Consider the following 56,898-nt stretch of genomic DNA (forward strand, 5'->3'; position numbering starts at 1 on the left):
CATTCGGACGGCTCGTTCCGCGCGGAGCCGACGCCGATCAGTTTCTGGTACTCGGTGGCGCAATCAAGCGAGGGCGGCGACACCTTGTTCACCGATTTGCAGCAAGCCTATGCCGAGCTGCAGCCGGAAATCCGCGAGGAATTCGACGCCCTGCGGACCGCGCACCGCAACGGCGTGGTGCACCCGCTGGTGTTGAAGCACCCGAAAACCGGCATTCCGGCGCTGTACCTGAACCTGGGCCTGACCGGCGGCGTGCTGGGCTACGGGCCGGAACGCTCGCAGGCGTTGATGCAGGCGGTGGACCGCCATTACTCGCGCCCCGGCGCCACCTACCGCCACCATTGGCTGCCCGGCGACGTGGTGGTGGCCGACAACCTGCACGTCGCGCACAAGGCGACGCCGGTCGGCCCCGGCCGCCGCATCCTGAACCGCACCACGGTGCGCGCCGACGGCGTGATCTGGCCCGAGGCGGCCTGATTTTTATGTTATTTCCCTAGCGCACGATTGGTTTTTGCCGGTATAGCAGTTTTGTGTTTGAGCTAAACTTCCAGCTTTCCTCGCTACCTGGCAGAACCATGCCCAATCTGTCGTCCATGGATGAAAGCGGCTTCCGCCGCATCCTCGCGCGCAACGTCACGCTGCCGCTGGCCGCCGGCGTGGTCAGCGCCGGGGTGTTTGTCGTCTTGCTGGCTTACCTGGTCAATACGATGAACTGGGTCGAGCACAGCGAACGCGTGATCGGCAGCGCCAACGAAATCAGCAAGCAGATGGTGGACATGGAAACCGGCCTGCGCGGCTACATGCTGACCGGCGATGAAAGCTTTCTCGAACCGTACACGCTGGCCAAGCCCAAGGTCGCCACCGGTCTGAAGTCGCTGGGGCAGCTGGTCGACGACAGTCCGGTCCAGCTGGACCGGCTGAGCGTCATCGGCGCCCAGCAATTGCAGTGGGACCAGTATGCGCAGGAAATGATACGGCTGCGCGCCGCCAACGGCGACGTGACCGGTCCCGCCAAGACCGGCCGCGGCAAGACCCAGTTCGATGAAATCCGCCGCCAGATCGATGCCTTCATCGCCATGGAGCAGCGGATGCGCCAGGACCGCAACGACAGCGCGCGCAGCGTGACCACCTGGGTGGCCGCCACCTATCTGCTGCTGACGCTGGGCGTCGGCGGCATCCTGGCCTGGTTCGGCCGGCGCGATTTGATGGGCCTGTCCAAGGTCTACGACCTGGCGCTGCGCGAGCACACCACGCATGCCGAAACGCTGGCGCGGCAGGCCTGGCTGCGCACCGGCCAGAGCGAGCTGGCGCAGCAGGGCATAGGCCAGCTGGCGCTGCCGCAGCTGTCGGCGGCGCTGCTGCAATTCATGGCGCGCTACATGGATGTGGTGGTCGGCGCGCTGTACCTGCGCGCCGACGACGGCAGTTTCCAGCGCGTGGCCTCGTACGGCTTCAGCGACGAGTGGGCGCAGCGCGAGCAGCGCATCAAGCCGGCTGAAAGCCTGGTCGCGCAGGCGGCGCTGCAACGCCGCGTGCTCCGGCTGGACAATGTGCCGGCCGACTACATCCAGGTCAGTTCCGGCCTCGGCGGCGGCGCGCCGGCCAGCGTGCTGCTGGCGCCGCTCGACAACGATGGCGAGATCAACGGCGTGGTCGAGCTGGGCCTGCTGCGCCCGATCTCCGAGCGCGACGTCGATTTCCTGACCATGGTGAAGGGCAATGTCGGCAACGCCATCGAAGCCAGCTCGTCGCGCCAGCGCCTGCAGGAAGTGCTGGTCGAAACCCAGCAGCTCAACGAGGAACTGCAGGTGCAGCAGGAAGAGCTGCGCACCGCCAACGAGGAGCTGGAGGAACAGTCGCGCGTGCTGGAAGAGTCGCAGGCCAGCCTGGAAAACCAGAAGGCCGAGCTGGAGCAGACCAACGAGCAGCTGGCCGAGCAGGGCGTGGCGCTGGACCAGAAGAACGCCGCGCTGAGCAAGGCGCAGCTGGACCTGGAGGAGCGCGCCACCGAGCTGGAACGCGCCAGCCAGTACAAATCGCAATTCCTGGCCAATATGTCGCACGAGCTGCGTACGCCGCTCAACAGCTCGCTGATCCTGGCCAAGCTGCTGTCGGAAAACACGGCCGGCAACCTGAACGAGGAGCAGGTGCGCTTCGCCAACACGATCTATTCGGCCGGCAACGACCTGCTGAACCTGATCAACGATATCCTCGACATTTCCAAGGTCGAGGCGGGCAAGCTGGACCTGGTGCCGGAGCAGCTGTCGGTACGCCACGTGGTCGAAGGCATGGCGATGGTGTTCGACCCGCTGGCGCAGCAAAAGAAACTGGCCTTCCACGTGCGGATCGCCGACGAGCTGGTCCACGACATGGTCACCGACCGCCAGCGGCTGGAACAGATCCTCAAGAACCTGCTGTCGAACGCGCTCAAGTTCACCAGCACCGGCCAGATCACGCTGGCGGTACGGGCGGCGGGCGCCGAACGTGTCGCCTTCTCGGTGCAGGACAGCGGCATCGGCATCCGCGCCGAAGACCAGCAGGGCATCTTCAACGCCTTCCAGCAGGCCGACGGCACCACCAGCCGCAAGTACGGCGGCACCGGACTCGGCCTGTCGATCTCGCGCGACCTGGCGCAGTTGCTGGGCGGCGACATCGGCCTGATCAGCGAACCGGGCAAGGGCAGCTGCTTCACGCTGACCTTGCCGCTGGTGTGGACTGCGCCGGCGGCAAGGTCCGGCAGCACGGCCGTCGCCAGTCCTGCGCCGCCGCCGGCCTGGGCGGTCGAGTACGACGCCGCGGCGCCGTCGCCATCGCCGTTGCCGCCGCCGCCGCGCGAACGCGCCTTCGACGACGACCGCGCGCTGCTGGAGGAGGGCGCCGCGGCCGGCCGCCGCCTGGTGCTGGTGATCGAGGACGACGCCACCTTCGCCCGCATCCTGTACGACCTGGCGCACGAAAAACAATACAGCTGCCTGGTCGGCTTCGACGCCGACGAGGGGCTGGCGCTGGCGCGCGAATACCGGCCGGACGCGGTGCTGCTCGACATCCGCCTGCCGGACCGTTCCGGCCTGTCGGTGCTGCAGCTGCTGAAGGACGATGCGCAGACGCGCCACATTCCGGTGCACGTGGTGTCCGGTTCCGACAACGGCGAGGCGGCGCTGCACCTGGGCGCGATCGGCTTCGCGCTGAAGCCGACCACCCGCGAGCAGCTGATGGAAGTGTTCCGCCGCATCGAAGGCAAGCTGACGCAGAAGATCAAGCGCGTGCTGCTGGTCGAGGACGACAGCCGCCAGCGCGACAGCGTGGTGCAGCTGATCTCCGACGACGATGTCGAGATCGTCGCCGTCGGCAGCGGCGAGGAAGCGCTGGCGCTGCTGCGCACCACCGTCTACGATTGCATGATCATCGACCTCAAGCTGCCCGACATGCAGGGCAACGAGCTGCTGCAGCGCATGGCGGGCGAATCGCTGGCGGCCTTCCCGCCGGTGATCGTCTACACCGGCCGCAACCTGTCGCGCGCCGAGGAGGCCGACCTGCACAAGTATTCACGCTCCATCATCATCAAGGGCGCCCGTTCGCCGGAGCGCCTGCTCGACGAGGTGACGCTGTTCCTGCACAAGGTCGAGGCCGATTTGTCCAGCGAGCGGCAGAACATGCTGCGCACGGTGCGCTCGCGCGACCGCGTGTTCGAGGGCCGCCGCATCCTGCTGGTGGACGACGACGTGCGCAACATCTTCGCGCTGACCAGCGCGCTGGAGCAGAAAGGCGTGCTGGTCGAGGTGGGCCGCAACGGCTTCGAGGCGATCGCCAAGCTCAACGAGGTGCCGGACATCGACCTGGTGCTGATGGACGTGATGATGCCGGGCATGGACGGCCTGGAGGCGACGCGCCGCATCCGCGCCGAAGCCCGCTTTGCCCGCCTGCCGATCATCGCCATCACGGCCAAGGCCATGAAGGACGACCAGGAGCAGTGCCTGGCGGCCGGCGCCAGCGACTACCTGGCCAAGCCGATCGACCTGTCGCGCATGTACTCGCTGCTGCGGGTGTGGATGCCGAACGGTGAACGGACCTGACGATGCAAGGGTCTTACCATGCAACATAGTGACACCGACATCGAGCTCAAAGTGTTGATGGAAGCCATCTACATGAAATACAGCTACGACTTCCGCGACTACACCGGCGCCTCGCAAAAGCGCCGCGTGCTGCACGCGCTGCGCGAGATGGATTGCGCCAGCATCTCGGCGCTGCAGGCGCGCATCATGCACGAGCCGGCCGCGTTCAGCCAGCTGCTGCAATTCCTGACGATACCGGTGACGTCGATGTTCCGCGACCCGAGCTACTACGCGGCGCTGCGCGAACACGTGGTGCCGGTGCTGCGCACCTACCCGTCGCTGAAGATCTGGATCGCCGGCTGCAGCACCGGCGAGGAAGTGTTTTCAATGGCCATCCTGCTGAAGGAAGAGGGCTTGCTGGAACGCAGCATGATCTACGCCACCGACATCAATCCGCAGTCGCTGGACAAGGCGCGCAAGGGCGTGTTCCCGCTGGACGCGGTGCGCGAGTACGCCGGGAACTACCAGGCGGCCGGCGGCACCCGCAGTTTTTCCGACTACTACACGGCGGCCTACGACGCCGCGCTGTTCGACGGCGCGCTGTGCGAAAACGTCACCTTCGCCGACCACAGCCTGGCCACCGACTCGGTGTTCGCGGAAACCCACCTGATCAGCTGCCGCAACGTCATGATTTACTTTAAGAAAAAGTTGCAGGAGCGCGCTTTCGGCCTGTTTTACGAATCGCTGTGCCATCGGGGCTTCCTCGGCCTGGGCAGCAAGGAAAGCATCGATTTCTCCGCCTATGCGCCGAACTTCGAGCCGGTGGTGAAGCGCGAACGGCTGTTCCGGAAGCGCTGACATGGCGCCGACCGCCGCCGAGTCCATCAAGGCCGCGCTGGCCGGGCGCGCCATCGAGGCGGTGGTGATCGGCGCCTCGGCCGGCGGCGTGGGCGCGCTGCTGCGCCTGTTGCCGGGCTTGCCGGCGGGCTATGGCCGCGCCGTGGTGGCCTTGCTGCACATGCCGGACGGCCGCCAAAGCCTGCTGGCCGAGGTGTTCCAGCAGCGCATGGCGTTGCCGGTGCGGGAGGCCGCCGACAAGGAGCCGGTGTTGTCCGGAACGCTGTATTTTGGCGGTTCCGGCTACCATTTGTCTGTTGAGACGGATCGCAGTTTTTCGCTCAGCTGCGAGGCTCCGCTGCACTTTGCGCGGCCGGCGATTGATTACCTGATGGAATCGGCGGCCGACGCCTACGGCCCGGCGCTGGCCGGCATCCTGCTGACGGGGGCCAACCAGGACGGCGCCGCCGGCTTGGCCGCCATCGGCCGCGCCGGCGGCCTGACGGTGGTGCAGGATCCGGCCGAGGCGGAAGTGCCGACCATGCCGCGGGAAGCCATCCGTTTGCGGGCGCCGGACCTGATCCTGCCGTTGGACGATATACACACATTGCTGTTGATGCTGGAGAACTATTAATGCAAGCCGAGCACCCGACCAAATTGCTGATCGTCGACGATCTGCCGGAAAACCTGCAGGCGCTGAACGCGATCATCCGCGGCGAGGGCCGCGAGATCCACCAGGCCGGCTCGGGCGAGGAGGCGCTGGCGCTGCTGTTGCAGCACGACTTCGCCATGGCCATCCTCGACGTGCAGATGCCGGGCATGGACGGCTTCGAGCTGGCCGAGCTGATGCGCGGCACCGACAAGACGCGGCACATCCCCATCGTGTTCGTCACGGCGGCCGGCAAGGAGCTGAATTACTCGTTCAAGAGCTACGAGGCGGGCGCGGTCGATGTGCTGTACAAGCCGCTCGATGCCCGCGCCGTCAACGGCAAGGTGCAGGTGTTCGTGGCGCTGTACGAGCAGCGCGAGGCGATGCGGCGCCAGGTCGAGGCGCTGGAGCTGGCACGGCAGCAGCAGGAAGCCACGCTGGCCGAGCTGAACGCCGCGCAAGCCCAGCTGCAGCGCGCGCTGGCGATGCGCGACGAATTCATGTCCATGGTGTCGCACGAGATGCGCACGCCGCTCAACACGCTGTACCTGGAAACCCAGCTGCGCAAGATGCAGCTGGAGCGTGGCAATATGGCGGCCTTCGGCGCCGAGCAGCTGCAGCGCATGGTGGCGCGCGACGACCGCCAGATCCAGAGCATCATCCGCTTGATCGACGACATGCTGGACGTGTCGCGCATCCGCAGCGGCAAGCTGTCGCTGCGGCCGGGCTGGGTCGAGCTGTCCGGCCTGCTGCGCCGGCTGGTGCAGGACCTGACGCCGCAGGCCGGCATCGCCGGCAGCAGCATCACGCTGGACGCGCCCACGCCGGTCAGCGGCTGGTGGGACGAGTTCCGCATCGAACAGATCGTCGTCAACCTGCTGACCAACGCGCTGCGCTACGGCGCCGCGCAGCCGGTGACGGTGACTTTGCACGTCGAGCAGGACCAGGTGCGGGTGGACGTGCGCGACCAGGGCGCCGGCGTGGCGCCGGAACACCAGCAAACGATTTTTGAGCCGTACGAGCGCGGCGCCGGCACGTCGGCGCCGGCAGGACTGGGATTGGGCTTGTACATTTCGCGCCAGCTGGCCGAGGTGCACGAGGGCAGCCTGACCCTGCGCAGCAGTCCCGGCGAGGGCTCGGTCTTCACGCTGACGCTGCCGCGCCGCGACGCCCCGCCGGCCACCTGAGGCGGGAGTTCAGCGCGAGCGCGATTCCTCGCGGCGCTGGATGATGAAGGCTTTCAAGTCTTCAAAGTTGACGCTGCCGCGCTGGGCGCTGTCGATATGGTCGAAGTTCTTTTCGACAAAGCCGAGGCCGGCCTTGTGCGCCTCGTCGCGGCTCAGGTAGCCGTCGCCGTTGAGGTCTGCCTCTTCAAAGCGTTTCTTCAGCTTTTGCATCGCATGGAACTGCAGCACCGGGCCGGCCGCGCCGTCACGGGGCGGCTTGCGCATGCTGGGCGGGATATACGGGTCGGGATGTACGGGCGCCGACAGCACGGTGGGTGCCGCGGTTTCGGGCTGCGGTGCTTGCGCCAGCGCGCCCGCGCCGGTGTACGCGGCGGCGGCGGCCAATATCGCCAACTGGAACAGCTGTTTCATGGTTGTCTCCCCAGCATCGCCTTTTAGCCCGATGCGCGGCTTTATTGTGCAACTGTGACGCTATTAACGAAATTAATCAAATCACTTTGCTGCAAGCGGCGCGCAGTGTCGTCCAGATACGTCATATGGCCGCTTGCATAATATTTCAGCACAATTAACGGATTGGTGCCCAAGCGCGCCAAATCGAGCTCGGTCTGGTGGAAGGGCGTGGCCAGGTCGTGATAGCCGTTGACGGCCATGACCCGCAGTTTCGGGTTCAGCGTCATGGCGGCGGCCAGGTCGGGCAGGGTGTCCGGCAGCTGCCTGCCGTCGTGGCTGAAGTTCCAGCGGTTGACGATGTCGTTGAAGCTGACGTAGCCCGAGCGCGCGCTGTAATGCAGCTCGCCGGTCAGGTAGGTGGCGATGCTGCTGGAGAAGGCGGCGTTGATCACCGTCAGCGACGGATCGCCGTCCACCGTCAGCGCGCTGCCGGCGGGCGCCGAGACGCGGGCGTCGTAGCGGCCTAGCAGCTGGCCGGGGACGGCGTTGGCTTGGTAATAGCCCGGTCCCATGTCGAAGTTCTGCTGCCAGGTCAGCGTGGGTATGCCGGTGTCGTTGACCAGTTGCGCGATCACGCTGGCCGGCGGCGCAACCTTGTTCGTCAGATAAGCCGCGATGGCGCTGCGATAGTCGCCGGCGGCGAAGCTGCGCGCCTGCTGGACGAAGGCGTTGAAGTCGGCCGGCGCCGGCGTGGCCCGGCCGTGGTAGGCGCTGGTGGCGGCGTAGGTGGGGATGTAGCCCTCGCAGCTGATGGCGCCTGGATCGAGCACGCCGCAGTTGCTGTTGTAGTCCATGATGGCCGAGTGCAGCACCACGCCCGCCAGCTGGACGCCGGCGATTTCCAGCAGGTTGGCCAGCACCGCCGTGCGGGGCGCGCCGTACGATTCGCCGAGCAGGAATTTGGGCGAGGCTTCGCGCTTGTTGACGGCGATATAACGCTGCACAAAATCGCGGAAGGCGGCGGCGTCGCTGTCGACGCCCCAGAAATCCTGGTTGGCGCTGGGCGCGACCGCTTGCGAGAAGCCGGTGCCGATGGCGTCCACGAACACCAGGTCGGCCTGCGCCAGCAGGGTTTCCTGGTTATCGACCAGTTGCACCGGGGCGATGCTGGCGCTGGGGATGGTGCTGACCAGCCGGCGCGGTCCGAACGAACCCAGATGCAGGAAGGCGGACGCCGAGCCGGGGCCGCCGTTGCCGCCTCCGCCTCCGCCGCAAGCCGCCAGCATCAGCGCATACAGCGCAGCCACGCCCCGCAATTTTGTCCGATTTGCCACGTCGATCTCCGTCACGCCGGATCACAATTATGATCCTCGGCGGTACGGAATGCATCAGCTATTTGTGCCGCTATTTGTGCCTCTATTTATGCCAGAATCCGGCGTGCGCGACGCGCGCCTCATCTTCCCGCATCGGGCCGATGACTTCAGTCGGGCGCTGGCCGCGCGCGAACACGTCGCGGCAGGGCAGCGACAAGGTCGGGTTTTCCGGATCGCTGCCGGTCAGTTCCAGCAGACTCGCTTCCGACATCGCATATACCACGCGACCGACGCCGCTCCAGTAGGTGCCGCCGGCGCACATGGCGCACGGCTCGGCGTTGGCGTACAGCGTGGCGGTGGCCAGCTGTTCGGGGCTGTGGCGCTGGGAAGCCTGTCGCAGCGCGTTCATCTCGGCGTGCGCTGTGCGGTCGCTGCTGGAGGCGTTCATCGCCTCCGAGATGACGGTGCCGTCGGCGGCGACCACCATGGCGGCGAACGGATGGTGGCCTTCGTCGCGCGAGCGCTGCGCCAGCGCCAGCACGCGGGTGAGGAATTCGTGGTCTTGCGGTGTCGGTGCGCTCATCGTAGTACTCCGTAGTGCAGATTCTGCTGCTTCAGGTAGGCGCGGTAGGCCAGCGACATGCGGTCGCATACCACCGACACTTCGGCGCCGGGGATCAGCGGCAGCTTGGCCGGGCTCTGGCTTTCCAGTATCGGCTGGTCCTGCAGGAAGATGGTGTCCTGGAAGGCGCGCAGGTCGTCGTCGCTGGAGGTGAAGTCGTTCAGCGCAAGGATGATCCAGACGCGCGTGGTGGTTTCGGTCAGCGGCTGCAGCATCAGCGCGATCGCCTCGCGCACGCTGTCCGGCGGATGCTTGGTCAGCACTGCGGTCAGCGGCCGCACCACGCGGTAGCTGTACTCGATGTCGCTGCCGCCGGTGGCGGCCTTGCTGGCCTGCGGCTGCCATGCGCGGCATTGTTTGGCCCAGACGCCGCTGCCGTAGTCCGCATCGTCGAAGCTTTCGACGGTGTAGTCGGCGATGGCGGCCTGCTCCTGCGCGCCGAGGATGCCTTCGTGGACAAAGGCGAAGTGCGCCATGTCGAGGAAGTTCTCGACGATGCGCGGCCCGCTGCTTTGCACGTCGTACGGTCCGCACCAGACCTTGCGCAGCGCGGCGTCGGAAAATTCGGGGAAGCGCGGCGGCTCCGGCTGGGCGGGCATGCCGAGGCAGACCCATACCAGTCCATGGCGTTCGCGCACGTTGAAGGTGGCGACCTGCGCCTTCAGGTTGGGCTCGCCCAGCGCGGGCAGGGCGGGAATGTGCTTGCAGCGGCCTTCGCTGCCGAAGGTCCAGCCGTGGTAGGCGCAGCGCAGCGTATCGTTGTGCAAAGAGCCCATCGACAGGCGAGTGCCGCGATGGGGGCAGCGGTCTTCCCACGCGTGCAGCACACCGCCGCTGTCGCGCCAAAGAGCCAGGCGCGTGTCCAGCAGATCGGTGGCCGTGACCGCGCCGGTCGCGATCTGCTGCGAGATCGCGACCGGGTGCCAGTCGTTCAACAGGACCGGATCCGGGTTCACTTTGGAATCGAGCCTTCCACGCCTTGCACGTAGAAGTTCATCGACAGCAGGTCCTTCAGCGGCACCGGCACGCCGGCGGCGTACTTGACCGCGCCCGACTGGTCCTTGATCGGACCGGTGAACGGATTGAAGGTGCCGGCGGTGAGCGCGGCCTTCTTCTCTTCGAAGATCTTGGCGGCGGCGGCCGGCACGACGGCGTTCAGCGCCGACATCTTGACCATGCCTTCCTTCATGCCGCCACGGTATTCGCCGGTTTTCCAGGTACCGGCCAGTACGGCCTTGGCGGTCTCGGTGTAGTAGGTGGCCCAGTTGTTGGTGGCCGCCGTCAGGTGCGCCTTCGGTGCGAACTTGGACATGTCCGAATCCCAGCCGAATGCGTACACGCCTTTTTCCTGCGCCACTTGCAGCGTGGCCGGCGAGTCGGTGTTCTGCGCCATCACGTCGGCGCCTTGCGCCACCAGGGTTTCAGCCGCCTGGCGCTCTTTCGCCGGGTCGTACCACGAGCTCACCCAGATCACCTTGGTCTTGATGGCCGGGTTGACGCTTTGCGCGCCCAGCGTGTAGGCGTTGATGTTGCGGATCACCTCAGGCACCGGGAAGGAGGCGATGAAGCCCAGCGTGTTCGACTTGGTCATCTTGCCGGCGATGACGCCGTTCAGATAGGCGCCTTCGTACAAGCGCGATTCGTAGGTGCCCAGGTTCTTGCCGGTCTTGAAGCCGGTGGCGTGCAGGAACACCACGCCCGGCGTGGTCTTGGCGACTTTCTCGGTCGGGTTCATGTAGCCGAACGAGGTGGTGAAAATCAGTTTGTTGCCTTCTGCGACCAGCTTGCGGATCACGCGTTCGGCGTCCGCGCCTTCCGGCACGTTTTCCACGTAGGTGGTCTTGACCTTGGCGCCGAGTTCCTTCTCCATCGCCAGGCGGGCCTGGTCGTGGGCGTAGGTCCAGCCGGCGTCGCCGACCGGGCCGACGTAGACGAAGCCGATCTTCAGCGGATCCGCGGCGAAAGCGGAAGCGGACATGCCGATGGTTGCGGCGGCCAGCGCGGCCAGGGCCAATACTTTGCGACGATTCATCATACGGTTTCCTTGGAAGTGAGATTTGGAAGCGGTTTAAAAGTGGTACTCCGCGCGCACCATCGGGGTTTTCGCGGTGGCGCCGGGGTTGTTCTTGTCGGGGTTGCCGAACTTGTTTTTCCAGTACTGGTATTCGACGCCGACCTTGAAGGTGTTCTTTGCCGCGCCGACCGCGCCGCTCATGTCGTACATGATCTGCATGTCGATGTTGGTTTCCGGCGAGGTGCCGCCGCCGAATTCGTTCTTGCCCTTGGCGGTGATGAAGTTGGCGTAGCCTTCAAACGACAGCGGAATGCCGATGTTGAACGGGATGCCCCAGGCGCCGGTCAGCATCGCGTGGGTCTTGTACGAATAGCGCGGCGTGGCCTGGTTGGTGAAGGTGTTGTATGGCGCGTTCGATTCCCACAGGGCCAGCAGGCTGACGTCCAGGAAGCCCGGTACGTCCAGCATCAGCGTGGGGCCCAGCACCAGCATGCGTTTCTTCGAGTTGTAGCCGGCGTCGGTCTTGCTGTTGTAATCGAAGCCGCCGGTGATGCCGACGCCGCGCGCCGGGCCGAACGCCCAGTTGCCGCCGGTGACTTTGCCCAGGTCCAGCGTGTGGCGGTAGAGCGCATACGCCTCGTGCGCGCCGCTGTTCGAGCCGGCCGCCGATGGATCGAGCTCGGACGACATCAGCAGGTCGACGCTGAAGAAGTTCTTGCCGTACTTGTAGCCCGATACGCTGCTGAAGTTGACGATGTTCTTGGTGATGTCGTTGTTGTTGAACGGCTCGGCGAACTTGGTGCCGTAGCGGTAGCTGAGCGAGGTGTCGCTCCAGTCGGCGGCTTGTGCGAGGCATGCGCAACCGGCGAGCAGCGTGAGCGAGATACCGCGGGCGATGAGATGAGGCATGTGAACTCCAGTCAGGTTGGTTATGTAAGGACTTCTTTTGTATCCAATCTTGTTTGATGATTGAATTCAATCTCATTCAACTTCTCTAGCAAATTGCGGGCCACCTTAAAACCCCGACAGCGCTTCCGCCAGGCTGACTTTCTTGTCCACTACGCCCAGACGCAGGCGCGCTTCGATTTCCAGCAGGTGGTGCTCGATCAGGTGCGTGGCCTCGGCCACCTTGCCTTTTTCGATCAGCGTGGCCAGGTCCTGGTGCTCGTCGTTCTCGCACATGGGGGCGCCGGGCGTTTCGTACAGCGCGATGATCAGCGAGCAGCGCGACACCAGTTCCGCCATGAAGCGCTGCAGCACGCGGTTGCCCGCCAGTTCCGCCAGCAGGATGTGGAACTCGCCGCCCAGCCGTATCCAGCCGGCGCGGTCGCCGGTGCGGCGCGCGTCGTCCTCGGCCTGCAGCGCGGCGCGGATCTGCCGCAGCGATTCCGGCGTTGCGTTGCGTATCACCAGCGGCACGATCTCCCTTTCGATGGCGCGCCGCGCGGCGAAGATTTCACGCGCTTCTTCCGGCGTCGGCGAGGCGATGACGGCGCCGCGATTGGGCCGCAGCTCGATGATGTGATCGTGCGCCAGCCGTTGCAGCGCCTTGCGCACGGTGGTGCGGCTGACTTGATACAGCTCGCAGAAATCGGCCTCGCCCAGGTGGGTGCCGGGCGGCAGGCGATGGCTCATGACGGCGTTGACGACGGCGCGGTAGATGCGCATGTCGACGGCGGTGGTGCCGCGTTTGATGGCGGCGCCTGGCGTAGCGGTTGATGCAACGGCGCGCGCAACGGCGGACCTGGCCGCGGGTTCGGCCTTGCTGGTGGTTTTGCGTTTGCCTTGTGGGCGCGCAGGACCTGGTGGTGGCATTGTTCGATTCTCCGTGAGAGTAGTGCTGATACTCGTAAAGCAGGAACCGTGCTAACTATTCTTGTCTATGATTGTGTACGAAACTACTTTGTTTTGTCCTCATTTTTGAACGGTTTGCACGTTTTTGGTGAACATCTGTGGCATATTTAGTGCACTTGTCTTCCCAAAACAGAGCGTTCCCGGCGCATTGCGATGGCATGCAAATTGCGTCTGGTTTGGTATTCAATTTGTATACGATGAAGGAAAACGCCGATGAACGAGCCGCGCCTGCGGATGCTGGGCATCTCCAAGATTTATCCGTCGGTGGTGGCGAACGCCGAAGTCGACCTGACCGTCATGCCCGGTGAGATCCACGCCGTGCTGGGCGAAAACGGCGCCGGCAAAAGCACGCTGATGAAGATCATCTACGGCGTCACCAGGCCGGACGAGGGCCAGATCATGTGGGAAGGGCGGCAGGTGAACATCCACTCGCCGCACGATGCGCGCAAGCTGGGCATCGGCATGGTGTTCCAGCACTTCGCGGTGTTCGAGACGCTGACGGTGGCCGAGAACATCGCGCTGGCGCTGGACGACAAGGTGACGCCGGCCGAACTGGCGCCGCGCATCCGCGCCGTCTCCGAACAATACGGCCTGCCGCTCGATCCGCAGCGGCTGGTGCACAGCATGTCGGTCGGCGAGCGGCAGCGGGTGGAGATCGTGCGCTGCCTGCTGCAGTCGCCGCGCTTGCTGATCATGGACGAACCGACGTCGGTGCTGACGCCCGATGCGGTGCTCAAGCTGTTCGAATCGCTGCGGCGGCTGGCGTCCGAGGGCGTCAGCATCCTGTATATCAGTCACAAGCTCGATGAAATCCAGTCCTTGTGCGACAAGGCGACCGTGCTGCGGGCGGGACGCGTGTCCGGCACCGCCAACCCGAAGGAGGAAAGCGCGAAGTCGCTGGCGGAACTGATGATAGGCCGCGAGCTGCCGGTGTGCGTGCACAAGCCGCGCGAGCCGGGACAGGTGATGCTCGCCATCGACAAGCTGAATGTGGCCAGCGAGGATCCGTTCGGCACGCGGCTGAAGGACATCGGCCTGGAGCTGCGCAGCGGGGAGATCGTCGGCATCGCCGGCATCTCCGGCAACGGCCAGCAGGAGCTGCTGAAGGCGATCTCCGGCGAGCGTCCACTGATGCACGGTCAGGGCGCCATCCGCCTCGGCACACAGGACGTCGGCGTGCTGGACGCGGCGCAGCGCCGCCAACTGGGGCTGGGCTTCGTTCCGGAAGAGCGTCTTGGACGCGGCGCCGCGCCTGACCTGTCGCTGGCCGATAACGCGCTGCTGACCGGCTATCTTCCCGCCGCCAACACCGGCATGGTCAAGCGTGGCCTGATACAGCGCGGCGCGGTGCGCGCGTTCGCGCGCAAGGTGATCGCGCGTTTCAACGTCAAATGCGGCGGCGAGGAATCGGCGGCGGCATCGCTCTCCGGCGGCAATTTGCAGAAGTTCATCGTCGGCCGCGAGATCGCGCTGGCGCCCAAGGTGATGGTGTTCGCCCAACCCACATGGGGCGTGGACATCGGCGCCGCCATGCTGATACGGCAGGCCATCATCGACATGCGCGACCAGGGCGTCGCGGTGCTGGTGCTGTCGGAGGAGCTGGACGAACTGTTCATGATGAGCGACCGCATCGCCGTGCTGGCGGACGGGCGTCTGTCGCGGGCGGTGCCTGCGGCGAGCACCGGCATCAACCAGATCGGCGTTTGGATGAGCGGCGATTTCAACTATCAGGGAGCAGAACATGTCGCGGCTTGAACGACGTCCCGAACCATCGCGCCGCATGATGCTGGCCTCGCCGCTGATCGCGGCGGCGGCCATGCTGCTGACCGGCTCCGTGCTGTTCTTCTTCCTGGGGCAGGAGCCGCTGCACGCGTTCTTTGTCTACTTCATCAAGCCTTGGACCACGCTGTACGGCGTCGGCGAGCTGCTGCTGAAGGCGACGCCGCTGATACTGTGCGGCGTCGGCCTGGCGATAGGCTTCCGCGCCAACGTCAACAACATCGGCGCCGACGGCCAGCTGACCGTCGGCGCGATCGCCGCCGGCGCGGTCGCGCTGTATTTCGACGAGGTGCAGGCATGGTGGGTGCTGCCCTTGATGCTGGTCGCCGGCGCGCTGGGCGGCATGTTGTGGGCGGCGATACCGGCGTTGCTGCGCACGCGCTTCAACACCAGCGAAATCCTGGTCAGCCTGATGCTGGTGTACGTGGCGTACCACCTGCTCAGCTATCTGGTGCACGGTCCGATGCGCGATCCGGCGGGTTTCAACTTCCCGCAGTCGAAGATGTTCAGCGAGTCGGCCACCTTGCCGCTGCTGATCGAAGGCTTGCGGCTTAACGCGGCGTTCATCCTGTCGCTGATCGCGGCGGGCGCGGCCTGGTTCTTCTGCAAGCACACCTTTGCCGGCTACCGCATGCAGGTCAGCGGCATGGCGCCGGCCGCCGCGCTGTACGCCGGCTTCAGCGAGCCGCGCAATGTGTGGCTGGCGTTCATGGTCAGCGGCGCGCTGGCCGGCATCGCGGGGGTGGGCGAGGTGGCGGGGCCGCTGGGGCAGATGCAGCCGTCGGTGTCGGCCGGCTACGGCTTCGCGGCCATCATCGTCGCCTACGTGGGGCGCCTGCATCCGCTGGGCGTGGTGCTGTCGGCGTTGCTGATGTCGCTGCTGTACATCGGTGGCGAGACGGCGCAGATCGAACTGCAGGTGCCGTCCGCCATCACCGGCATGTTCCAGGGGCTGCTGCTGTTTTACCTGCTGGCCGCCGACCTGTTTATCCATTACCGCTTCAAGCCGCGCAAGCGCCGCTTGCCCGTTGCCGCAGGAGAGCCAGCATGATGACCACCGAATTGATGATCGCCTTCCTCGCCAGCACGGCGGGCGCCGCCACGCCGCTGGTGGTCGCCTCGATGGGCGAGCTGGTGACCGAGCGCTCCGGCGTGCTCAATCTGGGCATGGAGGGCATGATGCTGGTCGGCGCCGTGGTGGGCTTCGGCGTCACGCTGGGCACGGGGCAGATGTGGCTGGGACTCCTGGCGGCGATTGCGGCGGGCATGCTGATGTCGCTGATCTTCGGCTTCCTGGTGCTGACCCTGCAGACCAACCAGGTGGCCACCGGGCTGGCGCTGACCTTGTTCGGCATCGGCGTGTCGGCCTTCATCGGACGCGGGCTGGTGGGGCAGACGGTGGAGCCGATGCCGCACCTGCATTTTCCGCTGCTGTCGGATATGCCGTTTGTCGGACCGCTGCTGTTCCGCTTCGATGCGATGGTGTACGGCTCGGTGGCGCTGGTGGTGCTGATCGGCTGGATACTGGCGCGCACGCATCTGGGGCTGGTGATACGCGCGGTCGGCGAGTCGCCGCACAGCGCGCACGCGATCGGCTATCCGGTGATCGGCCTGCGCTACGGCACGGTGCTGTTCGGTGGTGCGATGGCGGGTCTGGGCGGCGCCTATCTGTCACTGGCGCTGACGCCGATGTGGGTCGAGGGCATGACGGCGGGGCGCGGCTGGATCGCCTTGGCGCAGGTGGTGTTCGCGACGTGGAAGCCGCGCGGCGTGATGGTGGGCGCCTACCTGTTCGGCGGCGTGACGGTGCTGCAGTTCCACGGCCAGGGCATGGGGCTGGCCGTTCCCGCGGAATTCCTGTCGATGCTGCCCTATCTGGCGACTATCGTTGTGCTAGTCGTAATTTGCCGGAATCCACAAACGATTTTGTTGAACAAACCGATGTCGTTGGGGCAAAATTTCAAGCCCGATTAGATTCCGTTGCGATGCCGCACAAGAAATTTGATCTGGATCAAAAAGCAGCAACTAAACTGCTGCTAATGCCTGCGCGTGACAGTTTGTGAGAGTTTTGCTCGGAGAACCCGTCTATTCTGGAATCGCCGGCCACTGCCGCCGGTGGCGCTCCCCAAACCCCGGCTCGCCCTTTCATATGAACAAATATAAAAGGAATGGTCATGCGCACCAACAGTCCAATCACGCAAAATGAATACGTCATGGAAGACGGCAAGACCATCGTTTCCAGCACCGATTTGCAAGGCAATATCAACTACGCCAATCCCTATTTCATTGAAGTCAGCGGGTTCACCGAAGCCGAGCTGATGGGGGCGCCGCAAAACATCGTGCGGCATCCCGACATGCCGGTCGAGGCGTTCGCCGATCTGTGGAGCACGATCAAGAGCGGCGCACCGTGGACGGGACTGGTGAAGAACCGCTGCAAGAACGGCGACTTTTACTGGGTGCTGGCGAACGTCACGCCGGTGATCGAGCGCGGCAAGCCGGTCGGTTATCTGTCGGTGCGGACCAAGCCGAGCCGCGAGCAGGTGCGCCAGGCGGACGCGCTGTACCGCCAGTTCAAGTCCGGTAATCCCAAGCGCCTGCGCATTGTGAACGGGCGCGTCGTGTCGACCGGCCTGGCCGCGCGCGTGCGCGATCTGCTGCGGATGTCGCTGGCGCGCCAGGTCGCCGCCGCCACCGCGCTGACGGGCGGCGTACTGGCCTTGCTGGCCGCCGCGCTGCTGGGCATGGAGAGCGCCGGCATCGACGCCGCGCGCGGCTGGCTGGGTGCGCTGGCGCTGTGTGCCATGCTGGGCATGGCGTGGTTTGGCCGCAATCTCTATGTGCATGTTGCCATGCCGCTCGAACAGGCCACCCGCGCCGCGCGCGTGATGGCTGGCGGCGACTTGACGGCGTCGATCGAGGTGCGGCGCGATGATGCGGTCGGCCAGTTGCTGGCGGCGTTGCGGCAGACAAATATCAACCTGCACAGCATCATCGGCGACGTGCGCGCCAATTTCGCCGAGATTTCCACGGCAACCGGCGAAATCGCCAACGGCAATATGGATTTGTCGGGCCGCACGGAATCCCAGGCCTCCAGCCTGCAGCAGACTGCCGCCAGCATGGAGCAACTCACTTCGACCGTCCAGCAGAGTGCCAGCAATGTCGCCAGCGCCAACGGGCTGGCCGAGCGCGCCGCGACGGTGGCGGCGCAGGGCGGCAGCATCGTGTCGCAGGTGGTGTCGACGATGGGCGATATCAGCACCTCGTCGAACAAGATCCTCGACATCATCGGCCTGATCGACGGCATCGCGTTCCAGACCAATATCCTCGCACTGAACGCCGCGGTGGAGGCGGCGCGGGCCGGCGAGCAGGGACGCGGCTTTGCCGTGGTGGCCAGCGAGGTGCGCAACCTGGCGCAGCGTTCGGCCACGGCCGCCAAGGAAATCAAGGCCTTGATCGACGTGTCGATCGAGCGGGTCAAGGCGGGCGAGGTGCTGACCGACCGCGCCGGCGTCATCATGACCGAACTGATCGCCGCCGTGGGCCGCGTGTCGCAGGTGATGGAGGATATTTCCAGTTCGACGCGCGAGCAGAGCACCGGCATCGGCCAGGTCAACCAGGCGGTGATCCAGATCGACAACATCACGCAGCAGAACGCGGCGCTGGTGGAGGAGGCGGCCGCGGCGGCGGGCAATCTGGCGCAGCAGACGCTGTGCGTGTCGCAGGCGATGGCGGTGTTCAAGCTGCAGGGCGGACTGGCGGACCGGCATGGTTCGGCGATGCCGCTGCGGCCCGCAGCGCCGCCGCCTGCCGCGCGCATCGCCAAGCCCCGGCTCAAGCTGATGGCCTGATGCTGCCGGGGAGGGGGCAACTGCGGTTATCATGCTGGTTTCACCACATGGCGCGGCACTGGCATGAGCGAGACCGACACGGCGAGCGTGACCCTGCACGGGCAAGGTTGGACGTTTGAAACGGCGGCGCCGGCGACGGTGCTGGAATCCGCCGAGCGGGCCGGCATCACGCTGCCCAGCTCCTGCCGCAACGGCACCTGCCGCACCTGCATCTGCCTGAAGACCAGCGGCACGGTGCGCTACAAGATCGAATGGCCGGGCCTGAGCGCCGACGAAAAGCGCGAAGGCTACATCCTGCCTTGCGTCGCCATCGCCGTATCGGATCTGGTCATTGAGGCGCCCGCCGCCGCCAGGCGCCAGGCCCCACTCCGTACTGACGTTTGAAGGCGCGGTTGAACGCGGCTTCGGACTGGTAGCCGACTGATTCCGCGACATCGCCGGCTTGCCTGCCGGCGTCCAGCAGGCGCGCCGCCTGCGCCATGCGCAGCTGCGCCAGCACGTCGGCCGGCGTGGCGCCGGCGGCCTGCTTGAACAGGCGGGCGAACGTCGCGCGCGACATGTGGCACACCGCCGCCAGCTGCTCCAGCGACCAGGCTTTCTCCGGCGTGGACAGCATGCCGTTCAGCGCCGCCTGCAGCCGCCGCTCGGCCATCACGGCAAACAGTCCGGGCACCGCCAGCGCCTGTTCCAGCCAGGCGCGTATCAGCAGTGCGAACAAGGCCGAGGACAACTGCCGCAGCACCGCCGCCGAGCCGGCGCGCGGCGTTTCCGCTTCCGCTTGCAGGATGCCGATCAGGTGGCGCAGCGCTTGCGCGTCCGGCTGGTCCGCCGTGCGCACCACCAGCATGGCCGGCAGCGCGGCCAGCAGGCCGCCGCCGTCCGGGTCGAAGCGGAACTCGCCGCACAGGATGTCGGTGGCCGGGCCGTCGCCGTCGTTGCTTTCAAATCGCAGCAGGCCGGCTTCCTTGTGCGCCGACGAGGCCTGCGCCGGGTCGCCGATGTACAGCCGGTGCGCGCCCCCGTGCGGGAAGACGATGATGTCGCCGGCCTGCAGTTCGAGTCCGTCGGTGCCATCGACCAGCGCCGAACCGCGCGCGATCAGGTGGTAGGGCGCGACACCGTCCGGCGACGCCGGCTGATCCAGCACCCAGGGCGCGCCAAAGTGGCAGCGGACGTCCAGCGCGGTACGCACCGGGTACAGCGTGAGCAAATGGCTGAGCGTATCCATATTCAGATTGATTGAGACGAATGAGCAAATTGTAGCGCGGATTGAGCATTAATAATCTCTCTCAACGGGCCTACACTGCTTCCCATACCAACTCACTTTGAAAGGAAACATCATGTCCCGCTTGTTCACCCAGCCTGTTTCGGAAGCCACCGGCCACGCCGCCCAACTGTTCACCGCCATCAAGGGCGCGATCGGCAAGGTGCCGAACGCCTACGCCACGGCCGGCAGCAACAGCCCGGTCGCACTGGAAGCGGCATTGAACCTGGATGGCGCGCTGCGCAAAGGCAGCCTGTCGGCCAAGGAAGTGGAAGTCGTCAAACTGGCCGTCAGCCAGGATGCGCAATGTGATTATTGCCTTGCCGCGCATACGCTGATGGGCGGCAAGGCGGGCCTGAGCGCCGGCGCCATCCAGGCGGCGCGCCATGGCACGCCCAGCGGCGACGCCAAGTTGGATGCGCTGGCGGCCTTTGTGCACACCATCGTGCGCACCAGCGGCGACGTGCCGGCGCCGGTGGTGATCGCGGTGAAGGAGGCCGGCTACAGCGATGCGCAGATCGTCGACACGCTGCTGGCGGTGGCCGCCATCACCTTCACCAATCTGCTCAACCGCGTCAACGCGACGCCGCTGGATTTCCCGCCGGCGCCTTAACCTTCCGAGCCGCCTTCGCCCTTGCGCAGGCGGCTCAGCAGGGCCTCGGTCGATTCGTTGAGTGGCACGCCGTGGCGCCGCATCAGCTGGATGTTGAGCACCATGTTTTCCAGCACCAGCTTGGCCGCCACGGCCAGCAAGGTCAGGTGCTTGTCCTCTTCGCTGAAGTTTTCCATCGCCTCCGCCATCTCGCACAGATGGTTGGAGATCAGGCCGCGCAGGTCGTGTTCGTCGAACGGCAGGTCGGCGAAGTCGATCGGATCCTCTTTCTCCACCTCTTCCATCAGCAATTCCAGCTCTTGCGGTGTGATCGTCATGCGGCGCTCCGGTAGTTGATGCGATTTCATTTTAACGAAATGGCAGCGATTCCGCGTTAGAATCTGCGGCATGGCGCAATTGATATTTACACAGCAGTTGGGTCGCTTCATGACCGTGCCGCAGGTGGAAACCGACGCGGCAGATCTGCGGGGCGCGCTCGACCTGGCGTTTGCCGATCATCCCCGGCTGCGCGGCTACGTGCTCGACGAGCAGGGCCATCTGCGCGAAAACGTCGTCATCTTCATCGACGGCCAGCGCACCCGCGAGCGCAAGCTGCTCGACGACGAACTCGCGCCCCATTCCAAAGTCTATATTCTGCAAGCTCTTTCAGGAGGCTGACATGTCCGACCGCGCCTATATCGGCACACGCAAGGGATTGTTCGAGATCTACCGCACGCACGAGGCGTGGCATATCGACCAGCAACATTTCCTTGGCGATCCGGTGTCGATGGTGCTGCCGGACCGGCGCGACGGCAGCTTGTACGCGGCGCTGAACCTGGGCCACTTCGGCGCCAAGCTGCACCGGCGCGACGCCGGCAGCAACGACTGGGTGGAGGTGGCGGTGCCGGCGTTCCCCGTCAAGCCGATCGACAGCGTCGACCCCGTCGAATGGACGATGAAGCAGATCTGGTCGCTGGCGGCCGGCGGGCCGGACCAGCCGGGCGTGTTGTGGGCCGGCACCCTGCCGGGCGGCCTGTTCCGCTCGAACGACCGGGGCGAGTCCTGGCATCTGGTGGAGGGCCTGTGGAACGTGCCCGAGCGCGCGCAGTGGATGGGCGGCGGCTATGACGTGCCGGGCATCCACAGCATTTGCGTCGATCCGCGCGACAGCAATTCGGTGCTGGTCGGCGTGTCCTGCGGCGGCGCCTGGCTGACCACGGACGGCGGCGCCAGCTGGGCGATGCGGGCCAAGGGCATGGTCGCCAGCTACATGCCGCCGGAACTGGCGGAGAACCAGGCGGTGCAGGATCCGCACCGCATCGTGCGCTGCCCGTCGGAGCCGGACAAGCTGTGGTGCCAGCATCACAACGGCATCTGGCGCAGCGTGGACAACGGCGCCAACTGGACCGAGGTGCACAGCAAGCCCTTGTCGAATTTCGGTTTTGTCACGGCCGTGCATCCGAAGGACGGCGAGACGGCGTGGTTCGTGCCGGCCGAGGCGGACAGCAAGCGCTTCGCCTCCCATGCGGCGCTGGCGGTCACCCGCACCACTGACGGCGGCAAGACTTTCACCGCCTGGCGCGGCGGCCTGCCGCAGCACTATTGCTACGATCTGGTCTACCGCCACGGCCTGGCGGTCAGCGACGACGGCCAGATCTTGCTGATGGGATCGACCACCGGCGGCGCCTGGCTGTCGGAGGACGGCGGCGGCCAATGGCAGACCGTGTCCACCACCTTGCCGCCGATTTATTCGGTCAGCTTCGCTTAGGAAGCGTAAGCCAGGAACATATCGGCGCTCATCTCGACCACTTTTTTCTGCATGGCCGGGTCCAGCGGCGGCTGGTTCAGCGTCACCTGCGGCCAGAAGGCGAAGGTCTTCAGCAGGCCCGGCAGCATTTGCGAGGTCAGCGCCGGATCGGCCTTGAGCAGCTTGCCGTCGGCCTGGGCCGCGCGCAGCCAGACGGCCGCTTCCTCTTCCCTGCGGGTCATCCGCGACACCATCTCCTGCGCCCGCTCGGGTGAATGGATCGCCTCGGCGATCGCCACCCGCGCCAGGTCAAGGAAATAGCTGTCCTGCAACATCGCCATTTTTTTCGACAGCAGGCCGATCAGTTGCTCGCGCAGCGGCACGGCCGGATCGTAGGGCTGCTCCGCCTGCGACGCTGAACTATTCCACAACTCATGCAATATTTGCGCGAACAGTTCGTCTTTACTGGGGAAGTGGTTGTACACGGTGCGCTTGGACACGCCGGCGGTCGCGGCGATCTTGTCCATGCTGGTCGATTCGAAACCGCTGCTGCGGAACTCGGCTATCGCCGCTTCGACGATGGCCTGGCGCTTGCGGTCGGTCAGTTTGAGTGGTGTGTTCATGGCTTTTATTTTACACCGACTGGTTTACTTTTGAAAAAATAAGAACTACACTGTGTAGTGTACATTCTAACCCTCTGGAGTCGTCCATCATGACTTATCAATCCGTTATCGCCGAATCCGCCGTCAACAGCCTCGATGGCCTGTCCGTGCCCAGCGCGCCGCGCAGCCGCGACGGCAAGTTCCGCAATCCGGTGAAGATGCACAAGATGGGCTTCTTCAAGACGCTGGGCATCATGCTCCGCTTTGCTTTCGACAAGCCTAAAGACACCGTGCCCCGCCAGGCCATTCCCGTTCATGCGATCACGCAGCAGCAGTTATTGGATGCTCCGGATCGCAGCCTGTTCCGCCTCGGCCACTCGACGGTGCTGCTCAAACTCAACGGCCATTTCTGGCTGACCGATCCGGTGTTTTCCGAGCGCGCGTCGCCGGTGCAGTGGGCCGGGCCGCAGCGTTTCCACCAGCCGCCGATCAGCATCGAGGAACTGCCGCCGATCAAGGGCATCATCCTGTCGCACGATCATTACGACCACCTGGACTATGCGGCGGTGATGAAGCTGGCCGTCAAGACCGAGCATTTCATCACGCCGCTGGGCGTGGGCGAGCGCTTGATTTCCTGGGGCGTCCCGGCGGCCAAGGTGCAGCAGCTGAGCTGGTGGCAGAGCACCCACGTGGCCGGCATCAAGCTGGTGGCGACGCCGGCGCAGCACTTCTCCGGCCGTGGCCTGGGCGACCGCAACAAGACCTTGTGGGCGTCGTTTGTGATCGAGGACCGCGACGTCAAAATGTTTTTCAGCGGCGATAGCGGCTATTTCGACGGATTCAAGGAAATCGGCCGCAAGCACGGGCCGTTCGACCTGACCATGGTGGAAACCGGCGCCTACGATCCGCAGTGGCCGGACGTGCATATGCAGCCGGAAGAGTCGCTGCAGGCGCATATCGACTTGCGCGGCAAGGTGCTGCTGCCGATTCATAACGGCACCTTCGACCTGTCGCTGCACGCGTGGCACGATCCGTTCGACCGCATCGCCGAGCTGGCCGGCGAACGCCGCCTGCCGCTGGCCACGCCGGCAATCGGCCAGGCCATGGATATCCGCCTGCCTATGGCGGACGGCAAGTGGTGGGAGCGGGTGAAAGAGCTGGAAGCCGCAATGGTTGCTCAGCCACTGTAGAGAACCAACGTCGTTCCCGCGCAAGCGGGAATCCATGCTGAGCGTCCAGGCCGAAGTTCTATGGATGCCCGCTTTCGCGGGTATGGCGGAGACGGTTCGGGCGGATCAAGCGACGACGTTGATCAGCTTGCCGATGGTCTCGCCCTGCGCGTTGATCTGCGGCTTGGGCGGCGTCAGGTCGGCCGGCAGGGTTTGCTCGGCGCGCGACGGCTTTTCAATTGCATTGCTTAAATTAATGGCTGGCGCCGCCTGCACCGGCGGCGCGGACGCCTGATCGCTCTGGCGCTGGGTATCGCTCAGCGTCTCCTTGTCCTTGGTCAGCTGCTGGCGGCTTTGCTCCAGCCGGCTGGCATCCTGGCTTACCCGTGACTGGTCCTGTTGCACTTGCCTTTCGGCCTGTGCAATCGACGCTTGCAGCGCACTGACGGACGTTACGGTAGCCACGAATTTCCCCTCCGCAATATTCTGGGCATGGTAAGGCAGAATCGTGATGAGCACGATCAGTTGCAGATTAGGCCAGAAAAACAAAAAAGGCAAGGCTGACTGCGCCTTGCCTGTGAGGAGGGACGGAACAGCTTAGAAGCGGTACAGCACGGACGCTTCCCAGGTACGGCCAAACAGCGGACGTGCGTTGATCGGACCGGAGCCGCCGGTGGTCAGGCGCGAGTTGCCTTCCGTCAGGCCCAGTTCGTTGTTGAGGTTGGTGCCGCTGAGGCGCACTTCGATCTTCTCGCCCAGCGAGAACAGCACGCCGGCATCGATGGTGCGGTAGGACGGCAGGTATTGCTGGTTGGCCTGGTCGGCCCAGCGCTCGCCGATCGAGGTGTAGGTGCCGTAGATCTTGGCCGAGTTGCCGTCGCCGAACGGGATGCGGTAGGTTGGCGTGAAGCGGAACTGCAGCTTAGGCTGGCGCTGCACGGTTTTGCCGGCGGTGTCAGGATTGTCGCGGTATTCAGATTTCTGGTAATCGCCGGTCAACGCCAGTTGCAGGTTTTCGATAGGACGCACCGCCACTTCAAATTCCAGGCCGTTGCCCTTCGAACCGCTGATCGAGTGCAGCTCGCGGCCGTCGGCAAGGATCTGCGTGAACGCGATACCGTCGAATTCCGTGTGGAAGGCGTTGATATAGGCGCTGTACAGCTGCGTTGCCGTCTTGAAGCCGATCTCGAACTGGCTGACCTTCGGCGTCGGCAGGATGCTGCTGTCGTTGGCGGTCTTCTGGTTGCCGGCGCCGCGCAGGTCGTCAAACGAGATGAAGGTGTGGCCGCGGTTGGCGCGCACGAACACGGCCGTATCCTTGGCCAACTTGTAGTTGCCGCCGATGGTGAAGGAGTTGGCGCTGTCGGTGCGGCTCAGGTAGGTGTTCGAACCGTCCGGCATCGAGGTGCCGTTGTTGTAGACGGTCAGCGGACTGTTGTCGGTGTCGGCCGAGGTCAGGTTGGAGATCGTGCCGCTGATCTTTTGCTGTTCGTGGCGCACGCCGAAGTCGACCTTGATGCGGTCGTTGACTTTCCACTCGTCGGAAACGAAGGCGGCGGTGTTGCGGCCGTCATACGAGGCGACCGGCGCGTAGAACACATTGCCGTCGGTACCGTTTTTCGACACGACCACGCCGTTGTTCAGCGTCACGTTGATCAGGCTGGCTTGCGGCACGGCCGTCATCAGGTGGCTGTTGCCCAGGTACCAGACGTCATGCGACGAGTAGTCGGCGAAGTAGCCGCCCACGGTGACGGTGTTGTCCTTGCCGATTTCCTTGCTGACGCGCAGTTCGTCGGTGAACGACTTCAGTTGCTTCTCGACCGACCACAGGCCGGCCTGCACCACTTGCTGGTTGCCGTCGACCGCGCCGCCGTGGACATAGGTGGCGGTGCCGGCCGTGGCCAGCTTGCCGCCGGCAGCCGCGACCGTTGCCGCGTTGCCGTTGGCCGAGGCGATGGCGGCCTTCAGGTAATCGTTCATCGACAGCGGGTTGTTACCGGTGAACATGGCGTTGGTGTTCAGGTCGCCGTCAAAGCGGTTGAACTTGTTCGATACGCTCCAGTCGCCGATCTTCTGGTCGAAATCGGCGCCGAAGACGGTGGCTTTCAGGCCGCGGCCGTCCGCCAGGTCCTTGGTCAGCGTCTTGCCGGGCGCCGCTTCGATGGTGAAGTTGCGCATTTCGCCGCTCATCAGGGTGCCGGTCAGCGGATTGAAGCCGGGGAACTCGCTGATCGTGTGGCCGCCGTTGCTGGAGATCAGCGGCACGCCGGTGTAGAAGGCGTTCTTGTCGTCGGTGCTGCGGGCGTACAGGGTCAGCTTGCCCTGGTCCAGGTTGCGGGTCAGGGTGGCGGTGATCTGGTGGCCGTCGTCGGCAGGGAAGCCGGCGTCGCGCACGCCGTCGGTCTTGCGGTAGAAGCCGCCGACCGAGCCGTACCAGCCGTCGCTGATCTTGCCGCCGTAGAACATGTCGACGCGGCGCAGGCTGCCGGTGCCGGTGGTGAAGCGTACCGAGCCTTCCGGCGTGTCCGTGCCTTCCTTGAGGATGAAGTTCATCGTCGCGCCGGGCTGGGCGTTGGACCAGATGGTGGACGGGCCGCCGCGCAACACTTCAACGCGCTCGACCGTGTCGTCCAGGCGGAAGGCGGACGAGCCTTCGAAGAACGACAGCGTCGGCGGCGGGTAGATCGGGTTGCCCATCAGCTGCACCGAGACGAACGGCGAATCGCTGCCGGAGGGGAAGCCGCGCACTTCGATGTTGGCGCCGGACTGGCCGCCGGTCGATTCTGCATACACGCCCGGCACGATTTTCATGATGTCGGCGGTGCTGCTTGGCGAGGCTTGCTTGAGTTGCTCTTCGGTCGCGGTGGTGATCGAGAAGGCCGAATCGACCTTGCGCACGCCGCGCGCCGAGGCCACGCCGGTGACGACGACCTGCTGGACTTCGGCGGTGACCTCCTTGGAGGTGGCCTGCTCGGCAGCCGGTGCGGCGGTTTGGGCTTGCGCGGCGGCCTGGTTGACGAGGGTGAGGACTGCAGCCGTGACTGCGGATAACAAGAACGGATTCTGGGTTTTCATGTGGTCTCTGTGCTTTCTTATTGGACTGAAATCGTCTCCTGGATCTTCCGGGTTTTCGCGAAGATGAGCCATTGAAACAAGAAATGATATCGATGTCAATCAAAATGTTATCGATGTCATTTTTCGCGACAAAACAAAAATTTCTGTCATAATGCGTTCGCAACCATGTATTCAACCCTATGAGCGATCGATGCCCTCGAATAAGAACGTAGCCCGAAAAAGCGACACGGCATTGACAATGGAGGACCTGGCCAAGCTGGCCGGCGTCTCCAAGATCACAGTTTCCCGTGCGCTGCGCGACAGCCCGCTGGTGACGGCCGAGACGCGCGAGAAGATCCGCACCTTGGCCAACGAGCAGGGCTACCGTTTCAACGTGAGCGCGCGCAATTTGCGCATGGGCCGCAGTTATTCGGTGGCGGTTGTGGTGGAAATGACACCCGTGCGCGGCCGGCCGATGTCCGATCCGTATCCGCTGGAGCTGTTGGGCGGCATCACGCAGGAATTGACGACCGCCGGCTACAGCGTGGTGCTGACCTCCAAGCAGTTGATGAACACCGCGCCGGTGCAGGGCGCCGACGGTCTGATCCTGCTGGGCCAGGGCTCGCACGGCGAGGCGGTGCGCACCTTGCAGCAGACCGGCATGCCGCTGGTGGTGTGGGGCGCGCCGGAACCGGACATGGACTACATCGTGGTCGGCTCGGACAATAGGAAGGGCGGCATCAGCGCCGCCGAACGTTTCATCGCGCAGGGCCGGCAGAAGCTGGTGTTCCTGGGCGACGTCGACCACGCCGAGGTGCAGGAACGCTGCGCCGGCTTCATCGACGCGATGGGCGGACGGGCGGCGGTGCACATCATCCGCCCCAAGGCGTTCACCTTCGAGGCGGGCTTCGACAGTATTTCGGCGCTGCTGAAAAAGAAGGGCGCCAGCTTCGACGGCGTGTTTGCCGCCAGCGATCTGCTGGCCATGGGCGCGATCCGCGCGCTGGCCGAAAAGAATTTGCGGGTGCCGGAGAATGTCTCCGTCATCGGCTACGACGATACGCCCGGCGCCGCCAGTTTCGTGCCGCCGCTGACCAGCGTGCACCAGTATCTGCGCGACGGCGGCGTGTTGTTGGCCAAGAAGATGTTGGGCCTGATCGAAGGCCAGCCGGTCGGCTCGGAAATGCTGCCGACCACTTTGATGGTGCGCCAGACCTAGTTTTCGCTTTCCCCTGAAAAACGCTAAAAACCTTCTAAAACCGGTGTTTTTCAAAATTCAAACCGCTTTGAATCGCATTTTGTAAGGAATACGCTGTGCAACAACACACCTATCCCCTGGAAGCCTGGTGCATCCGCGAGACCAGCTTCGATACCGACTCCCATTTTCTCGATGAGACGCTGTTCGCCTTGGGCAATGGCTACATCGGCCTGCGCGGCACCGGCGAGGAGGGCTACAACGGCCCCGCCGGCACCTCGCTCGACGGCACCTACCTGAATGGCTTCTATGAATCGGAGCCCATCCAGTATCCGGAGGCGGCTTACGGCCTGGCCAAGGTCAACCAGTTCATGCTGAATGTGCCGAACGCGAAAGGCATCGAGCTGTGGCTCGAGGACGAGCGTTTCGACCTGCTGAGCGGTTCCGTGCAGACGTACGAGCGGGTGCTGGACTTCCGCACCGGCGTGCTGACGCGCACCGTGGAGTGGACCTCGCCGCAGGGCCGCAGCGTGAAGGTGAACAGCCGCCGCCTGGTGTGCTTCGAGAACAAGCACCTGTTCGCGATCGAGTTCGAGGTGACGCCGCTGAACTTCGCCGGCCGCATGCGGCTGGTGTCGGCGCTGGACGGCGCGGTGAAGAACCAGGAAGCCGGCGACGACCCGCGCGTGGGTTCCGCGGTTTCGGGTCAGTCGCTGCACATGGTCGGTCATGAACAGAATGTCGGCTTCGCGGCGCTGGTGCAGCGTACGCACAACAGCGGCTTCATGCTGGTCAGCGCCACCGACACGGAGCTGGCCGGCGCCGATGCGACCATCACCATCGCACAGGTGGAGCAGCGCCTGACGCAGACCTATGAATTGGCCGCGCAGGCCGGCCAGGCCGTCACGCTGACCAAGTACGGCAGCTACTTCTCCTCGCGCGACTACGTCGAGACGGAACTGATGTGGCGCAGTAAGGACACGCTGGCCGGCGCCAGGGCCGCAGGCTTCGACGATCTGCGCCTGGCGCAGGAGCAGTACCTGGCCGACTTCTGGCAGCAGGCCGACGTGCAGATCGCCGGCGACGACGCGCTCCAGCAAGGCATCCACTTCAACCAGTTCCACCTGCTGCAATCGGTGGGCCGCGACGGCAAGACCAACATCTCGGCCAAGGGCGTGACGGGCGAGGGCTACGAAGGCCACTATTTCTGGGACACGGAGATTTACATCTTCCCGTTCTTCCTGTATTCGAAACCGGAAATCGCCCGCAAGCTGCTGGAGTACCGCTACGCCGGCCTGCCGAAGGCGCGCGAGCGCGCGCGCCAGATGTCGCACGCCACCGGCGCGCTGTACCCGTGGCGCACCATCGCCGGCGACGAGTGCTCGGCCTACTTCCCGGCCGGCACCGCGCAGTACCACATCAACGCCGACATCGCCTATTCGATCAAGCTGTACATGGAAGCGACCGGCGACCAGGAATACCTGGTCAAACATGGCGCGGAAATCGTCATGGAAACGGCGCGCATCTGGATGGGCATCGGCAGCTACGACCGCGAAGGCCGCTTCTGCATCAACCAGGTGACGGGCCCGGACGAATACACGGCGCTGGTCAACAACAACTACTACACCAACGCGATGGCGCGCATGCACCTGGACTTCGCGGCATCGATCGCGGAGCAGCTGCAGGCCAGCCAGCCGGCGGAGTTTGCCCGCATCGCCGCCGCCGCCGCGCTGGACGCGAACGAGCCGGCCGCATGGCGCCGCGCCGCGTCGCTGATGAATCTTCCGTACGACCAGGCGCTGCAAATTCACGCGCAGGACGACAGCTTCCTGTCGAAGAAAGTGTGGGATTTCGCCAACACGCCAAAAGAGAACTACCCGCTGCTGCTGAACTATCATCCGATGGTGATCTACCGCCACCAGGTGTGCAAGCAGGCGGACGTGGTGCTGGCGCTGCTGCTGCTGTCCGACCAGTTCACGCTGGAGGACAAGCGCCGCGACTTCGATTACTACGAGGCGGTGACCACGCACGATTCGTCGCTGTCGTCCTGTATCTTCAGCATCATCGCGGCGGAAGTGGGCTACCAGGACAAGGCCTACGACTACTTCATGGAGACCGCGCGCCTCGACCTGGACGACACGCACGGCAACACGCACTACGGCGTGCACACGGCGGCGATGGCCGGCACCTGGATGGGCGTGGCGTACGGCTTCGCCGGCATGCGCGTGGTCGGCGGCGAACTGCACTTCGCGCCGTCGCTGCCCAAGCAGTGGCAGCACTACACGTTCAAGATTCATTTCAAGGGTGCGCTGCTGGAGGTGCACGTGGAGCCGGGCCGCACAGACTACCGCCTGCTGCAAGGCGAGCTGCTGGACTTTACCCACGGCGGCGAGCAAGTCGCGCTGACCCTGTCGCAACCGATGCAATCGAGGAGTTTTTCATGAGCCGCTTTAAAGCCGTTATCTTTGACCTGGACGGCGTGATCACCGACACCGCCCACTATCACTACCTGGCGTGGAAAAGCCTGGCGGAATCGCAGGGCGTGCATTTCGACCAGGCCTTCAACGAGAACCTGAAGGGCATCGACCGCATGGGATCGCTGGACCTGATCCTGGCGTCGTCGTCGCGCACGTACACGCCGCAGGAGAAGCTGGCGCTGGCCGACGAGAAAAACCTGCACTATCAGGAACTGATTTCCACGATGTCGTCGTCGGATCTGCTGCCGGGTGCCGTCAACGCGCTCAACGCGGTGCGGCGCGCGGGCCTGCGCATCGGCCTGGCCTCGGTCAGCAAGAACGCCTTTACGGTTCTGGGCCGGTTGGGCATCACCGATAAATTCGACTACGTGGTGGATGCAGCGACCATCGCGCGCGGCAAGCCGGATCCGGAAATTTTCCTGAAGGCGGCGCGCGAACTGGGCGTTGCGCCCGCCGACTGCCTCGGCGTCGAGGACGCGGTGGCGGGCGTGGCGTCGATCAAGTCGGCCGGCATGTTCGCGCTGGGGATAGGCCATCCGTTTGTGCTGACCGAGGCTGATGTGGTCATCACGAGCTTGACGGACTTCAATCTGGAATCGTACTAAATCATATAAATAATAAAAACCAATCCGGAGACAGTATGAAGAACAATCGCATCCTATTTGCGCTATTTCTGATTTACTTTGTATTTGCAATTCTGCTCAATAGCGTGGGCACGGTCATCCTTCAGGTGATCAACAACTACGGCATCACCAAGTCCAGCGCCAGCGTGCTGGAAGGGTTCAAGGACTTGCCGATCGCGGTGGTGTCCTTCCTCGTGGCGTCGTTCCTGCCGCGCCTCGGCTACAAGAAGGCGATGCTGACCGGGCTGGCCATCGTCACCGCCGCCTGCGTGGCGATGCCGGTGCTGCCGTCGTTCGCCACCACCAAGTTGTTGTTCTTCTGCGTCGGTGTGTCGTTCGCGCTGGTCAAGGTGTCGGTGTATTCGACGCTGGGCCTGATCGCGGCCGACCGCAAGCAGCACGCCAGCATCATGAATCTGCTGGAAGGCTTCTTCATGGTCGGCGTGTTGAGCGCCTACTGGGTGTTCGGCTACTTCATCGATTCGCACGATCCGCTGTCGCAAAGTTGGCTGCAGGTCTACTGGGTGCTGGCGGTGCTGTGCGCGCTGACGTTCGCGCTGCTGCTGACGACCCCCTTCAACGAAGACATGGCCGCGCTGCCGGCAGGCCGCGGCATCGCGCAGGATTTCGCCGCGATGCTGAAGCTGTTCTTCAAGCCGCTGGTGTGCGTGTTCGTCATCACCGCGTTCCTGTATGTGCTGATCGAGCAAAGCGTGGGCACCTGGCTGCCGACGTTCAACAACGAAATCCTCAAGCTGCCGGCGGCGATGAGCGTGCAGGTGACCAGCATCTTTGCCGCCTGCCTGGCGATCGGCCGTCTGTCGGCCGGCGTGTTGATGCGCAAGTTGAACTGGTATCCGGTGATGAACGCCTGCGTGATCGGCATGGCGGCGATGGTGCTGCTGGCGCTGCCGCTGACGCACAACGTGGTGGCCGATCCGAACATCAGTTGGTCCAGCGCGCCGGTGGCCACCTTCCTGTTCCCGCTGATCGGACTGTTCATGGCGCCCATCTATCCGGGCATCAACTCGGTGATGCTCAGTTCCCTGCCGAAGAACCAGCACTCGGCGATGACCGGCCTGCTGGTGATTTTTTCGGCGCTGGGCGGCACCACCGGGTCGCTGATCACCGGCTACGTGTTCGGCAATTTCAGCGGCCATTTCGCCTTCTACCTGACCCTGGTGCCCATCTCTATCGTCTTGATTATGTTGTATTTTTTCAAAAAAGCTGTCGATGACGGTGGTGGCGGTTTCGACCCGTCCGCTATAATCAGCGGTCAACATTGATCGTTTACTATGAATCTGGAGCGCCTCGCAAACTTACTCGGCATGTCGAAAACCACGGTGAGCCGGGCGTTAAACGGTTACCCCGAGGTCAACGGCCGGACGCGCGAGCGCGTGCTGAAGGCGGCCAAGGAGAACGGCTACCAGGCCAATCCGATGGCGCGTTCGCTGGCGCTGGGACGCACCAACGTATTCGGGATCATCTATCCGCTGCTGCCGGCGGACCTGGGCGATCCGATGTTCCTCGACGTGGTGGCCGGCATGTCGGCCGCGCTGGAGCAGGTGAATAAAAACCTGATCATCGCGCCGGTGTCGCCGTCCAACGAGCTGCCTTCCTACCAGCAGATCGTGCGCGGACGGCGGGTCGACGGCCTGGTGGTGGGTCGCACGCTGGTGCGCGACGAGCGCATCGCGTTCCTGAGCAAATCCAGGTTTCCCTTTGTCGCACATGGCCGCACCGAGCTCGATGCGGCATATGCGTGGTTCGACTACGACAACGCGGCCGGCATCCGCATGGCCATGGAGCGCTTGCTGGGCTTGGGCCACCAGCGCGTGGCCCTGATCAGCGCACCGCTGGAATTGAACTTCGCCCGCCAGCGCAAGGACAGCTTCATCGCATCGATGTCCGCGGCGGGCCTGAGCGCCGATCCGCGCCACCTGATCGACAATACGCTGGACCGTCGCAGCGGCTACCAGGCGATGCAGCAGTTGCTGGCATGTTCGCCGCGGCCGACGGCCGTCATCGTCGACAATCATCTGTCTGGCGTAGGCGCCGTGCGCGCGCTGCTCGATGCCGGCATCGACATCGGCAAGGAGATATCGCTCATCGTTTGGGGCAATATGGCCGACACCTTGGCCGGCGCCAACGTCACCACCATCGACCAGCCCGACCCACACAAGGCCGGCGCCCGCATGATCGCCATGCTGATGGAGCTGGTGGATGGCAAGCCCGCTGGCGAACTGCAGGAATTGTGGCAGCCGGTTCTGCTGCCCGGCTCCACTGTCGGTCCCACCGTCGGCTGACTGCCTGGTCTTACATATTGCGGCGGTACTGGCCGCCGACTTCAAACAACGCGGTCGTAATCTGGCCCAGCGAGCAGACACGCACCGCGTCCATCAGCTTTTCAAACACGTTGGCGTTGTCGATGGCTGCCTGTTGCAGGGCGGCCAGCGCTGCCGGCGATGCCTCCGCGTTACGAGCGTGGAAGTCCTCCAGGCGCTTGAGTTGCGATTGCTTTTCGTCGTCGGTGGAACGCGCCAGTTCGATCTTCTGCGGCTCGCCCGTCGCCTTCGGATTGCGGAAGGTGTTGACGCCGATGATGGGCAGCGTACCGTCGTGCTTCTGGTGCTCGTACAGCATCGACTCTTCCTGGATCTTGCCGCGCTGGTAGCCGGTTTCCATCGCGCCCAGCACGCCGCCGCGTTCGGCGATGCGTTCGAATTCCTGCAGCACGGCTTCTTCCACCAGGTCGGTCAGCTCTTCCATGATGAACGAGCCCTGGTTCGGGTTCTCGTTCTTCGCCAGGCCCCACTCGCGGTTGATGATCAGCTGGATCGCCAGCGCGCGGCGGACGGATTCGTCGGTCGGCGTGGTGATCGCTTCATCATAGGCGTTGGTGTGCAGCGAGTTGCAGTTGTCATAGATCGCGATCAGCGCCTGCAGCGTGGTGCGGATGTCGTTGAAGTCGATTTCCTGCGCGTGCAGCGAACGGCCCGAGGTCTGCACGTGGTACTTGAGCTTTTGCGAACGGTCGTTGGCACCGTACTTGTCGCGCATCGCCACGGCCCACAGGCGGCGTGCCACGCGGCCCAGCACCGTGTACTCCGGGTCCATGCCGTTCGAGAAGAAGAACGACAGGTTGGGAGCGAAGTCGTCGATGTGCATGCCGCGCGCCAGGTAGGCTTCGACAAAGGTGAAGCCGTTCGACAGCGTGAACGCCAGCTGCGAGATCGGATTCGCGCCCGCTTCGGCGATGTGATATCCGGAGATCGACACCGAGTAGAAATTGCGCACCTGGTGGTGGACGAAGTATTCCTGGATGTCGCCCATCACCTTCAGCGAGAACTCGGTGGAGAAGATGCAGGTGTTCTGGCCCTGGTCTTCCTTCAGGATGTCGGCCTGCACGGTGCCGCGCACGTTCTGCAGTACCCAGTCCTTGATCTTGGCCGCTTCGTCGGCGCTTGGCTGGCGCTTGTTCTCTTCGACGAATTTTTCAACCTGCTGGTCGATGGCGGTGTTCATGAACATCGCCAGGATGGTCGGCGCCGGGCCGTTGATGGTCATCGAGACCGAGGTGCTCGGGCTGCACAGGTTGAAGCCGTCGTACAGCACCTTCATGTCGTCCAGCGTGGCGATCGATACGCCGGAGTTGCCGACCTTGCCGTAGATGTCCGGACGCAGCGCCGGATCGGCGCCGTACAGGGTCACCGAATCGAAGGCGGTGGACAGGCGCTTGGCGTCCATGCCGGTCGAGACCAGCTTGAAACGGCGGTTGGTGCGGAAGGCGTCGCCTTCGCCGGCGAACATGCGGGTCGGGTCTTCGCCTTCGCGCTTGAAGGCGAACACGCCGGCCGTGAACGGGAACGAGCCCGGCACGTTTTCCAGCATCAGGAAGCGCAGCACTTCGCCGTGGTCTTCGTAGCGCGGCAAGGCCACCTTGCGGATCTTGGTGCCGGACAGCGTGTGCTGGATCAGGCGGGTGCGGATTTCCTTGTCGCGGATTTTGACGACGTAGTCGTCGCCCGCGTAGGCCGCCTGCATGTCCGGCCACTGGGCCAGCAGCTTCTTGGCGCCGCCGTCCATTTCCGCATCGCGCTCGGCGATCAAATCATCGAAGTCGGCGGTCTTGTGGGCGATGGCCAGCATGCGCTTGGATTCGGTCAGTTGCTGGCGTTCGCGCGCCAGCGTCACCTGCTTGCGGGTGAAGCGGTGATAGCCGCGCACGGTGTCGGCGATCTCCGCCAGGTAGCGTGAACGTGCCGGCGGCACGATGACGTGCTTGCCGCTGGAGAAGCGCACGTCCACCGGAGGCAGCTTGCCCGGCTTGGCCTGCAGGCCGAATTGCGCCAGCTTGGGCAGCAGGCCCTGGTACAGCGAGGTCACGCCGTCGTCGTTGAAGCGCGACGCCTGCGTGCCGTAGACCGGCATTTCTTCCGGGCGCTTGTTCCACAGTTCGCGGTTGCGCTGGTACTGCTTGGCGACGTCGCGCAATGCGTCCTGCGAGCCTTTGCGGTCGAATTTGTTGATGGCGATGAAATCCGCGAAATCGAGCATGTCGATTTTTTCCAACTGCGAGGCGGCGCCGAATTCCGGCGTCATCACGTACATGGAGACGTCGACGTGCGGCACGATGGCGGCGTCGCCCTGGCCGATGCCGGAGGTTTCGACGATCACCAGGTCGAAGCCCGCGACCTTGCAGGCGGCAATGACGTCCGGCAGCGCCTGCGAGATTTCGGAACCGGCTTCGCGCGTGGCCAGCGAGCGCATGAAGACCCGCGCCTGGCCATTCCACGGATTGATCGCGTTCATGCGGATACGGTCGCCCAGCAGCGCGCCGCCGGATTTGCGGCGCGACGGGTCGATCGAGATGATGGCGATGTTGACCGAGTCGCCCTGGTCGAGGCGGATGCGGCGTATCAGTTCATCGGTCAGCGAGGATTTGCCGGCGCCGCCGGTGCCGGTGATGCCCAGCGTGGGCACGGCCAGGCCTTCGGCGGCCGCCAGTAGCTCGGCGCGCAGGGCAGGGGAGGCTTTTTCGTTTTCCAGCGCGGTGATCAGCTGGGCCAGCGGGCGGTGGCGCTCGGCGATGTCGCCTTCCTGCAGCGGCGCCAGCGACGTCGGCGAGTACTGGGACAGGTCGATGTCGCACTGCTGCACCATCCACTGGATCATGCCGACGAGGCCCATGCGCTGACCATCTTCCGGGCTGAAGATCTTGGTCACGCCGTAGGCATGCAGGTCGGCGATTTCGTCGGGAACGATCACGCCGCCGCCGCCGCCGAATACCTTGATGTGCGCGCCGCCGCGCTGGCGCAGCAGGTCGATCATGTATTTGAAGTATTCGACGTGGCCGCCCTGGTAGCTGGAGATGGCGATGCCCTGCACGTCTTCGGCCAGCGCGGCGGTCACCACTTCGTCGACCGAGCGGTTGTGGCCCAGGTGGACCACTTCCACGCCGTTCGATTGCAGGATGCGGCGCATGATGTTGATCGAGGCGTCATGGCCGTCGAACAGCGAGGCGGCCGTAACGAAACGGACTTTGTTGTTCAGGCGCGGCTGGTCCGGCACGGCGGCGATTTTCGGAGCGGAGAGGTCGTTCATGGTGTCCCTTTATGCTTTTCTTCATTATATGACGTTTACGTTAACGTCAAGTCAAGCGAATTATGCGGCGCGCTGTTGGCTGAATTGCGCCAGCAGGCGGGTTTTCTCGGTACGGAAGGTGGCGACTGCCTTTTCCTTCACGTGGCCGAAGCCGCGCACTTTTTCCGGCAGGCCGGTTAGTTCGACGGCCACCGCGTGGTTTTCCGGCGTCAGCTTGTCCATCAGCGCGACGACCATCTCGCGGTACTCGGCGATCAGCGCGCGTTCCATCTTGCGCTCCTCTGTGTAGCCGAAGATGTCGAACGCGCCGCCGCGCAGGCCCTTGAATTTCGCCAGCAGCTTGAACGCGCTCCACATCCACGAACCGAATTCCGCCTTGACCAGATGGCCCTTGGCGTCCTTTTTGGCGAACATCGGTGGCGCCAGGTTGAACTTGACCGAGAAGTTACCCTCGAACTGCTGCTTCAACTGCTCGACGAAACGGCCGTCGGTGTACAGGCGCGCCACTTCGTATTCGTCCTTGTAGGCCATCAGCTTGAAGTAGTACTTGGCGACGGCGGTGGACAGCTTGTTGCCCAGGCCCAGCGCGGTTTCCTTCGCGCGCACCTGCGACACCAGCTGCTCGTAGGTCGAGGCGTAGGCGGCGTTCTGGTACGCGGTCAGGAACTCGACGCGCTTGGCCAGGACGTTCTCCAGGCTTTGCGGCATCTGCACGACGATGGCTTGCGCCGGCGTCGCCACGCGCTCCACGCGCTTCAGGTCCACGGCGGCGCGGCGGCCCCACAGGAAGCTCTTCTTGTTCGACGCGATGCCGACGCCGTTCAACTCGATCGCGCGCAGCAGCGAGGCTTCGCTCAGCGGGATGCGGCCTTTCTGCCATGCGTAGCCGAGCATGAACAGGTTGGCGGCGATCGAGTCGCCCATCAGCGCGGTGGCCAGCTTGGTGGCGTCGATGAAATCGGCGGCGCCGGCGCCGACCGATTCCTCGATCAGCGCGCGCACTTCGGCCACCGGGTACTGCCAGTCGGCGTTCTGCGCGAAGGTGCCGGGCGGCTGCTCGTGCAGGTTGATCACGGCCAGCGTGCGGCCTGGACGCATCTTCGATACCGCGTCGGCGGCGCCGGCGGTCAGCATGTCGCAGCCGAGGATCACGTCCGCCTCGCCGGTGGCGATGCGTTGCGCGCGCAGGTGGGCCGGGGTCTTCGCCACTTTGACGTGCGAGGTGACCGAGCCGTTTTTCTGCGACATGCCGGTCATGTCCAGCACCGACGCGCCTTTGCCTTCCAGGTGCGCGGCCATGCCCATCAAGGCGCCGACGGTGATCACGCCGGTGCCGCCGATGCCGTTGATCAGGATGTTGTACGGCTGGTCGCACGACGGCAGCACGGGTTCCGGCAGCGGGCCGAAGCCGTCGTCGGCGTTGTCCTTGGTGACGCCGGTTTTTGTTTTCTTCAGCGATCCGCCTTCGACCGTGACGAAGCTCGGGCAGAAGCCCTTCACGCACGAGTAGTCCTTGTTGCACGACGATTGATCGATGGTGCGCTTGCGGCCGAATTCCGTTTCCTTCGGCAGGATCGACGTGCAGTTGGACTGGATGCCGCAGTCGCCGCAGCCTTCGCAGACGGCTTCGTTGATGACCATGCGCTTGGCCGGGTCGGGGAACTCGCCTTTTTTCCGACGCCGGCGCTTCTCGGCCGCGCAGGTCTGGTCGTAGATCAGCACCGACACGCCGCCGATTTCGCGCAGCTCGCGCTGCACCGTGTCCATGTCCTTGCGGTCATGCAGGCTGACGATGGTCGGCAGCGCGCTGCGGTCGGTGTAACGGTTCAGGTCTTCGGTCACCAGCGCGATGCGCTTGACGCCTTCGGCCGCCATCTGCTGTGCGATCATCGGCACCGAGGTGATGCCGTCGACCGGCTGGCCGCCCGTCATCGCGACGGCGTCGTTGTACAGGATCTTGTAGGTCATGTTGACCTTGGCCGCCACGGCCGCGCGGATCGCCAGGTAGCCGGAGTGGAAGTAGGTGCCGTCGCCCAGGTTCTGGAACACGTGCGGGATCTTCGAGAACGCGGCCTGGCCGATCCACGGCGCGCCTTCGCCGCCCATGTGCGTGGTCAGCTTGTTGAACTCGGGGTAGATCGAGGTCGCCATCACGTGGCAGCCGATGCCGGCCAATGCCAGGCTGCCTTCCGGTACCTTGGTCGAGGTGTTGTGCGGGCATCCGGAGCAGTAGAAGGCCGGGCGGAACGGCGTGCTGATGGCCTTTTTCAGTACCGCATCCTTCGCGTCGAGGAAGGTCAGGCGGGCCTTGATATGGTCGCAGGTGACCGGGTCGGAGATCAGGCGCTTGACGCGCGAGGCGATCACGCGCGCCACTTGCGAGACCGAAAAGTCGGCCTTGGACGTCAACAGCCATTCGCCGCGCGGCGCGACCCATTCGCCTTTTTCATCGAACTTGCCGATCACGCGCGGACGTACGTCGTCGCGCCAGTTGTACAGCTGTTCCTTCAGTTGGTATTCGACGATCTGGCGCTTTTCCTCGACCACCAGGATCTCGTCCAGACCCTGCGCGAATTCGCGCACGCTGTCCGGCTCCAGCGGCCATGGCATCGCGACCTTGAACAGGCGCAGGCCCACCTCGGCCGCCATCTTCTCGTCGATGCCCAGCTCTTCCAGCGCTTCCAGCACGTCCAGGTAGGATTTGCCGGAGGCGATGATGCCCAGCTTGGCGTTCGGGCTGGTGATGGTGGTGTGATTCAGTTTGTTCTCGCGCGCATAGGCCAGCGCGGCGTAGATTTTGTAGTCCTGCATCAGCGCTTCCTGGTTGCGCGCCTGCTGGCCCAGCGGGATGCTGGACAAACGCGCATTCAGGCCGCCTTCCGGCATGACGAAATCGTGCGGGATCTTGACTTCGACGCGGAACGGATCGGCGTCGACGGAGGCCGACGATTCGACCGTGTCCGCCAGCGCCTTGAACGCCACCGTGCAGCCGGAGAAGCGCGACATGGCCCAGCCGTGGATGCCCAGGTCCAGGTATTCCTGCACGTTGCATGGGTACAGCACCGGGATCATCGAGGCCGAGAACAAATGGTCCGACTGGTGCGGCAGCGTCGACGAATAGGCGCCGTGGTCGTCGCCAGCCACAAGCAGCACGCCGCCGTGTTTCGAGGTGCCGGCGTGGTTCATGTGCTTGAAGACGTCGCCACAGCGGTCCACGCCCGGGCCCTTGCCGTACCACATGGCGAACACGCCGTCGTACTTGGCCTCGCCGATCAGGTCGACCTGCTGCGAGCCCCAGACGGCGGTCGCCGCCAGATCCTCGTTCACGCCCGGCACGAACTGCACGTGATGCGCTTCCAGGTGCGGCTTGGCCTTCCACAGGTTTTCATCCAGGCCGCCCAGCGGCGAGCCGCGATAGCCGGAAATGAAGCCGGCCGTGTTCAGGCCATCGGCCTGGTCGCGCACGCGCTGCATCATCGGCAGGCGCACCAGCGCCTGGATGCCGGACAGGAAAATGTCGCCCCCGGTGGCAGTGTATTTGTCGTCGAGGCTTACGCTGGTCAGGCGGGAAGGGATGTCGTCGCCTGCGGACGTTGCAGGGCCGTGTGCCGTGGTATCGGGCATGGTGGTGTCTCCGTTTTTTTGTGTCAGATCGCGCCCAAACTTGGTGGCGCCGGGTAGGCGCGCCAGGATCAGGCCATGGGCCGCATGGTTAGCGGCAATACAGATATTTTAGGCTTAAAAAATCCGCTTTGTAGCAAGTATGGGCGCTGCTTGACGTATACGGAAATACGGATTGCCGATGGGGGTATAAGAAAAAGTGATGACTCAGGCGATGACGGTCGCACCCGGCCAGGTGTTGCCGGCACATAGCTGGCGGCTGACATGCTGCACCAGCCGGCTGACGGCCGCCGCAGCGTTGGTCAGCGGAATATTCTTGGATGCGCACAGCACCACGGTGCGCGAAATCGACGGGCTGTGGATGCGGTGGGCGCGCATGGCGCCGCGTTCGAGCTCGTCCAGCACCGGCGCCGACGGCAGAATGGTGGCGCCCATGCCGGCCAGGATGGCGGATTTGAGGATGGCGATGGAATTGATCTCGATGACGTTACTCAGAGTTAGCCCGGCTTCGCGCGCCACGCTTTCGATGCGCGGCCGTACGCCGTGCTGCAGGCCGGGCAGGATCAACGTGGTCTGCAAGGCCTGTGCCAGTGTGAGTGCTTGCTCACCTTGCGCATAAGGCGCGTCCGCGCGGCAGATGAAGCGCAGTTCTTCCTCCACCAGCGGGGTGTTGGCGAACTGGGCCAGTTGACCGTCGTCGAACAGCACCGCCAGGTTGACCCGGCCCGATTTCAGCTGCTCGCTGAGGTTGCCGGTCAGCTCCTCGGTCAGCTGCAGCGTGATTTCCGGATATTGGGCGCGCGCGGCCGTCAGCAGCGGCAAGGCCAGCGCGCCGGAGATGCTGTGCGGCAGCCCCAACGTGACGCTGCCGCTGGGCCGTTCGGTCGATTGCACGACAGCCGAGCGGGCGTCGGCCACCTGCTTGAGGATGGCTTGAGCATGTTCATAAAAAATCTTGCCCGCATCGGTGCTGAGCACGCCCTGGGCGGAGCGGTGCAGCAGCTGCACGCCCAGCTCCTCTTCCAGCTGTCGCAACTGTTGCGTCAGTGCCGGTTGTGCAACATGCAGCACCAGCGCGGCGCGCGACAGCGAGCCGTGGTCGACTATGGCAACAAAGTAACGAAGTTGGCGTAATTCCATATAAATGTGACACTGTTAGCGTGGACAAACAGATGGTAGCACTTGTAAATTTAATCCCGATAGGAAACTATTTGTTATACTAAAGTCAGCCCTTCCGCTGTCCAGTTCAGCCTCTCATTTTGTGGGTACTGTATGCTAAAGAAAGTCGACTCCTCCCAGCTGAAAGTGGGCATGTACATACATGATCTGAGCTGCGACTGGATGACCCATCCATTTGTCCGCAACCGGTTCCTGCTGTCCAGCGAAGATGAAATCCGCAAGATCGTGCACGCCGGCATCCACGACGTTGTCATAGACAGCTCCAAGGGCCTGGACGTGCAGGATGCGCCGACTCTGGCGGAGGCGCAAGCGGCAACCGAACGCGAAATCGTCGAGATCGCCGCCAAGACGCCGGTGGTCACCCGTGTGTCGCTGGGCGAGGAGATGAAACGGGCGGTGCAGATCCGCCACCAGGCGTCGACGCTGGTGCGCACGGTGATGCAGGACGCCCGCCTCGGCAAGGCCATCGAACTGGACCATGTGCAGCCGGTGGTGCAGAACATCACCGAATCCATCCTGCGCAATCCGGGCGCGCTGGTGGGGCTGCTGCGGATCAAGAACAAGGACGATTACACCTTTTTGCACTCCGTTAGCGTCTGTACGCTGCTGGTTGCCTTCTGCCGCTCGCGCGGCATCGACGCCGAAACCACCCATCAGGCCGGCCTGGGGGGCCTGCTGCACGATACCGGCAAGGCGCTGGTGCCGGATGCGGTGCTGAACAAACCGGGTCCGCTGACGGACGAGGAATTCGCGATCATCAAGCGCCATCCCGAAGATGGGTACAAGATCCTGCTGCAATCGCCGGAGATCGGACCGATTCCGCTCGATATCACGCTGCATCACCACGAACGCCGCGACGGCAGCGGCTATCCGAACAAGCAGGCCGCCGACGAGATCAGCGAGCTGGCGCAGATGGCGGCGATCGTCGATGTTTATGATGCGATCACGGCCGACCGCTGCTATCACAAGGGCATGTCGGCGGCGGCGGCGCTGCGCAAGATTTACGAGTGGAGCAAGTTCCACTTCAACCCGCAGTTTGCCCAGGAATTCATGCGTTGCGTCGGCATTTATCCGGTCGGCACGATGGTGATGCTGGAGTCGGGGCGCCTGGGTGTGGTGATTGAGCCACACGAAACGAATCTGCTGGCGCCCAAGGTCAATGTTTTCTTCAACACCAAGAAAAATCTCTACATCAAGCCGGAAACCGTCGATTTGTCGCGCGGACTGGGCTTTGGCGGCGGCGACAAGATCGTCGGCCACGAATCGCCGGGCAAGTGGAACGTAGACCCGATGCGCTTCCTGACCCTGGCCTAAGCCGCTTCAAGCTGACCGCTGCTTCGTTGCGGCTCCTCGCCGCGCTCAGCTTGAAACAGCTAATAGTCAGAAGAATTCGGCGGTATCGTTGGAGGCGATGGTCTGCAGCAGGCCGCCGTCTACCAGCTCGTCGTAGTGGCAGGCCAGGTTGCGGCCGTGGCTCTTGGCGTAGTACAGCGCCTGGTCGGCGTGTCCCAGGATGATCACCGGCGCTTCCAGCGCGCTGATGCTGACGAAGCCCACACTCACCGTCACCTTGCCCACCTGCGGGAAATCATGCGACGCCACGTTGACGCGGAAGCGGTCGATGATCTTCTTGGCGTGGTCCAGCGTGGTGGAGCGCAGCAGCACGACGAATTCCTCGCCGCCGAAACGGAACACGCGGTCTTGCGCGCGGAACGACGAGGTCAGCAGGTTGGCGATCAGGATCAGCACCTCATCGCCGTACAAATGGCCGAAACGGTCGTTAACATGCTTGAAATGGTCGACATCGACCACCGCCAGCCATTGTTTTTCCTGGTCATGGTGGGCCCGGCGCTCGGGCTCGCCCGGCAGCGTGAGCGCGTCCTGTTCGGTGGACGCGGCCAGCATCTTGGCCAGCTGGTCGTCGAAGGTCTTGCGGTTGAGCAGGCCGGTCAGCGAATCGCGTTCGCTGTAGTCCAGCAGGTTCTGGAAGTTGCGGTAGACGCTGACGATGCCGCCGATGATGTGGATGGTGTCGCTGGTGTACGGCGTCGGGTTGACGATTTCCAGGCAGGTGTCGGCCTTGTCGCCGAGCCAGATCGGCAGCCACAGCGTGTGCTCGCCGGCCTCGTTGGCGACGTCGGCGCCCGATTCGTGGTCGGCGATGCATTTGGCGAGCGCCGGCGTGTTCTCGATCGGCTCGCCGGGATTGTGCAGGTCCGTGGTGTCGACCATGCGCGCGGCTTCGCCGGCGTTGATGACGGCGCGCGGCCGGACAAAAATCTTGCCCCTCACTGTGGCCAGCGTCAGCACGCGGGCCTGACTGGCGTGGGCAAGCTCCTGCACCGCCGAGATCACGGAGATGTCGAGCATCGTGTGATCGCGGTGGCCGGTCATGTCCACCATGTGTTTCAGTAGGGAATCCATTTTCTTCTCTGGAAAATAATCACACAACCATTGCGCCTTGCCACGTTTTGTTCACGCCTATCAAGCCAATATCTTTGATAGTCAGGCGCACTGTGAACTGCAACACGAGGCCTTTCCAAAGAACAGCTAAGCAGGATAATAGCTTTTTGCAATCTAGGCAATTCATGTGTGCGAAAAAGAACTTTCCTTGCAACTGAATGCAACCTTTTTCCGACAGCTGGCGGCTTGCCCCAGCGTACCGGGCCGAATTCTGATGCAGTTTGACATAAGCCAGCCGTGATGTGTGTCCGGGACGCATATTTTCCTCCATAGCTTGAAAATAATTCCACACGGAAAACTTGTCTCACGTCAACTCCCACAAAACTGCGATCCGTATAGTGAACCCAATGGCGCGGTAACGGCGGCATGGCAGGCCGGCCGCCCGCGCCAGGGGTATTTTTATGGACTCAACTTGGGAGTAAATCATGAACTCGCTTATTGCAGCTGCAAAGGTGTTCGCGTACGACGAGGAGGGGATCACAGCCATTGAATACGGCCTGATCGCGGCAACGATGGTGACGGCGGTGGTGGCGATCTTCGGCACGCTGACGACGGCGCTGCAGACGGCTTTCACCGCCATCGCGGCCAAGCTCGCGTAGTCATCGTCCAGGCTTTCCAGCCGCAAGCGGGCTGGAAAGCCTACTCCGGAGAGCCGCCATGCTGAACGCCATCGAACTGATCCTGATCTGCCTGGTCGCGCAAGCGGCCGTGACCGATCTGGCCATGCGCAAGATTCCCAACGTGCTGATCCTGAGCGGGCTGCTGCTGGCGCTGCTCCTGCACGTGCTGAGCGGGCAGCCGTGGGCGCCCGCATCGCATTGGCTGGCCGGCACCTTGGCCGGCTTTTTTTTATTCCTGCCGCTGTACCTGTTGCGCGGCATGGCCGCCGGCGACGTCAAGCTGATGGCCATGGTCGGCGCCTTTGCCGGTCCCGCCGACGCGCTGCGGGTCGCCGTGCTGGCCTACATCATCGGCGGCGTGATGGCCTTGCTGATGTTGCTGTGCAGCGGCCGCCGGCGCGACGGCTGGCGCAATCTCGTGCAGATCGGCAAGCCGTTGCTGCTGCGCGGCCTGGGCGTGCCGCTGCAGCCGGTGCCGCTGACGCCGGGCGCCAGCATCGGCGGCGTGCCTTACGGCCTGGCGGTGGCGCTGGCGACGATGGTGGTTGTGGCGCTGGCGCATCGCTGAGCGCTGCCCCGCCGCGTATTTGCTTCGCGTCAATGTCCCCAAAGCATGGCCCGATAGACTTGATTCCTCAACGTAATTTCTTCGCTGGAGATGCTCATGCTAGCCGTCGAATCGTTTCCCCCCGCCACCGATGCCGACGCCGCCGCCGTGCTGCCGCCGCAGCCGAAATCGGTGCGCGAGACCGGCCTGCCGCTGCAGCTGATCGTCGAGCTGATCGCCAAGGCCATTTTCATCGGCGGCAAAAGCCACCTGCCGGTGCTGACCACGCGCCTGCACCTGTCGATCAACGTGCTGCGCGAGGCGCTGGAATTCATGGTCGCCGAGCACGTGGTGGAGGTGGCGTGGCGCGGCGAATCCGACATCGACGTGCAGTACCAGCTGACGGCGGGCGGCAAGCAGCGCGCCAGCGCCTGGCTGGATCGCTGTCCCTACATCGGGCCGGCGCCGGTGACGCTGGAAGCCTACCGCGCCATGGTGGAACGCCAGGCCGGCCATGCGCCGCTACCCTGCGCCGACGAACTGGCGGCAGAATTCGCCGACGATTTTCTCAGTCCCGCCGTACAGCGCATGCTGGGCGCGGCCATGCACGCCGGCCGCACGGTGCTGCTGCATGGGCCGTCGGGCAGCGGCAAGTCGATGCTGGCGCGCCGCCTCGGCACGCTGCTGCAGGGCGTGATCGCGGTGCCGCATGCGTTGGCGGTGGGACAGGAGATCGTCCAGGTGTACGACGCGCTGCTGCACCGCGCGCCGTCGCCGCAGCATTTGCGCCAGTTGCGCCAGCTGCAGGATCAGCGCAGCAGCGATCCGCGCTGGCTGTTGTGCCAGCGGCCCGTGGTGGCGCTGGACGCGGACCTGAGCGCGGACATGCTGGATCTGCAGCCGGACAGCCATAGCGGCTGCTATCGTTCGCCGCCGCAACTGAAGGCCAACAACGGCATGCTGATCGTCGACGACCTGGGCCGCCAGCGCATGGCCGCCGCCGATCTGCTGAACCGCTTCTCGCAGGCGCGGGAGCTGGAGCGCAGCCAGTTGTCGCTGGCGGGCGGCTACCACTTCAGCGTGCCGTGCCGCTTGCAGCTGGTGTTCGTCGCCAGCCTGGCGCCGGAAGCGCTGTTCGACGCGCCGGCGCTGCGCCGCGTCGGCTACAAGATTCCGGTCGGGCCGCTGGGCGCCGCCAGCTATCGCACCTTGTTTCGCCAGCAGTGCCTGACCGCCGGCGTGGCGTTCGACGATGCCGCGCTGCGCTACCTGATCGACGACCTGCATGCGGGCAGCGGCTTGCCGCTGCTGGCCTGCTACCCGCGCGAGATCATCGGCCGCGTCGCCGATTTCGCCGGCTTCCTCGGCGAGCCGGCGCGGCTGACTGTCGCCGCGCTGGACCAGGCCTGGAGCAGCATGTTCGCGACCGCCGAACCACTGCCGCCCGGCGTTGACGACAGCGCCGACGCCATCGACCATCTGCAGCAGCACATCCTATGAATAACAAGCGCGCACTGTTGATGATGGCGCTGGCCATCGTGCTCGGACTGGCGGCGGTGGTGATGGCCTCGCGCTGGCTGCTGCGGCAGTCGCCGACGTCGGCCAACAAGATCATCGTCGCGGCGGTCGACGTCAACCTCGGCCAACGCCTGGCGCCGGAGATGCTCAAGCCGCTGGACTGGCCGGCCGACAACCTGCCGCGCGGCGCGCTGCGCGACGCCTCCAAGCTGGTGGGCCGCGTGCTGAAAACCAGCGTGCTGCGCGACGAGCCGCTGAGCGAGGCCAAGCTGGCGCCGGCCGGCACGCTGGGCGGCCTGTCGGCGCTGATCACCGAGGGCAAGCGTGCGATCACGGTGCGCGTCAACGACGTGGTGGGCGTGGCCGGCTTCGCGCTGCCGGGTAATTTCGTCGACATCATCGTCAACACCCAATCGGCGGCGGGCGGCAACGAGAATGCGATATCAAAGATCGTGCTGGAACGGATACTGGTGCTGGCGGTGGCGCAGGAAGTGGGCCGCGACGAGACCAAGCCGCGCGTGGTCAACGCCGTCACGCTGGAGGTGACGCCGGCGCAGGCTGAAAATATCGATCTCGCGCGCAGCGTCGGCACCCTGTCGCTGGTGCTGCGCAACCAGGTCGATCCGCGCCCCGGCGTGACCGGCGGCGCAACCAAGACCACCCTGCTCGGCATGGCGCCGGTCCGGCCCGAACCGGCCGTGCAGGTAGCGGCGGCCCCCGTGGCCGTCAAGCCGCCTCCCCAGCTGGCGCAAGCCGCCCCGCGATCACGTGCCTGCATCGGCGTGATCGCCGGCGTTCAGCGCACGCAGGAATGCCTGTGAGTGGACCATGAATACTCAACTATGCACAGTGGTGCTGCTGGCGATGGCTGCCGGCACTCAGGCCGCTTCCGCGGGGACGCAGGCCGCGGCCGGTGCCGATGGCGCAAGCCTGCGCTGCAGCGGCGAGGCGGCGACGCCGGGCAATATGACGCTGCAGTTGGGGAAGTCCACTCTGATGCGCATGCCGGAAGCGGTGCAGGCGCGCAGCGTCGGCAATCCGGCCGTGCTGCAGGCGATGCTGGTGGCGCCGGACACGCTGTACCTGGTCGGCGTCGATATCGGCACCAGCAATATGATCGTGCAGGGTCGCAGCGGCATGTGCAACGTGATCGAGGTGGTGGTCGGCATCGATCCCGGCGCGCTGCAGGCATCGCTGGCGGCGCTGATTCCGGAGCAGAAGGACATCAGCGTCAGTGCCGCCGGCGATACGCTGGTCATCAGCGGCATGGTGGACGATGCGCAAACCGCCGCGCGCGTGCTGGAGCTGGCGGCCGCCTTTGTGCGCCGTCCGGCGCAGGCGCTGGAGGCGGCCAAGGGCGACAAAAGCACTGGCGGCGCGGCGGTGCCAAGTGCGGGAGCCGGCAACACCCGCATCGTCAACTTCCTCAACATCAGCGCGCCGCAGCAAGTGATGCTGGAGGTGAAAATCGCCGAAGTCTCCAAGACCCTGCTGGACAAGCTTGAAGCCGGACTGACGGTGAATTTCGGCGGCGGCAGCTGGAGCAGCACGCTGACGTCGAATTTTTTAAGCGGCACGCTGAAAGGCTTGCTCAATATCGGCAAGGCCGGCGGTAACCATGCCGGCATCGCCGCCGACAAGCAGGACGGCATGATCCGCATCCTGGCCGAGCCGACGGTGATGGCGATCAGCGGTCAGGAAGGCAGCTTCCTTGCGGGCGGAAAGATCTTCGTTCCGGTCGCACAGGACAACAACAAGGTCACGCTGGACGAGAAAGAGTTCGGCGTCGGCCTGCGCTTCACGCCGACCGTGCTGGCCGGCGGCCGCATCAATCTGCGCGTGGCGCCGGAAGTGTCGGAACTGTCGCGCGAGGGCATAGGCATCTCGGCGGCCGGCTTCTCGGGCACCTCGGTTCTACCTCTGATCACGACCAGGCGCGCGGCCACCACGGTGGAGCTGTTCGATGGTCAAAGCTTTGCCATCGGCGGGCTGATAAAGAATAACCAGACCACCAATATCCACGGCCTGCCGGTGCTGGGCGAACTGCCGGTACTGGGCGCGCTGTTCCGCAGCACGGACTTCCAGCAGGACCGCACCGAACTGCTGTTCGTCGTCACACCGCACCTGGTGAAGCCGCTGCAGGCCGACTACAAGCTGCCGACCGACAGCGTCACCACGCCAAGCCGCACCGAACTTTTCATCGGCGGCCGGATGGAAGGGCCGCCGGCCCAGGCCACCGAACACAAATAGACAGGAAACGATCATGCGATACCTATTCAGCTTGCCAGCGGCGTGCATGTTGACCGCCTGCGCGTTACAGCCGCCTTCCTCCACGCCGCAATGGGACCGGCACTTCGGCGAAAGCGTGCGCGTTGCGCTGGCGCGGCAAATCATCGAGCCGGAGGCGGCGCGCAATCTCGATCCGGTGGCCGGCATGGACGGCCACGCCGCGCGCGCCGCTTATGAGCGCTATCAAAAGGCCAGCAGCGAAGCGGCGGCGCAGCCGTCATCGTTCACCATCGGCGTCAGCGGCGCAAAGTGAGGAGCGATCATGAAAGCACTGATGATCAGCAGGGACAGCCTGCTGCATGCCGAAGTCGCCGCACAGGGATCGGCGCGCATGCCCGGCGTGCAACTGGTGGCGTCGCGCAACGGCCTGCGCGACGCGGTGGAGCGCCCGCTGCCGGAACTTCCTGAACTGGTGATCTTCGACGCCAGCGACGTCGCGGAAGAGGAGGCGGAACTGGTGGACCGCCTGGGCAAGCTTTATCCGGCGGCATCCTTCATGCTGCTGACGCGCGAACCGCAGCAGGACCTGCTGATACGCGCCATGCGCGCCGGCATGCGCGAGGTGCTGCCGCTACCGCTGGTGCACCGCGCCTTCCACGAGGCGATGGACCGCATCGAGGTGGCGGCCGGTGTCAGCCATATGCGCGATGGCAAGGTGCTGGCCTTCATCTCCTGCAAAGGCGGCAGCGGCGCAACTTTTTTGTCGACCAACTTCGGCTACGCGCTGGCTGCGCTGGCCGACAAGAAGGTGCTGCTGATCGACCTGCACGGCCAGTTCGGCGACGCCACGCTGTACGTGTCGGACCAGAAGCCGGCGATGACGCTGTCCGACATCTGTGCGCAGATCAGCCGCATGGACGGCTCCTTCCTCGATTCCTGCCTGGTGCATGTGGCGTCCAACTTCGGCGTGCTGGCAGCGGCGGACGATCCGAATCATGCGGTCGACATGAAGCCCGAGCACATGGACACCATCCTGCGCGTGGCGCGCCAGCACTACGACTACATCGTGCTCGACGTCGGCCGCCAGATCGACGCCATCTCGCTGCGCGCGCTGGACCAGGCAGACACCATCTACCCTGTACTACAACTGGCGCTGCCGGATATCCGCGACGGCCGCCGGCTGCTGGATATCTTCCGCTCGCTGGGCTATCCGAGCGAGCGCACGCGCCTGATCGTCAACCGCTACGAAAAGGGCGGCAAGCTGCGGCTGACGGACCTGGAGCAGGCGCTGGGCGCGGAGGTGGTGCACACGGTGCCGAACGACTACCTGTCGGCGACGGACTCGGTGAACCAGGGCATACCGGTGCTGCAGCTGTCGCGCAGCAGCGCGGTGGCGCGCAGCCTGGCGGAGCTGGTGGAACTGGTGACGGCGCGCCGCGTCTCCGAAAGCAAAGGGCTGTTCGACCGGCTGTTCGGCCGCAACGACAACGAATAGGCAACGAGTAGGCACGACAAAACCACGCATCGGAGAACGATATGAGCTTGCGCGAACGCCTGGCTTCCAGCGACGACAGCCGCCAAGGCATCAACGGTCCGCCCGGCCTGGCCGCCGCGGCCTATCAGGAACTGAAGAAGAGCATGCACCAGACGATACTGGACCGCATCGACCTGGAACGCCTGAAGCGGTTGACGCCGGAGCAGTTCAAGCACGAGCTGGCGCTGCTGGTCCAGCGCATCATCGAGGAGGAGCGCATCGTACTGAACCAGCACGAGCGCCACAACCTGGTGCTGGACATCCAGCACGAAATGCTGGGCTTCGGGCCGCTGGAGCCGCTGCTGGCCGATCCCGGCGTGTCGGACATCCTGGTCAACACCTACGCCAAGGTCTATGTCGAACGCTCCGGCAGGCTGGAGCTGACCGGCGTCACCTTCAACGATAACGCTCACCTGATGAAGATCATCGAGAAGATCGTCTCGCGCGTGGGCCGGCGGGTGGACGAATCGAGTCCGATGGTCGATGCGCGCCTGCCGGATGGTTCGCGCGTGAACGCCATCATTCCGCCGCTGGCGATCGACGGCCCTATCCTGTCGATACGACGCTTCGCGGTCAATCCGCTGACGGTGGAGAACCTGCTGGACTACCGCAGCCTGACGCCGCCGATGATGGAAGTGCTGAAGGCGCTGGGCCAGGCCAAGATCAACATCCTGATCTCCGGCGGCACCGGCAGCGGCAAGACGACCATGCTGAACGTGCTGTCCGGCTTCATTCCGGCGGCCGAGCGCATCGTCACCATCGAGGATGCGGCCGAACTGCAAATGCGCCAGCCCCACGTGGTGCGGCTGGAAACGCGGCCGCCGAATATCGAGGGCAAGGGTGAAGTCAACCAGCGTTCGCTGGTGCGCAACGCATTGCGGATGCGGCCCGACCGCATCATCCTCGGCGAGGTACGCGGCCCGGAAGCGCTGGACATGCTGCAGGCGATGAACACCGGCCACGAAGGCTCGCTGGCCACCATCCACTCGAACACGCCGCGCGATGCCTTGTCGCGGCTGGAGAACATGGTCGGCATGGCCGGCGTGAACTTGACGCCGCGCGCCACGCGGCAGCAGATATGCTCCGCCGTGACGGTGGTGATGCAGGTCTCGCGGTTGACCGACGGCACCCGCAAGCTGGTCAGCCTGCAGGAAGTCACCGGCATGGAAGGGGAGGTGATCGCCATGCACGAAATCTTCCGCTACGAGCAAAAGGGCGTGGACGCCGGCGGCAAGGTACAGGGGCGCTTCTCGGCCACCGGCGTGCGGCCGCGCTTTGCCGACCGCTTGCGCATGTTCGGCGTGGCGGTGCCGGATTCCGTGTTCGATCCCGACAAGATCTACGAGTAGCGGCCATGGATACAGTCTTCTCCGCGTTTGCGGTCCTGCTGTTCGCCGCCGTGATCCTGATGATAGAAGGCGCCTGGCTGTGGTGGTCGGGTTCGCACGGCAGCGCGGCGCGGCGCATTTCAAAGCGCCTGCGGCTGATGGCGGCGCGCGGCGAAGGCGGCGCCGAGCGGATCGACATCCTGAAGCAGCGTGCCTACAACCGCAATCCCCGGCTGGAGAAGCTGCTGCGACGATTCACGCGACTGGCCGCGCTGGACCGGCTGTTGCTGCAGGCAGGCGTGCGCTGGACCGTGTCGCAGTTCCTCTGCAGTTCGCTGGCGATGCTGGCCGTCGGCCTGATGCTGCCGGCGATGCTGGGCATGCCGGCGCTGGCGGCCATGGCGACGCCGGTGCTGGCGCTGATGTTGCCGTCGATGCTGTTGATGCGCACGCGCCACGCGCGCCTGCTCAAGCTGGAGGAGCAATTGCCGGAGGCGGCGGACTTCATCGGCCGCGCGCTGCGCGCCGGCCATTCCTTCGCCAACGTGCTGCAAATGGTCGGCGAGGAGATGCCGGACCCGATCGCCGGAGAATTCAAATTCGCCTACGAGGAAATCAACTACGGCGTACCGATGAACGAAGCCCTGCACAACCTGGCCTTGCGCGTGCCGCTGACGGACCTGCGCTACCTAGTGATCGCGGTGCTGATCCAGCGCGAGTCCGGCGGCAACCTGGCCGAAGTCCTCGGCAATATCAGCCGCTTGATACGCGCCCGTCTCCGGCTGCTGGCCCAGGTGCGGGTGATGTCCGCCGAAGGCCGCATGTCGGCATGGATACTGGGACTGCTGCCGCTGGGCGTGATGGGGTTGATGGTGCTGGCCAATCCCGCCTACGTGCGCGTGCTGTGGACCGATCCGGTCGGCATTCGCCTGATGTGGTACGCCGGCGCGATGGCGGCAGCCGGCGTGCTATGGATGCGCAAGCTGATACGCATACGGGTCTGAGGGAGGACGGCATGGATGGTCGGCAGATTATTTTTCTCATCATTGTCTTCGCCGTCGTGGTGGGCGTGGCGCTAGTGGCGCTGTTGAGTTTTTCGGCGGTGCCTGTCCGCGAGCGGCTGAACGATTTTATCGGCCCGGCGCAGCCGGCACAGCCGCTCCCCGGCGGCTGGGTGGAAAAAGTCGCGCACGCGGCGCAGCCGTTCACGCGCATGTCGCTGCCGGAGGAGGGCTGGGAGCGTTCGCCGCTGCGTACCCGTTTCATGAACGCCGGCTGGCGCAGCGCGTCGGCGCCATCGCTTTACTTTGCCGCCAAGACCTTGCTAGCGCTTGGCCTTCCCGCCCTGCTGGCGCTGGCCTGCGCAACGCTGGCGGACAGCGAAGTGCAAAAGACGATGAGGTATCTGTTGCTGTTGACGGCGTGCATAGGCTACTACCTGCCGAACGCGCTGTTGTCGCGCCGGGCCACCAACCGCTGCCGCGAAATCTTCGAGACCTTTCCCGATGCGCTGGATCTGCTGACCGTATGCGTCGAGGCGGGCCTGAGCCTGGAACGCGCGCTGGCCAAGGTGGCCGGTGAAATTCATATCAAGAGCGTGGCGCTGGCGCAGGAACTCCAGCTGGTGCTGATGGAAATGCGGGCCGGCTTCAGCAAGGAGAAAGCCTTGCGCAACCTGGCCTTGCGCAGCGGCGTGGAGGATGTCGATACGCTGGTGGCGATGCTGATCCAGTCGGAGCGTTTCGGTACCAGCATGGGTGAATCCCTGCGCATTCATTCGGATAATTTGCGCAGCAAGCGCAGCGTGCTGGCGGAGGAGGCGGCGGCCAAGATCGCGCTGAAGCTGCTGTTCCCGCTGATCTTCTGCATCTTCCCGACGTTGATGCTGGTACTGATAGGGCCTGCCGGAATACAGATTTATCACATGGTGCTGCCGACCATGTTCACGCACTAGGAGGCGACAATGAAACAGATGCTGGGCGCCGCATGTGCCGGCGCGCTGCTGATGGCATGCAGCGGCTTGTCCACCGCACCGCCGGTAGCCACGGCGGCGCCGGAGACGGACATCACCGCGCTGGAACAAGCCTGCCTGCAGGCGCCGCTGGATGCGGCCAGGTGGGAGCGGCTGGCCGCCGCGCTGGAAGCGGATGGACAGCGCGAGCGCGCCGCGACGATGTACCAGCAAGCCTCCACGCTGCGCACGCACGACATCCGGCGCGACTATGCGTTGCTGAAGGAGCACAAAGCGGAAACGCCGCCGGAGGCGGCCGATACGGCCATGCCGCGCACGGAAATCCGCCAGCTGGGAGCTGCGCTGGTGCAGGTAATGCGTGTCGGAGCAGCGACGCAAGCGCAGACGCAGACGCCGGCGCCGGAAAATACCGGACTGCGGCTGGAGATCAGCAACGGCAACGGCATCGCCGGCGCTGCCGCCCGGCTGGCGCGCATCCTGAAAGCGGAAGGAATCAAAACCACGCGGCTGACCAATGTGAAGAATTTCGGCGTGCCGATCAGCCGCATCGAATACCAGGGCGACCAACAACTGCCGGCGCAAGCGCTGTCGCGGCGACTGGGTTTGCCGCTACACGCGAGAAGCGATAAATCCGTCTATGCCGACATGCGCATCGTGCTTGGACGCGACGTTGTGCAGGCACCGTACCTGAAATAAAAAAACCGTCCGGGTGGAGTGGCCTCCTCCCGGACGGTAAAAACACACCCATGTGTTTCCTGCTGCGGCTCACGCCGCGTTCATTACTGCCAGCTGACGCTGCCCAAGCCGCGGGCGCTGGCATTGCGATTGGTCGGATTGCCATACACGGTGGCCGAACCCAGGCCGGTTAATTTCAGCGTGGCGCTGTTCTTCGCAAACACCGATGCGCTGCCCAGTCCCGACATGTTGACGTCCACCACATCGGCGCGCAACTGCTGCGCATCGAGGCCGCCGACGCCGCCAAGGCTGGCGTGCAGCTGCCTGGTCTGGCCCGTCATTTCGATATGGCCGGCGCCGTGCAGATGCAGGTCGACGTTGTCGCTGCTGCCGGCGTTGACCGTCATGCTGCCGACGCCTCCGAGCTTCACATCCACGTTGCGGTACTGCGCGCTGACCTTCACCGCGCCGGCGCCTTCTAGCGCCAGGCGCAGATTGTCGCCGCTAAAACCGCTTACCTCGGTGGCCCCGACGCCGCCCGACACCAGCTGACGCAGGTTCGGCAGCGTCAGTTCCGCGCGCAGCTCCTTGTTGTTGCCGAAGCTGAAGCTGCGCATCTTGCTTGTGCCGATGTGCAGGGTGTCACCCGTCTGCTCCACCGTCACTTTTTTCAGCGCGTCAGCCTCTCCGTATAGAGTCAGCGACGCGACTGGTCCTTGCTTGACCTTGAGGCTGATGACGCCATCGAGGTCGATGTTGACGGCACGCGCATCGACGCCGCGGTTTTCGCTGACCACATCGGCAGCCAGCGCGGAACCAGCTCCGCCGCCGCTGCTCAGGATCGTGGCCAGCATCGCAGCCTTCAGATATTTTTTCATCACGCGCTCCGTCGTTGTCGGTGAATTACAGTGCTGCTTTTTCAGCTGCGGTCAGGCGCTTGGCGGTGATCGTCACCACTTGCATCTTGGCGGCGTCGGCTTTCACGGCGACAGGCGCTGCGTGGATTGCTGGCACTGCGGCGGTGGCGAACGAGGTAGCGCTGATGACGACGATTGCGGCTACGAAGATGGCTTCCATGTTTTTTGCGATGTTCATTTTGAGCTCCTTGGGTTGTGTGGTTCGCTGCGTTTTGTCTTGCGTTGAGTGAACTATAGACAAGGGCTATCCGGCCAGCCATCGACATGTGACGAACTGCAAAAACCGGGGGCCAGAATGCGGATTAGCGGCGTAAAGCTGCGTGGCCGAGAGATATTTTTAAAAATTGCTTGCTATTGAATAGTATGCGATATATATTGAGCACATGGACAGCGCAAAACGCTCCAAAAACGCATGAAACATAGTTCACTATTAAATAACTACCTACTGAAAATGGAGCCCGTCATGAGCAAAGATACCCAAGACCAAGCAGTGAATACCTCCCGCCGTTCCGCCCTGTTCGGTGGCGCCGGTGCCGCAGTCGCCGCCGTAGCCGTTCCGCTCGCCGCATTTGCTGGCGGCAATGCGCAAGCCGCTCCGGTGGTTCACGGCGGCGCGGTCAGCAAGACGGGCAGCACCATCACCACTCGCGACGGCGTCGAGATCTACTACAAGGACTGGGGTCCGAAGACCGGCCAGCCGGTGGTGCTGAGCCATGGCTGGCCGCTGAACGCCGACAGCTGGGAATCGGCGGCATTCCATTTGGCCAACAACGGCTTCCGCGTCATCACCCATGACCGCCGCGGCCACGGCCGCTCCAGCCAGCCGTGGGAGGGCAACGACATGGACCACTACGCCGACGACCTGGCGCAGCTGATCGAGGCGCTGGACCTGAAGAACATCATCCTGGCCGGCTTCTCGACCGGCGGCGGCGAGGTGGCGCGCTACGTGGGCCGCCACGGCACCAAGCGCATCGCCAAGCTGGGCCTGATCTCCGCCGTGCCGCCGCTGATGCTCAAGACCGCCACCAACCCGGGCGGCCTGCCGATCGAAGTGTTCGACGGCATCCGCGCCGGTTCGGTCGCCAACCGCGCGCAGCTGTACCTGGACATCGCCTCCGGTCCGTTCTATGGCTACAACCGCCCGGGCGCCAAGCCGTCGCAGGGCATCATCCAGGCGTGGTATGCGCAGGGCATGCAGGCCGGCCACAAGAACACCTACGACTCGATCAAGGCGTTCTCGGAAACCGACTTCCGCGACGACCTGAAAAAATTCGACAAGCCGACGCTGATCATCCACGGCGACGACGACCAGATCGTGCCGATCGACGCCGCCGGCAAGGCCTCGGCCGCCATCGTCAAGCACGCCAAGCTGATCGTCTACCCGGGTGCGCCGCATGGCCTGACCGACACCCACAAGGACAAG

The 56,898-nt window shown here is 64.4% G+C and carries 50 protein-coding genes (2 of these 50 running past the window's edge); 32 read left to right on the forward strand and 18 right to left on the reverse strand.

All coding sequences use genetic code 11. From position 1 onward, the window contains the following. The 5 genes from ABWW33_RS22705 to ABWW33_RS22725 all read left to right on the forward strand — a co-directional run. Positions 1-477, forward strand: the 3' portion of a protein-coding gene (locus ABWW33_RS22705) for a TauD/TfdA dioxygenase family protein (protein ID WP_176653040.1). Its footprint begins 288 nt before the window's first position; only the last 477 of its 765 coding nucleotides appear in the window; its start codon lies off the left edge, out of view; its stop codon occupies positions 475-477. 98 nt (positions 478-575) lie between these two features. Next, positions 576-4,073: a response regulator gene (locus tag ABWW33_RS22710; RefSeq protein ID WP_353403863.1), complete on the forward strand. Its 3,498-nt coding sequence runs from the start codon at positions 576-578 to the stop codon at positions 4,071-4,073. Between the two features lie 18 nt (positions 4,074-4,091). Beyond that, a complete protein-coding gene (locus ABWW33_RS22715; RefSeq protein ID WP_176653038.1) occupies positions 4,092-4,910 on the forward strand; it encodes a CheR family methyltransferase in 819 nt (272 codons plus the stop codon). Between the two features lies 1 nt (position 4,911). Then, a complete protein-coding gene (locus ABWW33_RS22720; protein WP_353403864.1) occupies positions 4,912-5,523 on the forward strand; it encodes a chemotaxis protein CheB in 612 nt (203 codons plus the stop codon). Next, entirely contained in the window at positions 5,523-6,725 is a 1,203-nt protein-coding gene (locus ABWW33_RS22725) for a hybrid sensor histidine kinase/response regulator (protein WP_353403865.1), read from the forward strand. Before ABWW33_RS22720 ends, ABWW33_RS22725 begins: the two co-directional genes overlap by 1 nt. A 9-nt stretch (positions 6,726-6,734) precedes the next feature. On the opposite strand, the gene ABWW33_RS22730 is transcribed toward ABWW33_RS22725, so the two are convergent. From ABWW33_RS22730 to ABWW33_RS22760, 7 genes are all read right to left on the reverse strand, one after another. Beyond that, a complete protein-coding gene (locus tag ABWW33_RS22730) occupies positions 6,735-7,136 on the reverse strand; it encodes an EF-hand domain-containing protein (protein WP_218087855.1) in 402 nt (133 codons plus the stop codon). 41 nt (positions 7,137-7,177) lie between these two features. Then, positions 7,178-8,449, reverse strand: a complete 1,272-nt coding sequence (locus tag ABWW33_RS22735; protein ID WP_353403866.1) for a S10 family serine carboxypeptidase-like protein — start codon at positions 8,447-8,449, stop codon at positions 7,178-7,180. Positions 8,450-8,531: 82 nt separating this feature from the next. Next, entirely contained in the window at positions 8,532-9,011 is a 480-nt protein-coding gene (locus tag ABWW33_RS22740; protein WP_353403867.1) for a nucleoside deaminase, read from the reverse strand. After that, on the reverse strand, positions 9,008-9,985 hold the full coding sequence (locus tag ABWW33_RS22745) for an aromatic ring-hydroxylating dioxygenase subunit alpha (protein WP_353403868.1): 978 nt from the start codon (positions 9,983-9,985) through the stop codon (positions 9,008-9,010). The genes ABWW33_RS22740 and ABWW33_RS22745 overlap by 4 nt, the downstream gene beginning before the upstream one ends. Positions 9,986-10,002: 17 nt before the next feature. Further along, positions 10,003-11,085: a BMP family ABC transporter substrate-binding protein gene (locus ABWW33_RS22750; RefSeq protein WP_176653034.1), complete on the reverse strand. Its 1,083-nt coding sequence runs from the start codon at positions 11,083-11,085 to the stop codon at positions 10,003-10,005. A 33-nt stretch (positions 11,086-11,118) separates the two neighbouring features. Next, a complete protein-coding gene (locus ABWW33_RS22755) occupies positions 11,119-11,973 on the reverse strand; it encodes an outer envelope protein (protein ID WP_176653033.1) in 855 nt (284 codons plus the stop codon). A gap of 105 nt (positions 11,974-12,078) precedes the next feature. Continuing rightward, positions 12,079-12,879, reverse strand: a complete 801-nt coding sequence (locus ABWW33_RS22760; RefSeq protein WP_353403869.1) for a GntR family transcriptional regulator — start codon at positions 12,877-12,879, stop codon at positions 12,079-12,081. A 252-nt stretch (positions 12,880-13,131) separates the two neighbouring features. Here ABWW33_RS22760 and ABWW33_RS22765 point away from each other — a divergent pair, with 252 nt between their 5' ends. From ABWW33_RS22765 to ABWW33_RS22785, 5 genes are all read left to right on the forward strand, one after another. Continuing rightward, positions 13,132-14,673 carry an ABC transporter ATP-binding protein gene (locus ABWW33_RS22765; RefSeq protein WP_353403870.1) on the forward strand — a complete coding sequence of 514 codons (1,542 nt, stop codon included), beginning with the start codon at positions 13,132-13,134 and terminating at the stop codon, positions 14,671-14,673. Then, on the forward strand, positions 14,660-15,748 hold the full coding sequence (locus ABWW33_RS22770; RefSeq protein ID WP_353403871.1) for an ABC transporter permease: 1,089 nt from the start codon (positions 14,660-14,662) through the stop codon (positions 15,746-15,748). The genes ABWW33_RS22765 and ABWW33_RS22770 overlap by 14 nt, the downstream gene beginning before the upstream one ends. Further along, on the forward strand, positions 15,745-16,671 hold the full coding sequence (locus tag ABWW33_RS22775) for an ABC transporter permease (RefSeq protein WP_353403872.1): 927 nt from the start codon (positions 15,745-15,747) through the stop codon (positions 16,669-16,671). The genes ABWW33_RS22770 and ABWW33_RS22775 overlap by 4 nt, the downstream gene beginning before the upstream one ends. A gap of 200 nt (positions 16,672-16,871) precedes the next feature. Continuing rightward, entirely contained in the window at positions 16,872-18,545 is a 1,674-nt protein-coding gene (locus ABWW33_RS22780) for a methyl-accepting chemotaxis protein (RefSeq protein WP_353403873.1), read from the forward strand. A gap of 63 nt (positions 18,546-18,608) precedes the next feature. Next, complete coding sequence (locus tag ABWW33_RS22785) at positions 18,609-18,929, forward strand: 2Fe-2S iron-sulfur cluster-binding protein (RefSeq protein ID WP_176653028.1); 321 nt, start codon at positions 18,609-18,611, stop codon at positions 18,927-18,929. Here ABWW33_RS22785 and ABWW33_RS22790 read toward each other — a convergent pair. Beyond that, positions 18,874-19,773, reverse strand: a complete 900-nt coding sequence (locus ABWW33_RS22790) for an AraC family transcriptional regulator (RefSeq protein ID WP_353403874.1) — start codon at positions 19,771-19,773, stop codon at positions 18,874-18,876. The genes ABWW33_RS22785 and ABWW33_RS22790 overlap by 56 nt on opposite strands. A 112-nt stretch (positions 19,774-19,885) precedes the next feature. On the opposite strand from ABWW33_RS22790, the gene ABWW33_RS22795 reads away from it, so the two are divergent. Beyond that, entirely contained in the window at positions 19,886-20,422 is a 537-nt protein-coding gene (locus ABWW33_RS22795; protein ID WP_353403875.1) for a carboxymuconolactone decarboxylase family protein, read from the forward strand. Here ABWW33_RS22795 and ABWW33_RS22800 read toward each other — a convergent pair. Then, a complete protein-coding gene (locus tag ABWW33_RS22800) occupies positions 20,419-20,739 on the reverse strand; it encodes a hypothetical protein (protein WP_176653025.1) in 321 nt (106 codons plus the stop codon). The two genes, ABWW33_RS22795 and ABWW33_RS22800, sit on opposite strands and share 4 nt — an antisense overlap. Before the next feature lie 70 nt (positions 20,740-20,809). Here ABWW33_RS22800 and ABWW33_RS22805 point away from each other — a divergent pair, with 70 nt between their 5' ends. Beyond that, complete coding sequence (locus tag ABWW33_RS22805) at positions 20,810-21,079, forward strand: MoaD/ThiS family protein (RefSeq protein ID WP_176653024.1); 270 nt, start codon at positions 20,810-20,812, stop codon at positions 21,077-21,079. A gap of 1 nt (position 21,080) precedes the next feature. After that, on the forward strand, positions 21,081-22,169 hold the full coding sequence (locus ABWW33_RS22810; protein WP_353403876.1) for a WD40/YVTN/BNR-like repeat-containing protein: 1,089 nt from the start codon (positions 21,081-21,083) through the stop codon (positions 22,167-22,169). Here ABWW33_RS22810 and ABWW33_RS22815 read toward each other — a convergent pair. Beyond that, the gene (locus ABWW33_RS22815) at positions 22,166-22,771 is read right to left on the reverse strand and encodes a TetR/AcrR family transcriptional regulator (RefSeq protein WP_353403877.1); all 606 of its coding nucleotides are present in this window, start codon (positions 22,769-22,771) and stop codon (positions 22,166-22,168) included. The two genes, ABWW33_RS22810 and ABWW33_RS22815, sit on opposite strands and share 4 nt — an antisense overlap. An 89-nt stretch (positions 22,772-22,860) precedes the next feature. Here ABWW33_RS22815 and ABWW33_RS22820 point away from each other — a divergent pair, with 89 nt between their 5' ends. Beyond that, positions 22,861-23,940: an MBL fold metallo-hydrolase gene (locus ABWW33_RS22820; RefSeq protein ID WP_353403878.1), complete on the forward strand. Its 1,080-nt coding sequence runs from the start codon at positions 22,861-22,863 to the stop codon at positions 23,938-23,940. A 105-nt stretch (positions 23,941-24,045) separates the two neighbouring features. Here ABWW33_RS22820 and ABWW33_RS22825 read toward each other — a convergent pair whose 3' ends face one another. Together ABWW33_RS22825 and ABWW33_RS22830 are read right to left on the reverse strand one after the other, a co-directional pair. Further along, positions 24,046-24,384 (reverse strand): hypothetical protein, encoded by a 339-nt coding sequence (locus tag ABWW33_RS22825; RefSeq protein ID WP_353403879.1) that lies wholly within the window; start codon positions 24,382-24,384, stop codon positions 24,046-24,048. A gap of 132 nt (positions 24,385-24,516) precedes the next feature. Beyond that, positions 24,517-26,994, reverse strand: coding sequence for a TonB-dependent receptor (locus ABWW33_RS22830; protein ID WP_353403880.1), 2,478 nt, complete (start codon positions 26,992-26,994; stop codon positions 24,517-24,519). Between the two features lie 190 nt (positions 26,995-27,184). On the opposite strand from ABWW33_RS22830, the gene ABWW33_RS22835 reads away from it, so the two are divergent. The 5 genes from ABWW33_RS22835 (at position 27,185) to ABWW33_RS22855 (ending at position 33,574) form a co-directional block, all read left to right on the forward strand. Beyond that, complete coding sequence (locus ABWW33_RS22835) at positions 27,185-28,192, forward strand: LacI family DNA-binding transcriptional regulator (protein WP_176653018.1); 1,008 nt, start codon at positions 27,185-27,187, stop codon at positions 28,190-28,192. A gap of 95 nt (positions 28,193-28,287) precedes the next feature. Further along, positions 28,288-30,612, forward strand: coding sequence for a glycoside hydrolase family 65 protein (locus tag ABWW33_RS22840; RefSeq protein ID WP_353403881.1), 2,325 nt, complete (start codon positions 28,288-28,290; stop codon positions 30,610-30,612). Further along, on the forward strand, positions 30,609-31,250 hold the full coding sequence (gene pgmB, locus ABWW33_RS22845) for a beta-phosphoglucomutase (protein ID WP_176653016.1): 642 nt from the start codon (positions 30,609-30,611) through the stop codon (positions 31,248-31,250). The genes ABWW33_RS22840 and pgmB overlap by 4 nt, the downstream gene beginning before the upstream one ends. Before the next feature lie 35 nt (positions 31,251-31,285). Further along, a complete protein-coding gene (locus ABWW33_RS22850) occupies positions 31,286-32,554 on the forward strand; it encodes an MFS transporter (RefSeq protein WP_353403882.1) in 1,269 nt (422 codons plus the stop codon). Between the two features lie 9 nt (positions 32,555-32,563). After that, complete coding sequence (locus ABWW33_RS22855) at positions 32,564-33,574, forward strand: substrate-binding domain-containing protein (protein WP_176653014.1); 1,011 nt, start codon at positions 32,564-32,566, stop codon at positions 33,572-33,574. Between the two features lie 10 nt (positions 33,575-33,584). On the opposite strand, the gene icmF is transcribed toward ABWW33_RS22855, so the two are convergent. The 3 genes from icmF to ABWW33_RS22870 form a co-directional block, all read right to left on the reverse strand. Beyond that, on the reverse strand, positions 33,585-36,872 hold the full coding sequence (gene icmF, locus ABWW33_RS22860; RefSeq protein ID WP_353403883.1) for a fused isobutyryl-CoA mutase/GTPase IcmF: 3,288 nt from the start codon (positions 36,870-36,872) through the stop codon (positions 33,585-33,587). Between the two features lie 60 nt (positions 36,873-36,932). Further along, positions 36,933-40,496: an indolepyruvate ferredoxin oxidoreductase family protein gene (locus ABWW33_RS22865; protein WP_353403884.1), complete on the reverse strand. Its 3,564-nt coding sequence runs from the start codon at positions 40,494-40,496 to the stop codon at positions 36,933-36,935. 204 nt (positions 40,497-40,700) lie between these two features. Continuing rightward, a complete protein-coding gene (locus ABWW33_RS22870; protein ID WP_353403885.1) occupies positions 40,701-41,633 on the reverse strand; it encodes a LysR substrate-binding domain-containing protein in 933 nt (310 codons plus the stop codon). Positions 41,634-41,765: 132 nt separating this feature from the next. Between ABWW33_RS22870 and ABWW33_RS22875 the strand changes: the two genes are divergently transcribed. Continuing rightward, a complete protein-coding gene (locus tag ABWW33_RS22875; RefSeq protein WP_176653010.1) occupies positions 41,766-42,986 on the forward strand; it encodes an HD-GYP domain-containing protein in 1,221 nt (406 codons plus the stop codon). Positions 42,987-43,052: 66 nt separating this feature from the next. On the opposite strand, the gene ABWW33_RS22880 is transcribed toward ABWW33_RS22875, so the two are convergent. Continuing rightward, positions 43,053-44,096, reverse strand: a complete 1,044-nt coding sequence (locus ABWW33_RS22880) for a GGDEF domain-containing protein (protein WP_176653009.1) — start codon at positions 44,094-44,096, stop codon at positions 43,053-43,055. 464 nt (positions 44,097-44,560) lie between these two features. On the opposite strand from ABWW33_RS22880, the gene ABWW33_RS22885 reads away from it, so the two are divergent. The 11 genes from ABWW33_RS22885 (at position 44,561) to ABWW33_RS22935 (ending at position 54,579) form a co-directional block, all read left to right on the forward strand. Further along, the gene (locus ABWW33_RS22885; RefSeq protein WP_353403886.1) at positions 44,561-44,734 is read left to right on the forward strand and encodes a Flp family type IVb pilin; all 174 of its coding nucleotides are present in this window, start codon (positions 44,561-44,563) and stop codon (positions 44,732-44,734) included. Positions 44,735-44,792: 58 nt separating this feature from the next. Next, the gene (locus ABWW33_RS22890) at positions 44,793-45,323 is read left to right on the forward strand and encodes an A24 family peptidase (RefSeq protein ID WP_353403887.1); all 531 of its coding nucleotides are present in this window, start codon (positions 44,793-44,795) and stop codon (positions 45,321-45,323) included. Positions 45,324-45,419: 96 nt separating this feature from the next. Further along, positions 45,420-46,802 carry a DUF8689 domain-containing protein gene (locus tag ABWW33_RS22895; protein ID WP_353403888.1) on the forward strand — a complete coding sequence of 461 codons (1,383 nt, stop codon included), beginning with the start codon at positions 45,420-45,422 and terminating at the stop codon, positions 46,800-46,802. Further along, complete coding sequence (gene cpaB / locus ABWW33_RS22900; protein ID WP_353403889.1) at positions 46,799-47,641, forward strand: Flp pilus assembly protein CpaB; 843 nt, start codon at positions 46,799-46,801, stop codon at positions 47,639-47,641. Before ABWW33_RS22895 ends, cpaB begins: the two co-directional genes overlap by 4 nt. A 7-nt stretch (positions 47,642-47,648) precedes the next feature. Further along, positions 47,649-49,070, forward strand: a complete 1,422-nt coding sequence (locus ABWW33_RS22905) for a type II and III secretion system protein family protein (RefSeq protein WP_353403890.1) — start codon at positions 47,649-47,651, stop codon at positions 49,068-49,070. A 13-nt stretch (positions 49,071-49,083) separates the two neighbouring features. After that, entirely contained in the window at positions 49,084-49,362 is a 279-nt protein-coding gene (locus tag ABWW33_RS22910) for a hypothetical protein (RefSeq protein WP_353403891.1), read from the forward strand. Between the two features lie 9 nt (positions 49,363-49,371). Beyond that, on the forward strand, positions 49,372-50,544 hold the full coding sequence (locus tag ABWW33_RS22915; RefSeq protein WP_353403892.1) for a CpaE/TadZ family protein: 1,173 nt from the start codon (positions 49,372-49,374) through the stop codon (positions 50,542-50,544). A gap of 41 nt (positions 50,545-50,585) precedes the next feature. Continuing rightward, the gene (locus tag ABWW33_RS22920; protein WP_353403893.1) at positions 50,586-51,932 is read left to right on the forward strand and encodes a TadA family conjugal transfer-associated ATPase; all 1,347 of its coding nucleotides are present in this window, start codon (positions 50,586-50,588) and stop codon (positions 51,930-51,932) included. 5 nt (positions 51,933-51,937) lie between these two features. Next, the gene (locus tag ABWW33_RS22925) at positions 51,938-52,915 is read left to right on the forward strand and encodes a type II secretion system F family protein (protein WP_353403894.1); all 978 of its coding nucleotides are present in this window, start codon (positions 51,938-51,940) and stop codon (positions 52,913-52,915) included. Between the two features lie 11 nt (positions 52,916-52,926). Then, complete coding sequence (locus ABWW33_RS22930) at positions 52,927-53,865, forward strand: type II secretion system F family protein (protein WP_353403895.1); 939 nt, start codon at positions 52,927-52,929, stop codon at positions 53,863-53,865. A 9-nt stretch (positions 53,866-53,874) separates the two neighbouring features. Beyond that, positions 53,875-54,579 carry a LytR C-terminal domain-containing protein gene (locus tag ABWW33_RS22935; protein ID WP_353403896.1) on the forward strand — a complete coding sequence of 235 codons (705 nt, stop codon included), beginning with the start codon at positions 53,875-53,877 and terminating at the stop codon, positions 54,577-54,579. 83 nt (positions 54,580-54,662) lie between these two features. Here the strand turns inward: ABWW33_RS22935 and ABWW33_RS22940 are convergent, their stop codons facing one another. Beyond that, on the reverse strand, positions 54,663-55,436 hold the full coding sequence (locus ABWW33_RS22940) for a GIN domain-containing protein (RefSeq protein ID WP_176652997.1): 774 nt from the start codon (positions 55,434-55,436) through the stop codon (positions 54,663-54,665). A 25-nt stretch (positions 55,437-55,461) separates the two neighbouring features. Next, positions 55,462-55,653, reverse strand: coding sequence for a hypothetical protein (locus ABWW33_RS22945; protein WP_176652996.1), 192 nt, complete (start codon positions 55,651-55,653; stop codon positions 55,462-55,464). A 285-nt stretch (positions 55,654-55,938) separates the two neighbouring features. Here ABWW33_RS22945 and ABWW33_RS22950 point away from each other — a divergent pair, with 285 nt between their 5' ends. After that, on the forward strand, positions 55,939-56,898 hold the 5' portion of the coding sequence (locus ABWW33_RS22950) for an alpha/beta fold hydrolase (protein WP_353403897.1). The gene runs 36 nt beyond the window's last position; 960 of the gene's 996 nt are visible here — the first part of the coding sequence; it begins with the start codon at positions 55,939-55,941; its stop codon lies off the right edge, out of view.

The sequence above is a fragment of the Duganella hordei genome (genome assembly GCF_040369125.1).
Taxonomy (GTDB): domain Bacteria; phylum Pseudomonadota; class Gammaproteobacteria; order Burkholderiales; family Burkholderiaceae_D; genus Rugamonas; species Rugamonas hordei.

Excerpts from the sequence above, each read along its gene's own strand:
- ABWW33_RS22710 (WP_353403863.1), top strand. The coding sequence starts at position 576 with ATGCCCAATCTGTCGTCCATGGATGAAAGCGGCTTCCGCCGCATCCTC.
- ABWW33_RS22715 (WP_176653038.1), top strand. The coding sequence starts at position 4,092 with ATGCAACATAGTGACACCGACATCGAGCTCAAAGTGTTGATGGAAGCC.
- ABWW33_RS22720 (WP_353403864.1), top strand. The coding sequence starts at position 4,912 with ATGGCGCCGACCGCCGCCGAGTCCATCAAGGCCGCGCTGGCCGGGCGC.
- ABWW33_RS22725 (WP_353403865.1), top strand. The coding sequence starts at position 5,523 with ATGCAAGCCGAGCACCCGACCAAATTGCTGATCGTCGACGATCTGCCG.
- ABWW33_RS22730 (WP_218087855.1), bottom strand. The coding sequence starts at position 7,136 with ATGAAACAGCTGTTCCAGTTGGCGATATTGGCCGCCGCCGCCGCGTAC.
- ABWW33_RS22740 (WP_353403867.1), bottom strand. The coding sequence starts at position 9,011 with ATGAGCGCACCGACACCGCAAGACCACGAATTCCTCACCCGCGTGCTG.
- ABWW33_RS22750 (WP_176653034.1), bottom strand. The coding sequence starts at position 11,085 with ATGATGAATCGTCGCAAAGTATTGGCCCTGGCCGCGCTGGCCGCCGCA.
- ABWW33_RS22755 (WP_176653033.1), bottom strand. The coding sequence starts at position 11,973 with ATGCCTCATCTCATCGCCCGCGGTATCTCGCTCACGCTGCTCGCCGGT.
- ABWW33_RS22760 (WP_353403869.1), bottom strand. The coding sequence starts at position 12,879 with ATGCCACCACCAGGTCCTGCGCGCCCACAAGGCAAACGCAAAACCACC.
- ABWW33_RS22765 (WP_353403870.1), top strand. The coding sequence starts at position 13,132 with ATGAACGAGCCGCGCCTGCGGATGCTGGGCATCTCCAAGATTTATCCG.
- ABWW33_RS22770 (WP_353403871.1), top strand. The coding sequence starts at position 14,660 with ATGTCGCGGCTTGAACGACGTCCCGAACCATCGCGCCGCATGATGCTG.
- ABWW33_RS22775 (WP_353403872.1), top strand. The coding sequence starts at position 15,745 with ATGATGACCACCGAATTGATGATCGCCTTCCTCGCCAGCACGGCGGGC.
- ABWW33_RS22780 (WP_353403873.1), top strand. The coding sequence starts at position 16,872 with ATGCGCACCAACAGTCCAATCACGCAAAATGAATACGTCATGGAAGAC.
- ABWW33_RS22785 (WP_176653028.1), top strand. The coding sequence starts at position 18,609 with ATGAGCGAGACCGACACGGCGAGCGTGACCCTGCACGGGCAAGGTTGG.
- ABWW33_RS22790 (WP_353403874.1), bottom strand. The coding sequence starts at position 19,773 with ATGGATACGCTCAGCCATTTGCTCACGCTGTACCCGGTGCGTACCGCG.
- ABWW33_RS22795 (WP_353403875.1), top strand. The coding sequence starts at position 19,886 with ATGTCCCGCTTGTTCACCCAGCCTGTTTCGGAAGCCACCGGCCACGCC.
- ABWW33_RS22800 (WP_176653025.1), bottom strand. The coding sequence starts at position 20,739 with ATGACGATCACACCGCAAGAGCTGGAATTGCTGATGGAAGAGGTGGAG.
- ABWW33_RS22805 (WP_176653024.1), top strand. The coding sequence starts at position 20,810 with ATGGCGCAATTGATATTTACACAGCAGTTGGGTCGCTTCATGACCGTG.
- ABWW33_RS22810 (WP_353403876.1), top strand. The coding sequence starts at position 21,081 with ATGTCCGACCGCGCCTATATCGGCACACGCAAGGGATTGTTCGAGATC.
- ABWW33_RS22815 (WP_353403877.1), bottom strand. The coding sequence starts at position 22,771 with ATGAACACACCACTCAAACTGACCGACCGCAAGCGCCAGGCCATCGTC.
- ABWW33_RS22820 (WP_353403878.1), top strand. The coding sequence starts at position 22,861 with ATGACTTATCAATCCGTTATCGCCGAATCCGCCGTCAACAGCCTCGAT.
- ABWW33_RS22830 (WP_353403880.1), bottom strand. The coding sequence starts at position 26,994 with ATGAAAACCCAGAATCCGTTCTTGTTATCCGCAGTCACGGCTGCAGTC.
- ABWW33_RS22835 (WP_176653018.1), top strand. The coding sequence starts at position 27,185 with ATGCCCTCGAATAAGAACGTAGCCCGAAAAAGCGACACGGCATTGACA.
- pgmB (WP_176653016.1), top strand. The coding sequence starts at position 30,609 with ATGAGCCGCTTTAAAGCCGTTATCTTTGACCTGGACGGCGTGATCACC.
- ABWW33_RS22850 (WP_353403882.1), top strand. The coding sequence starts at position 31,286 with ATGAAGAACAATCGCATCCTATTTGCGCTATTTCTGATTTACTTTGTA.
- ABWW33_RS22855 (WP_176653014.1), top strand. The coding sequence starts at position 32,564 with ATGAATCTGGAGCGCCTCGCAAACTTACTCGGCATGTCGAAAACCACG.
- icmF (WP_353403883.1), bottom strand. The coding sequence starts at position 36,872 with ATGAACGACCTCTCCGCTCCGAAAATCGCCGCCGTGCCGGACCAGCCG.
- ABWW33_RS22865 (WP_353403884.1), bottom strand. The coding sequence starts at position 40,496 with ATGCCCGATACCACGGCACACGGCCCTGCAACGTCCGCAGGCGACGAC.
- ABWW33_RS22870 (WP_353403885.1), bottom strand. The coding sequence starts at position 41,633 with ATGGAATTACGCCAACTTCGTTACTTTGTTGCCATAGTCGACCACGGC.
- ABWW33_RS22875 (WP_176653010.1), top strand. The coding sequence starts at position 41,766 with ATGCTAAAGAAAGTCGACTCCTCCCAGCTGAAAGTGGGCATGTACATA.
- ABWW33_RS22880 (WP_176653009.1), bottom strand. The coding sequence starts at position 44,096 with ATGGATTCCCTACTGAAACACATGGTGGACATGACCGGCCACCGCGAT.
- ABWW33_RS22885 (WP_353403886.1), top strand. The coding sequence starts at position 44,561 with ATGAACTCGCTTATTGCAGCTGCAAAGGTGTTCGCGTACGACGAGGAG.
- ABWW33_RS22890 (WP_353403887.1), top strand. The coding sequence starts at position 44,793 with ATGCTGAACGCCATCGAACTGATCCTGATCTGCCTGGTCGCGCAAGCG.
- ABWW33_RS22895 (WP_353403888.1), top strand. The coding sequence starts at position 45,420 with ATGCTAGCCGTCGAATCGTTTCCCCCCGCCACCGATGCCGACGCCGCC.
- cpaB (WP_353403889.1), top strand. The coding sequence starts at position 46,799 with ATGAATAACAAGCGCGCACTGTTGATGATGGCGCTGGCCATCGTGCTC.
- ABWW33_RS22905 (WP_353403890.1), top strand. The coding sequence starts at position 47,649 with ATGAATACTCAACTATGCACAGTGGTGCTGCTGGCGATGGCTGCCGGC.
- ABWW33_RS22910 (WP_353403891.1), top strand. The coding sequence starts at position 49,084 with ATGCGATACCTATTCAGCTTGCCAGCGGCGTGCATGTTGACCGCCTGC.
- ABWW33_RS22915 (WP_353403892.1), top strand. The coding sequence starts at position 49,372 with ATGAAAGCACTGATGATCAGCAGGGACAGCCTGCTGCATGCCGAAGTC.
- ABWW33_RS22920 (WP_353403893.1), top strand. The coding sequence starts at position 50,586 with ATGAGCTTGCGCGAACGCCTGGCTTCCAGCGACGACAGCCGCCAAGGC.
- ABWW33_RS22925 (WP_353403894.1), top strand. The coding sequence starts at position 51,938 with ATGGATACAGTCTTCTCCGCGTTTGCGGTCCTGCTGTTCGCCGCCGTG.
- ABWW33_RS22930 (WP_353403895.1), top strand. The coding sequence starts at position 52,927 with ATGGATGGTCGGCAGATTATTTTTCTCATCATTGTCTTCGCCGTCGTG.
- ABWW33_RS22935 (WP_353403896.1), top strand. The coding sequence starts at position 53,875 with ATGAAACAGATGCTGGGCGCCGCATGTGCCGGCGCGCTGCTGATGGCA.
- ABWW33_RS22940 (WP_176652997.1), bottom strand. The coding sequence starts at position 55,436 with ATGAAAAAATATCTGAAGGCTGCGATGCTGGCCACGATCCTGAGCAGC.
- ABWW33_RS22945 (WP_176652996.1), bottom strand. The coding sequence starts at position 55,653 with ATGAACATCGCAAAAAACATGGAAGCCATCTTCGTAGCCGCAATCGTC.